Annotated in this window: 50 protein-coding genes and 2 pseudogenes (1 of these 52 running past the window's edge); 22 read left to right on the top strand and 30 right to left on the bottom strand. The window is 56.8% G+C overall.

The window, feature by feature from the left end; translation table 11 throughout:
• A protein-coding gene (locus tag ABLV12_RS16830) for a LysR family transcriptional regulator (RefSeq protein WP_032705087.1) crosses the window boundary here: on the bottom strand, positions 1-178 show its 5' end (the start). It extends 749 nt beyond the left edge of the window; the window shows 178 of its 927 coding nt (coding positions 1-178); its start codon is at positions 176-178; the stop codon falls past the left edge of the window.
• Positions 179-264: 86 nt separating this feature from the next.
• Between ABLV12_RS16830 and ABLV12_RS16825 the strand changes: the two genes are divergently transcribed.
• The gene (locus ABLV12_RS16825) at positions 265-759 is read left to right on the top strand and encodes a GNAT family N-acetyltransferase (protein WP_004101724.1); all 495 of its coding nucleotides are present in this window, start codon (positions 265-267) and stop codon (positions 757-759) included.
• Between the two features lie 264 nt (positions 760-1,023).
• A complete protein-coding gene (gene gap / locus ABLV12_RS16820; RefSeq protein ID WP_202030033.1) occupies positions 1,024-2,022 on the top strand; it encodes a type I glyceraldehyde-3-phosphate dehydrogenase in 999 nt (332 codons plus the stop codon).
• Between the two features lie 238 nt (positions 2,023-2,260).
• Here gap (ABLV12_RS16820) and aldA read toward each other — a convergent pair whose 3' ends face one another.
• Both aldA and ABLV12_RS16810 read right to left on the bottom strand, forming a co-directional pair.
• Positions 2,261-3,700 (bottom strand): aldehyde dehydrogenase, encoded by a 1,440-nt coding sequence (aldA, locus tag ABLV12_RS16815; protein ID WP_004101721.1) that lies wholly within the window; start codon positions 3,698-3,700, stop codon positions 2,261-2,263.
• Between the two features lie 266 nt (positions 3,701-3,966).
• Positions 3,967-4,758, bottom strand: coding sequence for a YdcF family protein (locus ABLV12_RS16810; RefSeq protein ID WP_064396113.1), 792 nt, complete (start codon positions 4,756-4,758; stop codon positions 3,967-3,969).
• Between the two features lie 383 nt (positions 4,759-5,141).
• Here ABLV12_RS16810 and ABLV12_RS16805 point away from each other — a divergent pair, with 383 nt between their 5' ends.
• From ABLV12_RS16805 to ABLV12_RS16775, 7 genes are all read left to right on the top strand, one after another.
• The gene (locus ABLV12_RS16805; RefSeq protein WP_004101717.1) at positions 5,142-6,467 is read left to right on the top strand and encodes an MFS transporter; all 1,326 of its coding nucleotides are present in this window, start codon (positions 5,142-5,144) and stop codon (positions 6,465-6,467) included.
• A gap of 368 nt (positions 6,468-6,835) precedes the next feature.
• Positions 6,836-8,110 (top strand): Glu/Leu/Phe/Val dehydrogenase, encoded by a 1,275-nt coding sequence (locus ABLV12_RS16800; RefSeq protein WP_004112700.1) that lies wholly within the window; start codon positions 6,836-6,838, stop codon positions 8,108-8,110.
• Between the two features lie 177 nt (positions 8,111-8,287).
• Entirely contained in the window at positions 8,288-8,719 is a 432-nt protein-coding gene (locus ABLV12_RS16795) for a MarR family transcriptional regulator (protein ID WP_004101713.1), read from the top strand.
• Positions 8,719-10,371 carry an MFS transporter gene (locus ABLV12_RS16790; protein WP_348867177.1) on the top strand — a complete coding sequence of 551 codons (1,653 nt, stop codon included), beginning with the start codon at positions 8,719-8,721 and terminating at the stop codon, positions 10,369-10,371. Before ABLV12_RS16795 ends, ABLV12_RS16790 begins: the two co-directional genes overlap by 1 nt.
• Before the next feature lie 21 nt (positions 10,372-10,392).
• Complete coding sequence (locus ABLV12_RS16785) at positions 10,393-11,478, top strand: HlyD family secretion protein (RefSeq protein WP_017145979.1); 1,086 nt, start codon at positions 10,393-10,395, stop codon at positions 11,476-11,478.
• Complete coding sequence (locus ABLV12_RS16780; RefSeq protein ID WP_348867176.1) at positions 11,475-12,854, top strand: efflux transporter outer membrane subunit; 1,380 nt, start codon at positions 11,475-11,477, stop codon at positions 12,852-12,854. The genes ABLV12_RS16785 and ABLV12_RS16780 overlap by 4 nt, the downstream gene beginning before the upstream one ends.
• A gap of 15 nt (positions 12,855-12,869) precedes the next feature.
• The gene (locus ABLV12_RS16775) at positions 12,870-13,529 is read left to right on the top strand and encodes an O-methyltransferase (RefSeq protein ID WP_004101705.1); all 660 of its coding nucleotides are present in this window, start codon (positions 12,870-12,872) and stop codon (positions 13,527-13,529) included.
• A 48-nt stretch (positions 13,530-13,577) separates the two neighbouring features.
• Here the strand turns inward: ABLV12_RS16775 and hrpA are convergent, their stop codons facing one another.
• Positions 13,578-17,480: an ATP-dependent RNA helicase HrpA gene (gene hrpA, locus ABLV12_RS16770; protein ID WP_064396117.1), complete on the bottom strand. Its 3,903-nt coding sequence runs from the start codon at positions 17,478-17,480 to the stop codon at positions 13,578-13,580.
• Positions 17,481-17,684: 204 nt separating this feature from the next.
• Between hrpA and azoR the strand changes: the two genes are divergently transcribed.
• Positions 17,685-18,290: an FMN-dependent NADH-azoreductase gene (gene azoR, locus ABLV12_RS16765; RefSeq protein WP_004101701.1), complete on the top strand. Its 606-nt coding sequence runs from the start codon at positions 17,685-17,687 to the stop codon at positions 18,288-18,290.
• A gap of 37 nt (positions 18,291-18,327) precedes the next feature.
• Here the strand turns inward: azoR and ABLV12_RS16760 are convergent, their stop codons facing one another.
• The 14 genes from ABLV12_RS16760 to paaA all read right to left on the bottom strand — a co-directional run bounded on the left by ABLV12_RS16760 (position 18,328) and on the right by paaA (position 30,084).
• Complete coding sequence (locus ABLV12_RS16760) at positions 18,328-18,735, bottom strand: GFA family protein (RefSeq protein WP_004101699.1); 408 nt, start codon at positions 18,733-18,735, stop codon at positions 18,328-18,330.
• Positions 18,736-18,744: 9 nt separating this feature from the next.
• Positions 18,745-19,341, bottom strand: coding sequence for a phenylacetic acid degradation protein PaaY (gene paaY, locus ABLV12_RS16755; RefSeq protein WP_004101697.1), 597 nt, complete (start codon positions 19,339-19,341; stop codon positions 18,745-18,747).
• 9 nt (positions 19,342-19,350) lie between these two features.
• A complete protein-coding gene (gene paaX, locus ABLV12_RS16750) occupies positions 19,351-20,277 on the bottom strand; it encodes a phenylacetic acid degradation operon negative regulatory protein PaaX (protein WP_187107325.1) in 927 nt (308 codons plus the stop codon).
• A 285-nt stretch (positions 20,278-20,562) separates the two neighbouring features.
• Positions 20,563-21,879, bottom strand: coding sequence for a phenylacetate--CoA ligase PaaK (gene paaK, locus ABLV12_RS16745; RefSeq protein ID WP_004101693.1), 1,317 nt, complete (start codon positions 21,877-21,879; stop codon positions 20,563-20,565).
• Between the two features lie 28 nt (positions 21,880-21,907).
• Entirely contained in the window at positions 21,908-23,113 is a 1,206-nt protein-coding gene (gene pcaF / locus ABLV12_RS16740; protein ID WP_004101691.1) for a 3-oxoadipyl-CoA thiolase, read from the bottom strand.
• Positions 23,113-23,535: a hydroxyphenylacetyl-CoA thioesterase PaaI gene (gene paaI, locus ABLV12_RS16735; RefSeq protein WP_004101689.1), complete on the bottom strand. Its 423-nt coding sequence runs from the start codon at positions 23,533-23,535 to the stop codon at positions 23,113-23,115. Before paaI ends, pcaF begins: the two co-directional genes overlap by 1 nt.
• Positions 23,525-24,946, bottom strand: a complete 1,422-nt coding sequence (locus ABLV12_RS16730) for a 3-hydroxyacyl-CoA dehydrogenase (protein ID WP_348867175.1) — start codon at positions 24,944-24,946, stop codon at positions 23,525-23,527. Before ABLV12_RS16730 ends, paaI begins: the two co-directional genes overlap by 11 nt.
• A gap of 3 nt (positions 24,947-24,949) precedes the next feature.
• Positions 24,950-25,738, bottom strand: coding sequence for a 2-(1,2-epoxy-1,2-dihydrophenyl)acetyl-CoA isomerase PaaG (paaG, locus tag ABLV12_RS16725; RefSeq protein WP_004101686.1), 789 nt, complete (start codon positions 25,736-25,738; stop codon positions 24,950-24,952).
• A 2-nt stretch (positions 25,739-25,740) separates the two neighbouring features.
• Positions 25,741-26,508 carry a 2,3-dehydroadipyl-CoA hydratase PaaF gene (gene paaF / locus ABLV12_RS16720; RefSeq protein ID WP_004112681.1) on the bottom strand — a complete coding sequence of 256 codons (768 nt, stop codon included), beginning with the start codon at positions 26,506-26,508 and terminating at the stop codon, positions 25,741-25,743.
• Complete coding sequence (gene paaE, locus ABLV12_RS16715) at positions 26,505-27,575, bottom strand: 1,2-phenylacetyl-CoA epoxidase subunit PaaE (RefSeq protein WP_070557545.1); 1,071 nt, start codon at positions 27,573-27,575, stop codon at positions 26,505-26,507. The genes paaF and paaE overlap by 4 nt, the downstream gene beginning before the upstream one ends.
• A 7-nt stretch (positions 27,576-27,582) precedes the next feature.
• On the bottom strand, positions 27,583-28,080 hold the full coding sequence (gene paaD / locus ABLV12_RS16710; protein WP_004101681.1) for a 1,2-phenylacetyl-CoA epoxidase subunit PaaD: 498 nt from the start codon (positions 28,078-28,080) through the stop codon (positions 27,583-27,585).
• Positions 28,081-28,092: 12 nt separating this feature from the next.
• The gene (paaC, locus tag ABLV12_RS16705) at positions 28,093-28,848 is read right to left on the bottom strand and encodes a 1,2-phenylacetyl-CoA epoxidase subunit PaaC (protein ID WP_004112675.1); all 756 of its coding nucleotides are present in this window, start codon (positions 28,846-28,848) and stop codon (positions 28,093-28,095) included.
• A 7-nt stretch (positions 28,849-28,855) separates the two neighbouring features.
• Positions 28,856-29,143 (bottom strand): 1,2-phenylacetyl-CoA epoxidase subunit PaaB, encoded by a 288-nt coding sequence (gene paaB, locus ABLV12_RS16700; protein WP_004101679.1) that lies wholly within the window; start codon positions 29,141-29,143, stop codon positions 28,856-28,858.
• Between the two features lie 11 nt (positions 29,144-29,154).
• On the bottom strand, positions 29,155-30,084 hold the full coding sequence (gene paaA / locus ABLV12_RS16695) for a 1,2-phenylacetyl-CoA epoxidase subunit PaaA (protein WP_004101678.1): 930 nt from the start codon (positions 30,082-30,084) through the stop codon (positions 29,155-29,157).
• A gap of 287 nt (positions 30,085-30,371) precedes the next feature.
• On the opposite strand from paaA, the gene paaZ reads away from it, so the two are divergent.
• Both paaZ and tynA read left to right on the top strand, forming a co-directional pair.
• The gene (gene paaZ, locus ABLV12_RS16690; RefSeq protein ID WP_348867174.1) at positions 30,372-32,417 is read left to right on the top strand and encodes a phenylacetic acid degradation bifunctional protein PaaZ; all 2,046 of its coding nucleotides are present in this window, start codon (positions 30,372-30,374) and stop codon (positions 32,415-32,417) included.
• A gap of 190 nt (positions 32,418-32,607) precedes the next feature.
• Positions 32,608-34,866, top strand: a complete 2,259-nt coding sequence (gene tynA, locus ABLV12_RS16685; RefSeq protein ID WP_064396126.1) for a primary-amine oxidase — start codon at positions 32,608-32,610, stop codon at positions 34,864-34,866.
• 283 nt (positions 34,867-35,149) lie between these two features.
• Here the strand turns inward: tynA and ABLV12_RS16680 are convergent, their stop codons facing one another.
• The 3 genes and pseudogenes from ABLV12_RS16680 to ABLV12_RS16670 form a co-directional block, all read right to left on the bottom strand.
• Positions 35,150-35,575 carry a VOC family protein gene (locus ABLV12_RS16680; protein WP_004112669.1) on the bottom strand — a complete coding sequence of 142 codons (426 nt, stop codon included), beginning with the start codon at positions 35,573-35,575 and terminating at the stop codon, positions 35,150-35,152.
• 294 nt (positions 35,576-35,869) lie between these two features.
• Positions 35,870-36,139 carry an HPr family phosphocarrier protein gene (locus tag ABLV12_RS16675; protein WP_004101670.1) on the bottom strand — a complete coding sequence of 90 codons (270 nt, stop codon included), beginning with the start codon at positions 36,137-36,139 and terminating at the stop codon, positions 35,870-35,872.
• A 9-nt stretch (positions 36,140-36,148) separates the two neighbouring features.
• A pseudogene (locus tag ABLV12_RS16670) lies at positions 36,149-36,709 on the bottom strand (class II fructose-bisphosphate aldolase); the annotation flags it as partial.
• A gap of 3 nt (positions 36,710-36,712) precedes the next feature.
• Here ABLV12_RS16670 and ABLV12_RS16665 point away from each other — a divergent pair.
• A pseudogene (locus tag ABLV12_RS16665) lies at positions 36,713-36,823 on the top strand (DUF1345 domain-containing protein); the annotation flags it as partial.
• Between the two features lie 274 nt (positions 36,824-37,097).
• Positions 37,098-37,466 (top strand): SymE family type I addiction module toxin, encoded by a 369-nt coding sequence (locus ABLV12_RS16660; protein WP_077266523.1) that lies wholly within the window; start codon positions 37,098-37,100, stop codon positions 37,464-37,466.
• A 214-nt stretch (positions 37,467-37,680) separates the two neighbouring features.
• On the opposite strand, the gene ABLV12_RS16655 is transcribed toward ABLV12_RS16660, so the two are convergent.
• On the bottom strand, positions 37,681-38,532 hold the full coding sequence (locus ABLV12_RS16655) for a hypothetical protein (RefSeq protein WP_064373519.1): 852 nt from the start codon (positions 38,530-38,532) through the stop codon (positions 37,681-37,683).
• Between the two features lie 440 nt (positions 38,533-38,972).
• Here ABLV12_RS16655 and ABLV12_RS16650 point away from each other — a divergent pair, with 440 nt between their 5' ends.
• Both ABLV12_RS16650 and gap (ABLV12_RS16645) read left to right on the top strand, forming a co-directional pair.
• Positions 38,973-39,953 (top strand): helix-turn-helix domain-containing protein, encoded by a 981-nt coding sequence (locus tag ABLV12_RS16650; protein WP_348867173.1) that lies wholly within the window; start codon positions 38,973-38,975, stop codon positions 39,951-39,953.
• A gap of 78 nt (positions 39,954-40,031) precedes the next feature.
• Positions 40,032-41,042, top strand: coding sequence for a type I glyceraldehyde-3-phosphate dehydrogenase (gene gap / locus ABLV12_RS16645; protein WP_348867172.1), 1,011 nt, complete (start codon positions 40,032-40,034; stop codon positions 41,040-41,042).
• Between the two features lie 282 nt (positions 41,043-41,324).
• Here the strand turns inward: gap (ABLV12_RS16645) and ABLV12_RS16640 are convergent, their stop codons facing one another.
• Positions 41,325-42,308, bottom strand: coding sequence for a hypothetical protein (locus ABLV12_RS16640; RefSeq protein ID WP_348867171.1), 984 nt, complete (start codon positions 42,306-42,308; stop codon positions 41,325-41,327).
• A 797-nt stretch (positions 42,309-43,105) separates the two neighbouring features.
• Between ABLV12_RS16640 and ABLV12_RS16635 the strand changes: the two genes are divergently transcribed.
• Positions 43,106-43,585 carry an Rrf2 family transcriptional regulator gene (locus ABLV12_RS16635; protein ID WP_004101646.1) on the top strand — a complete coding sequence of 160 codons (480 nt, stop codon included), beginning with the start codon at positions 43,106-43,108 and terminating at the stop codon, positions 43,583-43,585.
• 67 nt (positions 43,586-43,652) lie between these two features.
• Here ABLV12_RS16635 and oqxB read toward each other — a convergent pair whose 3' ends face one another.
• The gene (gene oqxB, locus ABLV12_RS16630) at positions 43,653-46,805 is read right to left on the bottom strand and encodes a multidrug efflux RND transporter permease subunit OqxB (protein WP_142448228.1); all 3,153 of its coding nucleotides are present in this window, start codon (positions 46,803-46,805) and stop codon (positions 43,653-43,655) included.
• A gap of 23 nt (positions 46,806-46,828) precedes the next feature.
• Positions 46,829-48,004 (bottom strand): efflux RND transporter periplasmic adaptor subunit, encoded by a 1,176-nt coding sequence (locus tag ABLV12_RS16625; protein ID WP_064396134.1) that lies wholly within the window; start codon positions 48,002-48,004, stop codon positions 46,829-46,831.
• 335 nt (positions 48,005-48,339) lie between these two features.
• On the opposite strand from ABLV12_RS16625, the gene ABLV12_RS16620 reads away from it, so the two are divergent.
• Positions 48,340-48,684 (top strand): helix-turn-helix domain-containing protein, encoded by a 345-nt coding sequence (locus ABLV12_RS16620; RefSeq protein WP_004112641.1) that lies wholly within the window; start codon positions 48,340-48,342, stop codon positions 48,682-48,684.
• A 304-nt stretch (positions 48,685-48,988) separates the two neighbouring features.
• On the opposite strand, the gene ABLV12_RS16615 is transcribed toward ABLV12_RS16620, so the two are convergent.
• On the bottom strand, positions 48,989-50,488 hold the full coding sequence (locus tag ABLV12_RS16615) for an aldehyde dehydrogenase family protein (RefSeq protein ID WP_325905620.1): 1,500 nt from the start codon (positions 50,486-50,488) through the stop codon (positions 48,989-48,991).
• 235 nt (positions 50,489-50,723) lie between these two features.
• Here ABLV12_RS16615 and feaR point away from each other — a divergent pair, with 235 nt between their 5' ends.
• Positions 50,724-51,632: a transcriptional regulator FeaR gene (feaR, locus tag ABLV12_RS16610; RefSeq protein ID WP_325905619.1), complete on the top strand. Its 909-nt coding sequence runs from the start codon at positions 50,724-50,726 to the stop codon at positions 51,630-51,632.
• On the opposite strand, the gene ABLV12_RS16605 is transcribed toward feaR, so the two are convergent.
• Genes ABLV12_RS16605 through ABLV12_RS16595 form a run of 3 tightly spaced genes read right to left on the bottom strand, consistent with a single transcriptional unit; the run spans position 51,633 to position 54,788 of the window.
• Positions 51,633-51,956: a YdbL family protein gene (locus ABLV12_RS16605; protein WP_004112635.1), complete on the bottom strand. Its 324-nt coding sequence runs from the start codon at positions 51,954-51,956 to the stop codon at positions 51,633-51,635.
• Between the two features lie 7 nt (positions 51,957-51,963).
• Entirely contained in the window at positions 51,964-52,149 is a 186-nt protein-coding gene (locus ABLV12_RS16600; protein ID WP_004101631.1) for a YnbE family lipoprotein, read from the bottom strand.
• The gene (locus ABLV12_RS16595; RefSeq protein WP_348867170.1) at positions 52,149-54,788 is read right to left on the bottom strand and encodes a YdbH family protein; all 2,640 of its coding nucleotides are present in this window, start codon (positions 54,786-54,788) and stop codon (positions 52,149-52,151) included. Before ABLV12_RS16595 ends, ABLV12_RS16600 begins: the two co-directional genes overlap by 1 nt.
• A gap of 195 nt (positions 54,789-54,983) precedes the next feature.
• Here ABLV12_RS16595 and ABLV12_RS16590 point away from each other — a divergent pair, with 195 nt between their 5' ends.
• The 3 genes from ABLV12_RS16590 to hslJ all read left to right on the top strand — a co-directional run bounded on the left by ABLV12_RS16590 (position 54,984) and on the right by hslJ (position 57,186).
• Positions 54,984-55,484, top strand: coding sequence for a DedA family protein (locus ABLV12_RS16590; protein WP_004101627.1), 501 nt, complete (start codon positions 54,984-54,986; stop codon positions 55,482-55,484).
• Positions 55,485-55,630: 146 nt separating this feature from the next.
• Positions 55,631-56,620, top strand: a complete 990-nt coding sequence (locus ABLV12_RS16585) for a 2-hydroxyacid dehydrogenase (RefSeq protein ID WP_004112629.1) — start codon at positions 55,631-55,633, stop codon at positions 56,618-56,620.
• 125 nt (positions 56,621-56,745) lie between these two features.
• Complete coding sequence (hslJ, locus tag ABLV12_RS16580) at positions 56,746-57,186, top strand: heat shock protein HslJ (protein ID WP_032744901.1); 441 nt, start codon at positions 56,746-56,748, stop codon at positions 57,184-57,186.
• On the opposite strand, the gene ABLV12_RS16575 is transcribed toward hslJ, so the two are convergent.
• The gene (locus tag ABLV12_RS16575; protein ID WP_004101621.1) at positions 57,183-57,455 is read right to left on the bottom strand and encodes a DUF333 domain-containing protein; all 273 of its coding nucleotides are present in this window, start codon (positions 57,453-57,455) and stop codon (positions 57,183-57,185) included. The two genes, hslJ and ABLV12_RS16575, sit on opposite strands and share 4 nt — an antisense overlap.
• Positions 57,456-57,671 lie beyond the last annotated feature (216 nt).

Raw genomic sequence — 57,671 nt, 5'->3', positions numbered from 1 at the left:
AAAAAAGCGGATCGTTAAGCGCCGCGCGCAGCCTGGATAGCGCGTGGCTTAACGCCGATGTGCTCATTGCTAACTCTTCCGCCGCCAGGCGGACCGAGCGATAGCGGTAGACCGCCTCGAATACCGGCAGCAGGTTTAAATCAAGACGGCGAAGGGCTGGATGCATAATATTCATCATTCAGTGATTTCATTGCACTTAATTCTTCTAACCTTAACGTTTATGCTTTGCGGTATCAAACTCACGACGGCACAACAGGTAATTCAATGAATATGACCATTCGTCAGGCCAGCCCGGCGGACGCAAAAGCAATTTATGACATGATTTATGAGCTCGCAGTGTATGAAAAAGCGCCGGAGCAGGTGGTTACCACGGTCGAGGAGATCCAGGCCACCCTTTTCGCCAGCGACAGCAAAACGGAAGCGCTGATCTGCGAGATAGAAAATAAGGTCGCTGGGTATGCGGTGTTCTTCACCAGCTATTCCACCTGGCTCGGACGCAATGGCATCTATATGGAAGACCTGTACGTCTCGCCCGAGTTTCGCGGCAACGGCGCGGGAAAAGCACTCTTGCGCACCATTGCTCAGCTAGCGGTTAAAAGAGAATGCGGCCGGTTAGAGTGGAGCGTGCTCGACTGGAACCAGCCGGCCATCGATTTTTATCTGAGCATTGGCGCGCTGCCGCAAAGTGAATGGGTGCGCTATCGTCTTGACGGCGCCGCGCTAGCCGCTTTTGCTGAATCAGGCGCTTTGGCCAGATAATCGCCATCGGATCGGGCGGGTCTTTACGGGTCCGCCCTTTCCTTTTCTCTGCGCAGCCAATATGCCCGTGGCGTATAACGCTGAAACAAAAAATTATTAGCCGTTTCCGTCATACCCTCAACCTCCCGGATTTACACGCTTTTCCCGCTATATCTAGCGGCCACCTTTCTCGCGGCAAAAAATTCGCTGGTTGCCCTATCCTGACTGCTGGACTAAGCCTGGAGAAGTTTTCACATCACGATTCAACTGACCTGGAGATTCTTCATGAGCAAACTCGGGATTAATGGATTTGGGCGTATTGGACGGCTGGTGCTGCGCCGGTTACTGGAGGTTAATAGTTCCTTAGAGGTGGTCGCCATTAACGATCTCACCTCACCGAAAGTGCTGGCCTACCTGCTAAAGCACGACTCTAACTACGGGCCTTTCCCATGGAGCGTTGATTTTAATGAAGATGCGCTGATCGTTGATGGCAAAAAAATCACCGTTTATGCCGAAAAAGAGGCCCAGCATATTCCGTGGAAAGCGACGGGCGCTGAACTTATCGTGGAGTGTACCGGCTTTTACACTTCATCAGAGAAAGCGCAGGCGCATCTGACCGCCGGAGCCAAAAAAGTTCTGATCTCCGCGCCGGCGGGCGATATGAAGACCATCGTCTATCACGTTAACGACGATACGCTGGACGCCAACGATACAATAATTTCTGTAGCATCCTGCACCACCAACTGCCTGGCGCCGATGGCGAAAGTGCTGAATGACGCCTTTGGTATTAAAGTGGGAACCATGACCACGATTCACGCCTATACCGGCACCCAGTCGCTGGTTGATGGCCCGCGCGGCAAAGATTTACGCGCATCCCGCGCGGCGGCGGAAAATATCATTCCGCATACCACCGGGGCGGCGAAAGCTATCGGACTGGTCATCCCTGAACTTAGCGGCAAGCTGAAAGGCCACGCTCAGCGCGTGCCGACCAAAACCGGTTCGGTAACCGAACTGGTGTCGGTGCTGGAGAAAAAAGTGACCGCCGAGGAGGTTAATCAGGCGATGAGGGAGGCGGCGGCGAACAATGAGTCATTTGGTTATACCGAAGAGGAGATCGTCTCCTCAGACGTTATCGGCAGCCATTTCGGTTCAATTTACGACGCCACCCAGTTGGAGATCGCAGAAGTTGGCGATCTCCAGCTCGTAAAAACCGTCGCCTGGTACGATAACGAATACGGTTTCGTGACCCAGCTGATTCGCGTGCTGGATAAATTCGCCAAATAACTCCCGGGGGCGACGCAACGCGCCTTGCCCGGGCTGCGAGACCGTAGACGGCTGGTAACCTGTAGCCCGGACAGATGCGCAGCATCGCCTCCGGGAATGTCTGCCACGTTCTGCACGTTTCTCCCGGGGGCGACGCAACGCGCCTTGCCCGGGCTACCGGACCGCAGACGGCTGGTAACCTGTAGCCCGGACAGATGCGCAGCATCGCCTCCGGGAAACGCGCCGCTCCTCTGCTAAATCAGGCCTGCAGATAGACCACCTGAGTTTGCAGATACTCATTCAGGCCGTGACGCCCGTCGGCGCCGCCAATCCCTGATTTACGCCATCCGGCATGGAAACCCTGCATCGCCTCGAAGTTCTCGCGGTTAATATAGGTTTCACCAAACTTCAGCCCCTTAATCGCCTTCATCGCGACGTTCAAATCGCGGGTATAGATTGACGACGTCAGCCCGTAATCGCTGTCGTTGGCCATCGCCAGCGCCTCTTCCAGGGTATCAAACGCCACGACCGGCAGTACCGGACCGAACGTCTCTTCATGAACGATATCCATCTCCTGGCGCACGTCCAGCAGCAGCGTCGGCGGATAGAAATAGCCTTTACCCTCCACCGCTTTCCCACCCAGAGCGATACGGGCGCCCTGAGCCACCGCTTTCGCTACCTTCTGCTCAACCCGCTCCAGCGCTGCGGCATTGATCAACGGCCCCATGGCAATATCGTCGCGCGCTGCCGGATCGCCAAACTGCACCGCTTTCAGCGCTTCGCCCAAACGGTTAACGAAGCGATCGTATAGCCCTTTTTGCACATACACGCGCTCAACGCAGTTACACACCTGCCCGCTATTAATCACGCGAGAATCGACCACCGCTTTTACCGCCAGCTCAAGATCCGCATCATCCATCACGATAGCCGGCGCTTTCCCGCCCAGCTCCAGGCATACTTTGGTGATGTTTTTCGCCGCCGCGGCCATGATCTTCTCCCCTGCGGTGACGCTGCCGGTCATGCTGACCATCGCGACCTTTGGATTGCCGGCTAGCTCCTGACCCACGGTTTCGCCGCGGCCCAGCACCAGATTAAAGACCCCTTTCGGCAGGCCGATATCATGAACGATTTGCGCAAAAGCGATGGCGTTATTCGGCGTAAACTCACTCGGTTTAATTACGATGGTATTGCCGGTAATCAGCGCTGGCGCCAGCTTGCGGGCAATCAGGAAGAACGGGAAATTCCACGGCAGGATGCCTGTGGTCACGCCCAGCGCGCGCTTGAATACCAGAATGTTTTCTCCCGGGCGGTCGCTTTGCACAATTTCGCCCTCATAACGACGCGCCCATTCGGCCATATAATCCAGGTAATCCGCGGTAAAGGAGACCTCTACCGCCGCCAGCTGCTGGATCTTCCCGCCTTCGGCGACAATCAGCGCGGCGATCTCGTCGGCCCGTTCGCGGATACCGGCAGCGATTTTACGCAGCCACCCCGCTCGCTCGATCGCAGGTAAGGCTTCCCAGCCCGGCTGAGCGCGCTCAGCGGCGAGAATCGCGCGCTGCGCATCTTCCGCGCTGCCGTCAGGAATACGCGATATGAGCGCTTCCGTGGCCGGATTGATCACCTCAATCCATGCATCACCGCGGCCGGCTTCAAACTGACCGTCAATATACATAGGGTGTTGAACGGGTGCTGTCATGGTCTGCTCCTCAGGATTATTGTTTTTAACAGGTGAAATAGATGTTAAAAATTATCGTCCAAAGGGCAAAGAGACAGGCCGGACGTTTGTTTTTGTGAGATATTTCATAAAAACAGACCAAGCCGGCGCTGAAAAAACCACAATTCAGTAACACTACCTGCCCGTTTGCGATATCGCCAACGCAAACGGGCAATGCGGCGGATACGTCCGGACCATCCCTGCGCTTGCCAAAGACAACGGCTGACTGACAGCGTTAAGGCTAATAGCTAAGCCAGCTGGCGTGCGCTCAATGTATCGGAAAGCAGACGGTCCTTGCGCAGCGTCTGCCACGCATCAATAATCTGCGGCGGAATATCCACATGAGCGATAAATCCCTTACCCAACGGGCCATAACCCTGCGGATTGTCCGCCAGCCGAGGCAGCTCGCCGAGGATCAGCGCCAGATAGCGTTCCACCGGCCACAGGCCGCTGCTATCGCCGCTAAAGGTGACGCCGTTATCGCCATTGCACAACACCGGCGAACACCCCGGCGCGCTGTACCACATCGGCGCATGCGCTGCGTCTTGCCAGACGCGGGCAAAGGTCGCCATCGTTCGCCGCTGCATAGTCGGGTCCTGGATCACCACGCCCGTTCGGTGCGTAATACCTCTCTGTTCCAGCATTTGCCGGGTAAAACGCGCATTTTCTCCACAGTTGGTGGAGCGGTCTTCCACGACAATGTATTCGCGAGGAATAGCCCAGAACCGGTGGGCAATATCGGCCAGAATGTGCGCCTCGGCGCGATCGGCTACCGGGATGGTGCAATAGCGCGGATCGTTCAACACCGCGTGGTATAAAAACGAAGTGGAATGCCCGATACCACCGCTGATCAGTAGCGGAACGGCGTGTTGCACCGCCAGCTGGCAGGCGAAATCAATGGTTGGGATCACCGCATTGCCCGCCAGCACCACGACATCGATTGATGGCTGCTGCGGCAAATCATGCTGCGCCAGCCAGGCCCCCAGCTGGTTCGCCGCGGCTAGCGTCGCCTCCGGCAGCGATGGAAAATGCTCCGACATGTTCTCTCCTTTGCGCCAATGTCACCCTTCACGGGATTGTGGACACCATGATAAACCGGAGCCGCCTTTAAGGGTTAATAAAGCCTGAGCGGTAACAAGATTGAAATAACAAGAAACGTCCAAAAACAGAACGGTTGCACTTCAATAACTCACCACCATACGCCCGATTTTTAGCGAATAAGTTCAAATAAACGGCTAAATAACGGCGCGATTCGCCGGTAAAAATGGCAAAAACGGCTCCCTGACGCGGCGACCAGACTTGCCAAATGCAACATACAACCCTAGCTTCCTTAACAATTAAATAACCTCATCGCTCGCCGGGTTGCACCTGAAAATCATCAGGTGTCACCGGGTTGTGATGACTCTGGGGGAGTAGCTAAAAGATGACCTTGCACGAGAGCAGCACCACATCAATTCTCAAGAAAAACAAAAAGGTGCTCATTGCCAGCCTCACCGGCAGCGCCATTGAATGGTTCGATTATTTCCTTTACGGTACGGCGGCGGCGCTGGTATTCAACAAGATTTTCTTTCCGATGGTCGATCCGGTCATCGGTTTAATCCTCTCCTGGCTCTCGTTCTCGTTGACCTTTTTCATTCGCCCGATTGGCGGGGTGGTCTTCGCACATATTGGCGACCGAATCGGGCGTAAGAAAACGCTGGTCCTGACGCTCTCCCTGATGGGCGGCGCAACGGTCGCCATCGGTCTGCTTCCCACCTATGAGATGATCGGTTTATGGGCGCCAGCGCTGCTGATAACCTTACGTATCGTTCAGGGAATGGGCATCGGCGGCGAATGGGGCGGTGCGCTATTGCTGGCCTACGAATACGCACCGGAAAAGCGCAAAGGTTTTTTCGGCAGCATTCCGCAGGCGGGCGTGACCATTGGCATGCTGATGGCTACTTTTATCGTCTCGCTAATGACCCTTTTCAGCGAAGAGCAGTTTCTCTCCTGGGGCTGGCGCATCCCTTTCCTGCTCAGCTCGGTGCTGGTTCTTATTGGTCTGTGGATCCGCAAAGATATTGATGAAACGCCGGAATTTAAACAGGTGAAGCAGTCAGGCCAGGTAGCAAAGGCGCCGCTGCGCGATACGCTCAAGTATCACTGGCGCGAAGTGCTAATTGCTGCGGGCCTCAAAGTAGTGGAAACCGCGCCATTCTATATTTTTTCGACTTTCGTGGTCAGCTATGCCACCACCACGCTGAGCTATCAAAAATCCCAGGCGCTTGAAGCCGTCACCCTCGGTGCGCTGGTTGCTACGGTTATGATCCCGCTGATGGGACTGCTTTCAGACAGAATCGGACGCCAGAAAATGTACACGCTCAGCGTGGTGCTGCTTGGATTGTTTATCGTACCGTGGTTTCTGCTGTTGGATACCCGCAGCACGTGGGGCATTGCGCTCGCCACGGTGATCGCCTTCGGTATTCTGTGGGCACCAGTTACCGCGGTATTGGGGACGCTCTGCTCCGAGATCTTCAGCGCTAACGTTCGCTACACCGGCATCACCCTTGGCTACCAGCTTGGCGCCGCGCTCGCCGGGGGTACCGCTCCGCTGATCGCCACCGGACTGCTGGCAAAATATGACGGGGACTGGATACCGGTCGCATGGTATCTGGCGGGAACGGTGGTGATTTCACTTATCGCGATTTTCTGCGCCAGCCGCTTAAAGCAGGCTCCCGGCGCTGTCGCCACCAGGAGCGAGATGTTATAAAGCCATTCGCTGCCGGCAACCCATTCACCCTGCCGGCAGCAGCCGAAGGATGCTCACTGCAATGCAACAAAGTCAACACACAAATATAGCGTTTTGTTCACTTTTTGAAGGAAGTCAAGATTCTGATAAATAGGGATAAAGGGTCAAAACTACGGCTTTAATGCACAAAGATGCATATTCATCCGTAGTCGACGCTGTTTTGCGTTTTTTTATTCACAAAAACTTCAACCCCACCGATAACGGCAGCATATTCTGCATTTTTGCCAAATACCGTCCCATTAAATTGGTGATAACATTCTTGTTACAGATTTTATGGCTGTATCTTTCCACGGTTAACAAAATAATTATCACTGCAAAACAGGACTCTTATGGAAAAGTTATCTTACGCTTCTGAAAGTAGTACATCTCCATGGACCACCTACCTGCGTCAAATCGATCGCGTCGCCCCTTACCTCGGCGATCTGGCCTACTGGATCGAAACGCTGCGCCATCCGAAACGCGCGCTGATCGTTGATATCCCGGTACAAATGGACGACGGAACCATTCGCCACTTCGAAGGCTACCGCGTCCAGCACAACCTCTCACGCGGTCCGGGTAAAGGCGGTGTGCGTTACCATCCGGATGTGGACCTGAATGAAGTCATGGCCCTCTCAGCCTGGATGACCATCAAGTGTGCGGCAGTCAATATTCCCTACGGCGGCGCCAAAGGCGGTATCCGGGTCGATCCGTTCTCTTTATCAGAAGGTGAACTGGAACGTCTGACCCGTCGCTACACCAGCGAGATCGGCATTATTATCGGGCCGCAAAAAGATATTCCGGCGCCGGACGTCGGCACCAACGGTAAAGTGATGGCCTGGATGATGGACACCTATTCCATGAACCACGGCACCACTATCACCGGCGTGGTCACCGGTAAACCGATTCATCTCGGCGGTTCGCTGGGCCGCGAAAAGGCCACGGGACGCGGCGTCTTCGTCACTGGTCGCGAAGTGGCCCGCCGCAGCGGTATCGAAATCGAAGGCGCGAAGGTCGCGCTGCAAGGGTTTGGTAACGTAGGCAGTGAAGCGGCCCGCCTGTTCGCTGGCGTCGGCGCGCGCATTGTGGTCATTCAGGACCATACCGCCACGCTGTATAACGAAGGCGGTATCGATATGGCCGCGCTGACCGCCTGGCAGGCCGAGAACAAGCAAATTGCCGGCTTCCCGGGCGCCCGCGAAATTGACAAAGAAGCGTTCTGGACGACGCCGATGGATATTCTGATCCCGGCGGCGCTGGAAGGTCAGATTACGCGCGAACGCGCGGAAACCCTCAGCTGCAAACTGGTGCTTGAAGGCGCCAACGGCCCGACCTATCCGGAAGCGGACGACGTGCTGGCCGAACGCGGCATCGTGGTGGTGCCGGACGTCATTTGTAATGCCGGCGGCGTCACCGTGAGCTACTTTGAATGGGTGCAGGATATGGCCAGCTTCTTCTGGAGCGAAGAAGAGATCAACGCCAAAATGGACCGCATTATGACCGATGCGATCGTTCACGTTTACGATAAAGCGGTGGAAAAAGCGTGCTCTTTACGTACTGCCGCCTATATCGTGGCCTGTGAGCGAATTCTGATGGCGCGTAAAGATCGCGGTATTTATCCGGGATAATCCCCCTTCTCAGCCCGGTTAAAGCCGGGCTGAGACCAGAACTCTCCTTCCTCCCTCCCAAAGCTTCTTCCACAATAAACGCACATACCGTTAACCTGTTTTTATCAATCGGACTTGAATTCTCGTTTTTGCCAGACATAAAATCATTAGAGCTCTAACGATATTGCAGACCGATCTATGGATAACCGACAGCTAAATTTCTCCCATCTTTTGTATTTGACCGCCCATCATTGGCGGCTGGCGGTCAACCGTCGCCTCAAAGACCTCGGCATGAGCCAGGCCAGTTGGGTCGCCGTTTCCGCTATCGCGCGCAACGCGCAGCCGCTATCGCAAAGCGAGCTGGCCCAGGAGCTGGGCGTCGAAAGCGCGACCCTCGTCCCGTTGCTTAATCGGCTGGTGGATTTGGGTCTGGTTGAGCGGGTGAAAACCGAACGCGACAAACGTAAACGGCTGCTGATCGCCACCGCTAAAGGCCTTGAGGTGTATCAGCAGGTAAAAACGGTAGCCGATGAACTGCGTGAGGAGATCCTCACCGCTATCACGCCCGACGAACAGCAGCAGACTCAGCGCGTGCTGGAGAAACTGCTGCGCGAGGTAGAGAAAAAATAATGCCTCGCCGTAAAGATAACCCCTATGTGCCCCACGACTGGGCTCCGCACGAAAAACCGGCGATCCTCGGCTCGCCTTCCACCCCGATTCACAGCACGCCCAGGCGCATTGCCTACGGGATCGTTGGACTGCTGGTCTGCCTGACCGGTGCGCTGGGCAACGCGGTGGTCACCGCTAACCTGCAACTGTTGCAGGGAACCTTTGCCGCCTGGTCCACCGAGATAGCCTGGCTTCCGGCGGTCTACGTGATGACGAACGTCTCTATCAACCTGCTGCTGGTAAAATTCCGTCAGCAGTATGGCCTGCGCGCCTTCACCGAAGGCTTTCTCGTCCTCTATGTGCTGGTGACCTTCTTTCACCTGTTCGTCAACGACCTTAGCTCCGCGCTGATGGTACGCGCCGCCCATGGGATGGTCGCTGCGGCGCTGAGCTCGTTAGGCATTTACTATCAGGTGCAGGCCTGGCCCGCCCGCCATCGGCTAAAAGCGTTGACTATCGGTATTACCGGCTCATCGCTGGCGATCCCGCTGGCGCGCCTGTTTTCCACCGAACTGCTGCAAATTGACGAGTGGCGCGGACTGTACTTCTTTGAACTGGGGCTGGCGCTGGTATCGCTGGCCTGCGTGATCGCCCTGAAGCTTCCCCCAAGCGATCGTAAAAAAGTTTTTGAGAAGAAAGACTTTATCACCTTCTTCCTGCTGGCGCCGGGAATGGCGCTGGTTACCGCGGTGCTGTCGCTGGGGCGTCTGGACTGGTGGTTTGAAGCGCCGTGGATCGGCTGGGCGCTGGCGGGAGCGGTGGTGCTCATCGTCTCCGCGATTGCCTTTGAACATAACCGCAGCAACCCGTTACTCAATATTAAATGGCTCTCCAGCGGCAGCATTCTGCGCCTCGGGCTGATTATGCTGCTGATCCGCATCGTGCTGGCGGAGCAAAATACCGGGGTCATCGGCTGGCTGCAGTACGTCGGCCTGCAGAATGAACAGATGACCAATCTGGCGTGGTCGATTTTCGCCGGCATCATCTGTGGCATCGTCGCCAGCTGTCTGACGCTCAACCCGCAGCGTCTCTACTGGCCCACCGCTACGGCGCTGGCGCTGATCATGATTGCCTCGCTGCTCGACAGCCAATCAACCATCCTGACCCGCCCGGAACAGCTAATGTTCAGCCAGTTCCTGCTGGGCTTCGGCAGCGCCTTTTTCCTTGCTCCGGCAATGCTGGCAGGGATTGGCGGCGTGATTGCCGATCAGCGCAATCTGGTAAGCTTCTCGGTACTGTTCGGCATGAGTCAGAATATCGGCGGTCTGCTGGGGTCGGCCATTCTCGGCACCTTTCAGACATGGCGGGAGAAGTTTCACTCCAGCCAGCTCGCCGACCAGTTGACCACCCTCAATCCGCTGATTACTGAACGTTTGCAGAAGTACAGCCAAATGTATCAAAGCCAGATTGGCGACAGCACCCTGCTCAACGTTCAGGCCACCACGCTGCTACAAAACGCCGCCACGCTGCAGGCCAATATTCTCGCTTACAATGATACCTATCTGCTGACGGCGGCGATTTCAGCCGCCACGCTGGTGTGGGTTTTCTGGCGCTTAATAAGATTACGTATTACCGCCCGCGTTGCGTTGAAGCGCGCGACGGGAAGCAAATAAAATTTTTACTCTGGAGTCATTATGAGTCAGCAGGATGCGGCCAAACAACAGGCCAACACCCGTAATAATATTCGCGTGGTATCTATTTTTACCGCCGCGGCAATTGGTATTGTCGGCGTTCTGGTTATTCTTTACGCCTGGCAGCTGCCGCCGTTTACCCGGCAAAGCCAGTTTACCGATAACGCCTACGTTCGCGGGCAAACCACGTTTATCAGCCCGCAGGTCAATGGCTATATTACCGAGGTCAAGGTTCAGGATTTTAATCAGGTGAAAGCCGGCGATGTGCTGTTTCAGATCGACGATCGCATCTATAAACAGCGCGTACATCAGGCGGAAGCCACGCTGGCGATGAAAGAGGCGGCGCTCAAGAACAATCTGCAGCAGCGCAAAAGCGCCGAGGCGGTCATCGTACGTAACGAAGCGGCGCTGCAAAACGCCCGCGCGCAAAGTCTGAAAACCCAGGCGGATTTAAAACGCGTTCAGGAGCTGACCGCCGACGGTTCGCTCTCGATCCGCGAACGCGATTCCGCCCGCGCCAGCGCGGCGCAGGGGACTGCGGATATCGAGCAGGCCAAAGCGACGCTGGAAATGTCGCGCCAGGATCTGCAATCGACAATGGTTAATCGGGATTCGCTGCTGGCCGACGTCGCCAGTGCGAGGGCCGCGCTGGAACTGGCGCAGATCGACCTCCAGAATACCCGCATTATCGCCCCCGCCGATGGTCAGCTGGGGCAAATATCAGTGCGCCTTGGCGCCTACGTGACCGCCGGGACGCATTTGACCTCGCTGGTACCGCCGCAGCACTGGCTGATCGCTAACCTCAAAGAGACGCAGCTGGCGGAGGTCCGCGTCGGGCAGCCGGTAACCTTTACCGTTGATGCGCTGAACAGCGAGAAATTCACCGGTACGGTGCAGAGCATCTCCCCGGCCACCGGGGTTGAGTTCAGCGCCATTTCGCCGGACAACGCCACCGGCAACTTCGTCAAAATTGCCCAGCGCATTCCGGTACGCATCGCCGTGGATGAGGGGCAGAAAAACAGCCAGCGCCTGCGGCCGGGGATGTCGGTGCAGGTCACCATCGACACCCGCGGGGAGGAGACGCGATGATTCGTCCGCTCACCCTCGCCGTTATTCTTGCGCTGGTTGGCTGCCAGTCAGCTGATATCCCACAGACCGCGCCGACGCTGCATATTCCCGCCGCCTGGCGCGCGGATATCGGCCCCGCCAGCCCGGTCGAGGGCGTGTGGTGGCGCAATTTTCACGACAGTATGCTTAATCAATACGTCGACCAGGCGCTACGCTACAACAGCGACGTGCTGATTGCCCGCGAACGGGTCAACGAGTACCAGGCGCGGGTCTACGCCGCCGACAGCAGCCTCTTTCCTTCACTAGACGCCGGACTGACCGGTACCCGCGCGCGGTCGCAGTCGGCCGCCACCGGTCTGCCGATCCACAGTACGGTGTATAAAGGCGCGCTAACCGCCAGCTACGATGTTGATATCTGGGGCGCTAACCGCAGCGCCGCCAGCGCGGCGGAGGCCAGTCTGGCGGCGCAAAAAGCCGCCGCCGCCGCGGCGAACCTGACCGTCGCCTCTTCGGTGGCGACAGGCTATGTCACTCTGCTCTCGCTGGACGAACAGCTGCGGGTAACGCAACAAACGCTCAAAGCGCGGGAAGATGCCTTTAATCTGGCGAAACGTCAGTTCGAGACCGGCTATACATCGCGCCTCGAACTGATGCAGGCGGATTCCGAACTGCGCTCGACGCGGGCGCAAATTCCGTCGCTGCGACACCAAATCGCCCAGCAGGAAAACGCGCTCAGCCTGCTGCTCGGCGCTAATCCTGGCGCCGTTAAGCGCAACGCCTTTGCCCAGCTGACGCCGCTGTCGCTACCGTCCCAGCTGCCGTCAACCCTGCTCAATCGCCGCCCGGATATCGTTCAGGCTCAGCGTCAGCTGGTGGCCGCCGACGCCACGCTGGCGTCATCGCAGGCGCAGCTGCTGCCGTCCATCAACCTTACCGCCACCGGCAGCATGCAGGATCGCACTCTGCCCGACCTGCTGGATAATCCGCTACGCTTATGGAGCCTTGGTGGCAGCATCCTGGCGCCGCTGCTCAACCGCCAGGCGCTGAATGCCCAGGTAGACGTGTCGATGGCCCAGCGCAATCAGGCGTTGTATAGCTACGAAAAAACGGTGCGCGGCGCGTTTAAGGAGGTCAATGACAGCCTTGATGCTATCGGCCGCTACGGGGAGCAGCTGACGGAGCTGCAGGCCCAGGAGGACGTAGCCCGGGAGACGCTGCGCATTGCCCAAAACCGTTATCGCAACGGCTACTCATCCTATCTTGACGTCCTGGACGCCCAGCGTACGCTGTTTTCCACCCAGCTCAGCGTGGTGCAGGTGAAAAACAATATGCTGCTGGCGCAAGTCGATTTGTACCGGTCGCTGGGAGGCGGCTGGTCTGATTCATCAGGGATGTAATACGGGAAATCTGACATGCAACAACAGTGGTCGGCAGTAGATAATTATCTGGTGGAAGCGTTAATCCCCAACGATCCCTTGCTCAACCAGGTTCTGGAAAATAACCAGCGCGCCGGGCTTCCGGCCATCGATGTTGCCGCCAATCAGGGGCAGTTTCTGGCCCTGCTGGTGCGCATGACGGGCGCCAGACGCATCCTCGAGATTGGCACGCTCGGCGGCTACAGCACCATCTGGATGGCCCGGGAATTGCCTGCCGATGGCGAATTAGTCACCCTGGAGGCCGATGCGCACCATGCCGCCGTGGCGCGCGAGAACCTGCGCATGGCGGGCGTGGATAAGCTCGTTGAGGTGCGGGAAGGCCCGGCGCTGGCCACGCTGGAGAAGCTGGGCGACCATCCGCCGTTTGATCTGATCTTTATCGATGCGGATAAGCCGAATAACCCAAACTATCTGCGCTGGGCTTTGCGCTACTCTCGCCCGGGGACGCTGATCATTGGCGATAACGTGGTGCGCGACGGCGAAGTGACCGATCCGCATAGCGCAGATGACCGCGTTCAGGGCGTCAGGGAGTTTATTGCGATGATGGGCAGCGACCCGCGCCTGACGGTAACGGCCCTGCAAACCGTGGGCAGCAAAGGTTGGGACGGGTTCACCCTCGCGTGGGTGAACGCCTGACGCCAACAGCTTTCCCCGGCAGCCTGCGCCGCCGGGGAATGCAGCGGCTCAGGCCGTAATCTGCTCCATTGCCTGCAGCACCCGCTTGTCGGAAATCGGATAAGGCGTGCCGAGCTGCTGGGCGAACAGGCTGACGCGCAGCTCTTCAATCATCCAGCGAATCTCCTGCACGTCCTCATCCTGGCGACGATTGGGCGGTAGCTTATTCAGCCACTGCTGCCACGCCTGCTGCACGCTCTCCACCTTCAGCATCTGCACGCGGTCGCGGTGCGGGTCGATCGCCATTTTCTCCAGCCGTTTTTCAATCGCCTGCAGATAGCGCAGCGTATCGCCCAGGCGGCGGAAGCCGTTGCCGGTGACGAAGCCGCGATACACCAGCCCACTCATCTGCGATTTAATATCCGACAGCCCCAGCGCCATGGTCATATCGACGCGACCTTTCAGGCGTTTATTGATGTTGAACACCGCGGTCAGGATCTGCTCAACCTGTTTGGCGATTTCCACCACCGTCTCGTTGAGCTCAGCGCGCACTTTTTCATGCAGCGCGGTAAAGCCCTCCTCGCTCCAAACCGGGCCACCCGCTTCATCGATCAGCTTATCGACGCCGCAGGAGATACAGTCATCGATCAGATCCAGCACCTTGCCGTAGGGGTTGAAATAGAGCCCCAGCTTGGCTTTATTCGGCAGCTTCTCATGCAGATATTTAATCGGCGATGGGATATTCAACAGCAGCAGGCGGCGCAGGCCGCGCCACATCTCCTGCTGCTGCTCGAGCTGATTATCAAACAGCTTGATGGCCACGCTGTCGCGTTCGTCCACCAGAGCCGGCCAGGCCTTAACTTTATAGTTGCCGCGCTTCTGCTCGTAGCTCTCCGGCAGGCGGCCAAAGCTCCAGATATGTAGCCCGCTCTGCTCTATACCGTCATCGGCGACTGCGGACAGCGTCTCCTGTACCTTGCCTTTCAGGGCATCTTTCAGGTCCTGCAGCGAGCGCCCTTCCTGTAGCTTCTTATTTTTGTCGTCCACCACCCGGAAAGTGATTTTCAGGTGATCGGGCACCTGATCCCACTGCCAGGCCTCGCGGTCAATAGTCACGCCGGTCATCCGCCGCAGTTCGCGCTCAAGGGAATCCAGCAGCGGCAGCTCCAGCGGCGTCGCGCGGCCGAGAAACGCTTCCGCGTAGTTTGGCGCCGGGACAAAATTGCGGCGCACCGGCTTCGGCAGCGATTTAATCAGGGCGATAATCAGCTCCCGGCGCAGACCGGGGATCTGCCACTCAAACCCTGCCTCTTCCACCTGGTTGAGCAGCGGCAGCGGAATATGCACCGTCACGCCGTCGGCATCTGCGCCCGGCTCGAACTGATAGGTCAAACGCAGCTTCAGATTGCCCTGGTGCCAGAAGTTCGGATAGTCCAGCTTACTGACCTGCTCCGCGCCTTCTTTAATCAGCATACTTTTTTCAAAGTTAAGCAAATCCGGCGTCTCGCGACTGGCCTGCTTCCACCATTTATCGAAGTGGCGAGCGGAGATGACGTCATGGCTGATGCGCTGGTCGTAGAACTCAAACAGCGTTTCGTCGTCGACAAGAATATCGCGGCGGCGCGACTTATGCTCCAGCTCTTCAATCTCGTTGCGCAGCTTCAGGTTGTCACGGAAGAAGGCGTGGCGGGTCTGCCAGTCGCCCTCCACCAGCGCATGGCGGATAAACAGTTCGCGGCACAGCGCCGGGTCAATCTGGCTGTAGTTGACCTTACGGGCCGCGACGATAGGCAGACCGTAAACGGTGACCTTCTCCGTCGCCATCACCGCGCCCTGCGCGCGCTCCCAGTGCGGTTCGCTGTAAGAACGTTTGAGCAAGTGCTGAGCGACCGGCTCGACCCATTCCGGCTCTATGCGTGCGGCGATACGCCCCCACAGGCGGCTGGTTTCCACCAGCTCGGCGACCATCGTCCATTTCGGCGGCTTTTTAAACAGTCCGGAGCCGGGGAAGATAGAGAAGCGAGCGTTGCGCGCGCCAGTGTATTCCTGCTTATCGGTATCTTTCATACCAATGTGCGACAGCAAACCGGTCAGCAGCGCGGTGTGAATTTCGCGATACTCTGCCGGTTCGCTATTCACCGGCAGGCCGAGCTCTTTAACGACCTGACGCAGCTGAGTGTAGATATCCTGCCACTCGCGCACGCGCAGGTAGTTGAGAAAATCGACCCGGCACTGGCGGCGGAACTGGTTCGAGGAGAGCGCTTTTTGCTGCTCGCCCAGGTAGTTCCACAGGTTGACGAACGCCATGAAGTCGGACTCTTTATCGTGGAAGCGGCGATGCTTCTCATCGGAAGCCTGCTGCTTATCCATTGGCCGCTCGCGCGGGTCCTGAATAGAGAGCGCCGAGGTGATAATCATCGCCTCGCGCACGCAGCCGTGTTTTTGCGCCTCCAGCACCATTCGCGCCAGACGCGGGTCCACCGGCAGCTGGCTGAGCTGGCGCCCCATCGGCGTCAGCTTATAGGCGGTCTGCTGTTCGTCAGTGGTAATCGCCCCCAGCTCTTCCAGCAGACGCACGCCGTCCTGAATATTGCGTTTATCCGGCGCTTCAACGAACGGGAAAGCGGCAATATCGCCGAGTCCGAGCGCGGTCATTTGCAGGATAACCGACGCCAGGTTGGTGCGCAGAATCTCCGGATCGGTAAATTCCGGGCGCGACAGGAAGTCGTCTTCTGAATAAAGACGAATGCAGATCCCGTCAGATACGCGGCCGCAGCGGCCTTTACGCTGGTTGGCCGACGCCTGAGAAACCGGCTCAATCGGCAGACGCTGCACTTTGGTCCGGAAGCTGTAGCGGCTGATGCGCGCGGTACCGGGGTCGATAACGTACTTAATGCCCGGTACGGTCAGCGAGGTTTCCGCGACGTTGGTCGCCAGCACAATTCGCCGCCCGCTATGGGCCTGGAACACGCGGTTCTGCTCGCTATTGGAGAGCCGCGCATACAGCGGCAGCACCTCGGTGTGGCGCAGATTCAGCTTGTTAAGCGCATCGGCGGTATCGCGAATTTCCCGCTCGCCGCTCATAAAAATGAGGATATCGCCAGCGCTTTCACGTCCCAGCTCGTCAACGGCGTCAAAGATCGCCTGCAGTTGATCGCGTTCGGTGTCATCGGCGTCCTCAACGATGGGCCGATAGCGCACCTCAACCGGGAAGGTTCGTCCGGACACTTCGATAATCGGCGCGTTGTTAAAGTGGCGCGAGAAGCGTTCCGGGTCGATGGTCGCTGAGGTAATGATGATTTTCAGATCCGGGCGACGCGGCAGCAGTTCCCGCAAATAGCCGAGCAGGAAGTCGATATTCAGGCTGCGTTCGTGCGCTTCATCGATGATGATGGTGTCGTACTGCATCAGTAGCCGATCCTGCTGGATTTCCGCCAGCAGAATACCGTCGGTCATCAGCTTAACCATCGTATTGTCGCTGACGTGGTCGCTGAAGCGAACTTTGTAACCGATGCAGCCGCCTGGTTCCGTTTGCAGCTCCTCGGCAATACGGTTGGCAACGGTACGCGCGGCCAGACGACGCGGCTGGGTATGGCCGATTAAGCCTTTAACGCCGCGTCCCAGCTCCATGCAAATTTTCGGCAACTGGGTGGTTTTCCCCGACCCGGTTTCCCCCGCCACAATCACCACCTGGTGATCGCGCACGGCTTCGAGGATCGCTTGTTTTTTCTGGCTAACCGGCAGGTTATCCGGATAGGAAATCGCTGGCCGCGCGGCTTCGCGCAGCAGGACTCTCCCTGCCGCCTGTTCAATTTCTTGCGCCATCTCCTGCAGAATGGCCTGTTGGGCATCAGGATTTTTAACCTTCTTCACGCCGTGCAGGCGACGGGCAAAGCGCGACTTATCGCGCAGCATCAGGCCATCCAGCTGCGTAAAGAGCTGTGAGAAGGTGAATTTTTGTTGTTCTGTCATAGCGTTATCGGGCAGTGCACTGCCGGGAAAAATCTCTTATGAAATATTGCGCTAGAGTACCACATCCGCGCATTTCGTGCCTTGTTCAAAAAAACTGAATACAGAGTTCGATTTATTGCGCTTTCTCTGTGACATGATTGTGAATACAGTGTCATCAAGCACCAGGGCACAGGCCCGTCAATCACATTAAAAAAGGAAACACCCATGAGCAAAGTATTAGTTCTCAAATCCAGTATTCTGGCAGGGTACTCGCAATCTGGTCAGCTGTCCGACTATTTTGTTGAACAATGGCGTGAAAAACACGCGCAAGACGTTATTACCGTGCGCGACCTGGCTGCAAATCCGATCCCGGTACTGGACGGCGAGCTGGTTGGCGCCCTGCGTCCGAGCGATGCGCCGCTGACGCCGCGTCAGCAGGAAGCGCTGGCGCTGTCCGACGAACTGATCGCTGAACTGCAGGCGAACGATGTGATTGTTATTGCGGCGCCGATGTACAACTTCAACATTCCGACTCAGCTGAAAAACTACTTCGACCTGGTGGCTCGCGCTGGCGTCACCTTCCGCTACACCGAGAAAGGGCCAGAAGGTCTGGTAAAAGGAAAACGTGCGGTGGTCGTCACCAGCCGCGGCGGTATCCATAAAGATACCCCGACCGATCTGGTGACCCCGTATCTCTCTACTTTCCTCGGTTTTATCGGCATCACCGACGTGAACTTCGTCTTTGCTGAAGGCATCGCTTACGGTCCGGAAGTCGCCGCGAAAGCGCAGTCTGATGCGAAAGCCGCTATCGACAGCGTCGTTGCCGCATAAGGTTTGCCTCCTCCTGCTTCCCGGCGGGAGGAGAGTTTCACTTTTTCTCGTAGCGCAAATACCCCACCACGCCCCCGCCGCCATCTTTCGGATGATTCACGCCATCGTTGACCTCTAAGCAGGGAAAATCGAAGGGCGACACGCCTGCAATGCACGCCACATTCACCCCGTACTGCTGCGGATTTGAACGCCGCTGATGGAAAGTGTAAATCCCGCATACCGAGCAGAAAAAGTGCACGGCTTCACCGGTGTTAAAGCGATACTCCGTGAGCTTCTCCCGCCCGCGTAAGATATCGATTCCTGAAAGCGGCGCGGAGACCGTAACCGCTCCCCGCATCCGGCAAAATGAACAGTTGCAGCGTCGAGCGGTGTTGAAGCCATCGCTGAGTTCAACGGTAAACGCCACCGCGCCGCAGTGGCATTGAGCGGATAATTTTTCTGCCATGTTTTCCCCTCAGGACGATGACTTTGGCCGTAAATTCTCGTCAAAGACGAGACGCTTTCTGTCCGGCTCGGCTTCTTTTAGCGGTTCCACCTGATGCAGCGTCTGCTTGCAGCGCTCCACCAGCATCTGATACTCCCGCGTTCCCTGCTTTTTCCAGGCCAGCTCCTGTTCGCTTAACGCGCGGATGGCTTTGGCCGGACTGCCGACAATCAGATGGTTGGCGGGCATTTCGGCGTTGGCTTTCACAAACGCTGAGGCGCCGACAATGCTATTCTCCCCAATCCTGGCACCGTCAATAATCACCGCGCTCATCCCCACCAGCGCGTTGCGGCCGATGGTACAGCCGTGCAGAATCGCGCCGTGGCCGATATGTCCCTCCTCCTCCACGACCGTATCCTGGCCGGGAAAACCGTGCATCACGCAATTGTCCTGGATGTTAGCGCCATCTTTCACCACGATACGGCCAAAATCGCCGCGCAGGCTGGCGTTAGGCCCGACGTAGACCCCTTTGCCGAGGATCACGTCGCCAATCAGCACGGCGGTGGGATGAACATAGCTCTCGTCCGGTACAACCGGCGTCATACCGTCAATCTGATAAATGGGCATGGTGCCTCCTTATACGCCCGACAATCCGCCGAAACGCTGGAAATAGAGCGGCCCCGGCGCGGGAAGTTCCCCCACCGAGCTTTCGCCCTTCTCGCCGACAAACGCCAGCGCGCCGGGCGTAACGCGTTGATAAATATTGATGCACAGCTGGCGCGCGGTTTGCCCGGCCCAGTGTGCAGGGAGCAGTTCTTCGGGCAGTAGCGGATCCTTAAGCACTACCCGGCGGTAGAAGTGAATCAGCAGTAGTTGAATGTGAAAGCAGCGTTCGGGCGTCAGTTCTGCGGGCTCGCAGTCGCGAAGCAGCGGCAGCAGAGGACGAAACAAATTGATAAACGTCTCATACATCGCGTTCTGTTCGGTGAGATGCCAGCACTCTTCAACGCGGGCGCGCAGCGCCGCCCGGGAGAGCGCCAGCGGGGAGTGGGCTTCGAAGCAGATGACATTTTCCGCCACGCCCGCGTCGTGCAGCAGAGATTGCACATCCGCCAGCTTTTGCGACGGTGAAGCCAGCAGGCTCGGCGCCAGCGCGCCAAATCCCTGCCACAGCAGCTGTTTTTTGACCTCCGCCAGCGTGCTCTTCTCAAGCCCTTCCGACAGTAGCAGTAGCCAGGTGCCGTCCCATTCCGGGGCGCTGGCGCGATAGATTTTATGTTCGGCGCGGCGAGTCAAGCGCAGACCTTTGTCGCTGAGACGGTAGAAGCTTCGGCGGCCAATGCGCACCACGTCAAGCCACTCTTCTTTATTCAGGCGGAACAGCGCAGTACGCACGAATCGTTCGCCGAAGCCCAGTCCTTCCAGCAGCGCCGCTACGCTGCCGAGCCAGACCTCCCCACCGCGTTGGAGCAAGGCGTCGCCGTATAAAGAAGCAATAAGCGAGGTTCCACTGATGGGCATCGTTTCCGTGGCCTGTTGAATAAAGGTATCGAGTTTACTCATCTGATTCATTCTGTTGTTATTTTTGTCCTTTTTGAATCATAGCACAGGAAATCCCGGAGGCGGTGCTGGCGCACCTGTCCGGGCTACCGGCCCGCAGACGGCGATGAACATGTAGCCCGGCTAAGCGCAGCGCAAGCCGGGAAGAGGACGAGCTGATACATCAATCCCGGCACACTCCCCGAGTCGCGGCGCATGCGCCTTATCCGGGCTACCCCTGTCCGGGCCAGGGAGTTGTGTCGTCGTGTAGCCCGGACAGGCGCAATGCGCCGCCTCCGGGAGAAAACGTTATCCGTTAGCGGCAACCTTGCGCAGGTCGAACACGCGACAGGCCTTGCCCTCGGAACGCGGGATGCTACCGCAGTTGACGATGCTGATATCGGTCGAGATCCCCACCATCGACTTGATCCGATGACGCAACTGATGGCAAATCTGACAGCGCTGCTCGTGGTTCAGCGCCAGACCGCTCTCTTTTAGCTCCACGCGCACCGAAAGTGAATCAAGATGGCCCCGGCGATTAACTTCCAGCTGATAGTGCGGTGCCAGATGTTCGAACTTGAGGATCTCCTCTTCCAGCTGCGACGGGAAGACGTTTACGCCGCGAATAATCAGCATATCGTCGCTGCGTCCGCTAATGCGATCCATCCGACGCATGGTACGGGCGGTGCCCGGCAGCAGACGCGTCAGGTCGCGGGTGCGATAGCGGATCACCGGCAGCGCTTCTTTGGTCAGGGTAGTGAACAGCAGCTCGCCGTGTTCGCCGTCCGTCAGCGGCGTACCGTTGTCCGGATTCACCACTTCAGGGTAGAAATGGTCTTCCCAGATCGTCGGACCGTCGGCGGTCTCCAGACACTCCATCGCCACCCCCGGCCCCATCACCTCCGACAGACCGTAGATATCCAGCGCCGAAATACCCAGTCGGCGCTCGATTTCCGCCCGCATCGCATGGGTCCACGGCTCCGCGCCGAACACGCCCACCCGCAGGGAGCAGCCGCTGGCGTCGCCGCCCATCTGGCGTTCCAGCTCTTCAATCAGGTTCAGACAATAGGACGGAGTGACCATGATCATATCCGGCTGAAAATCGCGGATTAGCTGAGCTTGTTTTTCGGTTTGCCCGCCGGACATGGGAATGACCGTCGCGCCTAAACGCTCCGCGCCGTAGTGAGCGCCGAGACCGCCGGTAAATAGCCCGTAACCATAGGCAACATGAATTTTGTCTTTCGCCGTCCCGCCCGCCGCGCGCAGGGAGCGTGCGACAATATTGGCCCAGTTATCAATATCGTTTTGCGTATAGCCCACCACCGTCGGCTTGCCGGTGGTGCCCGAAGACGCATGGATGCGCACCACCTGCTCCATCGGCACCGCAAAAGTATCAAACGGATAGTTGTCGCGCAGATCCTGTTTGGTGGTACAGGGAAACTTACTCAGATCGCTCAGTTCGTGAAAATCGTCAGGATGAACGCCCGCCGCATCAAATTTACGGCGATACATCGGCACGTTCTCATACGCATGCTTAAGGGTCCACTTCAGACGCTGGGTTTGCAGGGCCTGTAGCTCGTCGCGCGATGCGGTTTCAATCGGGTCTAATTGAGTTATCGTTGTCATTTTGTAGGGTACTCGCAGGTAGATTCGCTCACACTCGCTCAAGGATCATGGCAATGCCCTGACCCACGCCAATACACATCGTACACAGCGCATAGCGCCCGCTGCGGCGCTGCAGCTCCAGGCTGGCGCTTAATGCCAGCCGGGCGCCGCTCATTCCCAACGGATGGCCTAAGGCGATGGCGCCGCCGTTGGGATTAACATGGGGGGCATCGTCCGCCAGCCCCAGCTGTCTGAGCACGCCCAACGCCTGAGCGGCAAAGGCTTCATTCAGCTCAATCAAGTCCATGTCGTTAATGTTCAGCCCGGCGCGTTCCAGCGCTTTACGTACCGCCGGAACCGGCCCCAGCCCCATAAATTTCGGCTCGACGCCCGCCGTCGCCATGGCCACAATGCGCGCCCGGGGCGTCAGCCCCTGGACGATGGCCTGCTGCGAGCTTGCGATAATCAGCGCCGCGGCGCCGTCGTTGACGCCGGAGGCATTTCCCGCGGTCACTACGCCGCCCTGGCGGAACGGCGTTTTTAGCCGCGAAAGCTGTTCAATGGTGGTGTCCGCTCGCGGATGCTCGTCGTCACGCACGACGTTTACCGCCCCTTTCCGGCCGATAATGTCGACCGGCACGATCTCCTGCGCCAGAATACCGTCGCGCTGAGCCTGCGCCGTCCGCTGCTGGCTGCGGAAAGCGAAAGCGTCCTGATCGGCGCGGCTGATATTTAACAATTCAGCTACATTCTCCGCCGTTTCCGGCATGCTGTCAGTGCCAAATTGCCGCTGCATGAGCGGGTTCACAAAACGCCAGCCGATGGTGGTATCAAACAGCTCGGCCTGGCGCTGATACGGGGCGCTGGCCTTCCCCATCACGAACGGCGCCCGCGACATGGACTCAACGCCGCCGGCGATCATCAGATCCGCCTCTCCGGCTTTGATGGCGCGGGCCGCGAAGCCGATGGCGTCCAGACCGGAGCCGCACAGGCGGTTAATGGTGGTACCGGGTACGCTGTGGGGATAGCCCGCCAATAGCGTCGCCATATGGGCCACGTTACGGTTGTCTTCACCGGCCTGGTTGGCGCAGCCGAGAATCACATCATCAATCGATGCCGGGTCGAACTTAGGGTTACGGCTCAGTAGCTCGCGCAGCGGGATGGCGGCCAGGTCATCGGCGCGCACGCTGGCCAGCGCCCCGCCGTAGCGGCCAATCGGCGTGCGGATCCCGTCACAAATATAAGCGTCGCGCATCAGACTTCTCCTGTGATTGTGCCGCCGATGCGGTGCGATTTACCGCGAAACAAGGCAACAACTTTTTGCTGTTGATTGACAATTTCGATGTCATAGACCCCGGTCAGCTTGCCCTGATGCTTGACTCTCGCCGTCGCGGTCAGCAGCTCACCGACAAAGGCCGGGCGCAGAAAATCGATGCTCGCCGCCGACGCGACCGCCGCCAGCCCCTGGCTGTTGCAGGCGTAAGCGAAGGCGGTATCGGCGAGCGAAAACAGCTGCCCGCCGTGGCAGGTATGATGGCCATTGAGCATGTTCGCGGTAACCGCCATGGACATCTGCGCGTAGCCGTCATCCATCTCGATAATCTTGATACCCAGCGCTTGCGCGCAGTTATCGTTCTCATACATCGCGCGGGCGTTACGCCAGGCTTCATTGCTCATGATGTTTCTCCATCAGCGCCTTCTGACGCAGCAGGGAACAGGGCCGATAGCGCTCCTCGCCGTAGTGCTGTTGTAGGTTCTCCAGCAGCCGCAGTACCCGGCCCCAGCCAAGTGATTCCCCCCACGCCAGCGGACCGCGCGGGTAGTTAACGCCCAGGCGCATGGCGGTATCAATATCCTCGGCGCCGGCAACGCCTTTTTGCAGCGCATCCAGCGCTTCGTTAACCAGCATCGCCACCGTGCGCCACACCAGCAGCCCTGGATAGTCGGCGATCTGCAGCACCTTTTTGCCCTGCTGCTGAAAATAGAAAATGGCTTTGTCGGTCGCCGCCTGTGAGGTCGTTTCCGCGCTGGCCAGCACCACCGTTTCGCCCGCGCTATGGTCGTAGACCACCACCGGACGGCCGTGCTGGATGCTCAATGCCAGGGCGGTTTCACCGGTCGTTTCCAGCAGCAGCACCTCGTCCAGCTCGGTGACAACGTCACTTTTTATGCACTTTGCTGCGCGTTCTGCTGATACGGTGGCCAGCGCCAGCTCAGGCTGCGCTTCGCCAGGCCAGCAGTAGACCCCCTGCCCGCTCTTTTTGCCCAGCCGTCCGGCCAGAACCAGCTCCTGCTGCAGCAGCGATGGCAGATAGCGGCGGTCCTGCCAGAAGGCGTTAAACACCGAACAGGTCACCGCAAAGTTAACGTCCTGGCCTATCAGGTCGGTCAACGCCAGCGGCCCCATGGGAAAACCGCCGCCGTCGCGCAGAGCGGCGTCAATCACCTCCGGCGCGGCAACCTGCTCCTCCAGCGCTCGCCACGCTTCGGCATAAAAAGGACGCGCCACGCGGTTGACGATAAAACCGGGCGTCGAACGGCAGCGAACCGGCTGTTTTCCCCAGGCGCAGACCCGCTGGCAGAGCTGTTCAACGACTTCCGCCGAGGTCGCCAGGCCGCTGACCACTTCGACCAGCTTCATCACCGGGGCCGGGTTAAAGAAGTGCAGCCCGGCAACCCGCTCAGGGTGCGCGACTCCAGCGGCGATAGCGGTGATCGATATCGACGACGTGTTGCTGACTAGCAGCGTTGACGGGGAGCAGATTTCAGCCAGCTGTTTGAACAGCGCTTTTTTCACGTCCAGGCGCTCGGAGGCAGCTTCAATAACCAGCTCCGTGCGGGCTAAAGCGCTCAGATCCTCAGCCGGAGACAGACGCGTCAGCAGCGCCTCAGCCTGGCCAGCCGCCAGCTTGCCGCGGCTGACGCGGGAGGTCAGACGTTGACCAATACCGTCGATGGCGCGAACCACCGCCTCAGGATCGATGTCGAAAATCAGTACCGGATGCCCGGCGGCGGCGGCCACCTCGGCAATGCCGGCGCCCATGGTGCCGCTGCCTATTACCGCAACGGTAGGTAACGTTTTGCTCATCGGCTATTTCCCGCTGAATTGAGGTGGACGCTTCGCGAGGAAGGCGCTGACGCCTTCGCGATAGTCGGCGCTGCGTCCGGCCAGGCGCTGATAATCGCGTTCAAGATCGAGCTGCTGATCCAGAGTCTGGGTTTCCGCAAGCTGAAGCGCCTTCTTAATCAGACCGAGGCCATAAGTTGGCTGGGCGGCCAGATGGCGGGCCAGCGCCAGGCCGGTGTCTTTCAGCTCGGCATCGTCCACCACCTGCCAGATCATCCCCCACTGTGCGGCCTGCTCTGCGCTCAGGCTATCGCCCAGCAGCGCCAGCCCCATCGCCCTCGCCCGTCCCGCCACGCGCGGCAGAAACCAGCTGCCGCCGCAGTCCGGCACCAGACCAAGCTTGCTGAACGCCATCACGAATTTCGCCGAACGCGCCGCCAGCACGATATCGCAGCCCAGCGCCAGCGTAGCTCCCGCACCCGCCGCTACCCCGTTCACCGCACAAATTACCGGCTTCGGCAGCGCCGCCAGACGGCGCACCAGCGGGTTATAGAAACGCTCAACCGAGAGCCCGAGATCCGGCGCCGGCCCGCTGGGGTCGACGTTACGGTCATTTAAATCCTGCCCGGCGCAAAAACCGCGCCCCGCACCGGTCACCAGCAGGCAGCGTATGCTGTCGTCGCGTTCGGCCTGTTTCAGGCACGCCGCCAGCTGCTGGTGCATCAGGTCGTTAAAACTGTTCAGTCGGTCCGGGCGATTAAGGGTAATCGTCATCACGCCCTGTTCTGTTTCGCTGAGAATGAAAGCTTCCACGATTAGCGTCCTTTAAATTCCGCAGTACGTTTATGGAGAAAGGCGTCGATGCCTTCGCGACGGTCTTCAGTCGCGCTCAGCAAAGTAAATAACTGGCGTTCCTGCTGAATCCCGGCCTGTAGGCTGACCTCCTGCGACAACCGTAAGGCCTGTTTAGCCGCGTGCAGCGCCAGCGGCGAGTGGCGGGCCACGGTTGCTGCCAAACCGAGTGCATATTCATCGGTGAGCGCTGGCGGATAAACCTCGCTTACCAGCCCCGCCCGCAGCGCCTGCCTGGCATCGATGCTTTCGCCGCTCAATATCATCCGGCTGGCCAGCGCTTTACCGACGCTGCGGATCAGGCGCTGGGTCCCGCCCGCGCCCGGCATAATACCGAGGGTAATTTCCGGCAGGCCAAAACGGGCGTTATCGCCGGCGACTATCAGGTCGCAGAGCAGCGCCAGTTCGCATCCGGCGCCGAGGGCATAGCCGTTTACCGAGGCGATCAGCGGTTTGTTGAAGGCGTCGATACGCGCCCACAGCCGCGGTCGAATATCATCGAGGGTGGCAGGCAGATCTTTTTCCGCCATTTCGTTCAGGTCAGCCCCTGCGGCAAAAAAGCGTTGATTACCGCTAATGACGCAGACGCCGACCGTCGGGTCCAGCGCCGCCGCGTCGAGCACGTCGGCAATTTGCGTCAGCAGCGCGTTATTCAGCGCGTTGCGCGCCTGCGGGCGATTAAGCGTCAGCTGGAGGACGCGCGCGTGGCGAGCAATTAACAGTTCGCTCATGCCATCCCCCGCGCGTCGAAATCGACGATCACATCGCCGCTGGTGGGCAGCGACTGGCAGCTCAGCACGTAACCTGCCGCCACTTCGTCGGCTTCGAGGCCGTAGTTAGCAGCCATCGCTACCTCGCCGCGCAGGACTTTGCATTTACAGGTAGCGCAGACTCCGCCTTTGCAGGCAAACGGCAGATCCGCCCCCTGGCGTAGCGCGGCGTCAAGGATGCTGTCATCCTCTGCGCTGAGGGCGATGGTTCTGTCGCGGCCGTCCTGACGGATTGTGACCGTGCGCCCCTCCGCCTGGACGCCGGTGGCCCGCTTGACGCTGCTGCCCGGGGTATTAAAGCGCTCCAGATGAATCGCTTTCTCCGGTATGCCCAGTTCGCGCAGGGTCATCTCCGCTTCATCCATCATCGCCGCCGGCCCGCAGACAAAGGCGCGCTCAAAGCGGCTGAAATCCAGCAGACGGGCGGCCAGCGCGCGTAGCTTGTCGCCATTGATGCGCCCCTGCAGCAGATCGCTGTCCATCGCCTCCTGGCTGAACAGATGCACCACCTGCAGGCGTTGCGGATAGCGGTCTTTCAGGTCGGCCAGCGCCTGGCGGAACATCATGCTGTGGCTGCTGCGGTTGCCGTAAATCAGGGTGAAACGGCTGTCGAGTTCGGTGGCGAGGGTGGCGTCGATAATCGCCATCATCGGCGTAATACCTGAGCCAGCGGCAATCGCCAGGTAGTCCGCGCTGCGCCCGGCCTGCGGCTGGTAGCCAAAGTGGCCCTGCGGCACCATCACCTCCAACGCCATCCCTTGTTGAATGTCGTTCTGGGCATAGCGTGAGAAGCGTCCGCCGTCGATGGCCTTGACCGCAACGCTGATTTCCCCCGGCGTGCGGCTGCGGCAAATGGAGTAGCAGCGACGCAGCTCTTCCCCGCCAAGGCGGGCTTTTAATGTCAGATGCTGGCCCGGACGGAAGGCGTATGCGTTTCGCAGCGCGTCGGGAATGGCAAAGGTGATGGTGACCGCATCGCGGGTTTCCGGCTCCACTTTCGCCACGGTAAGCGAATGAAATGTCGTCATCGCAACCTCAAATACATTTAAAGTAATCAAAGGGTTCCCGGCAGCTGTCGCAGCGATACAGCGCTTTGCAGGCCGTGGAACCGAATTCGCTAATCAGCGAGGTATGGCGGCTGGCGCAGCGCGGGCAGACCACCTCCTCCGGCATATGGGCATGGCAGGCATGACCCTGCGGCGGACTGATGCCGTATTGGCGCAGACGTTCACGCGCCTCCGGCCCCATCCAGTCAGTAGTCCACGGCGGGTCCAGCTGCAGCACGATATGCACCGGCGCGTAGCCGTTTTCCGTCATTGCCGCGCGGATTTCTCCCAACAGATGTTCGGTCGCCGGGCAGCCCGAGTAGGTTGGCGTAAAGCCAATCACCCAGCCATCGCCGCGGCGATCCACGCTGCGCACCATGCCGAGGTCGGTAATCGTCAACACCGGAACTTCCGGGTCGGGAATGGCGCTTAATACCTCCCAGACGGCGTGGATCTCCGGGGGAGCGATATCAACCAGACGTTGCATAACCACCTCCTGCTACCACTGCTGGCCGGGATACGCGCGCTGTAAATACTGCATCTCCGCCAGCAGCGGCCCGAGATGCTCGCTGTGCAGCCCCTGTTTACCGCCGCTGCGGAAGGCCGCTTCTTGCGGGATCTGTAAACCGGAGTCGATCAGCGCCGTATGTACCGCACTCTGCCATTCGCCCTGCAGTTCGCGTGGGTCGACGGCGATGCCCTGCGCGCTCAGCTCAATCTCCAGCTCATCGGCCTGGAACAGCTCGCCGGTAAAGCGCCACAGATTATCGACTGCGCTTTGCATTCTCTGCGCCGAAAGCGCCGTGCCGTTGCCCAGGCGCTCCAGCCAGCCACGGCTAAAGCGCTGGTGGTAGCGCACTTCTTTTAACGCTTTGGCGGCGATGGCGGCGAGCTGCGTATCGCGACTGCCGACCAGGCGGCTGAACAGCGCTACGTGCCAGACATCGATAAAAAACTGGCGAGCAAGGGTGTCGGCAAAGTTGCCGTTGGGCTGCTCCGCCAGCAGCAAATTGCGAAACTGACGCTCGTCGCGGCCAAAGGCCAGGGTGTCTTCATCGCCGCTGCCAGCCAGTTCAGCGGCATAGCTGAGGAAATTGCGCGCCTGCCCCAGCAGGTCGAGACCGATATTGGCCAGCGCCAGATCGATCTCCAGCTCCGGCGCGTGGCCGCACCACTCGCCCAGACGCTGGGCCAGCACCAGGCCGTTATCGCCGAGGCGCAGAGCATAAGCTGCAACGGGGTTATTGTTTTTCATCGTCGCCTCACATATGTTCCATGCCGTCGGGCACGGTGTAGAAGGTGGGATGGCGATAGACTTTGCTCTCCGCCGGATCGAAAAATTCACCGCGCTCTTCAGGCTGCGAGGCAACGATTTCGCTGGCCTTCACCACCCAAATCGAACAGCCTTCGCTGCGGCGGGTATAGGCATCGCGGGCGTTTTCCAGCGCCATCTGGTCATCGGCGGCGTGCAGACTGCCGACGTGGCGGTGCGACAGTCCCTGTTTGCTGCGAACGAACACTTCATATAAAGGCCAATAGTTATTGCTCATCTTTCTTCTCCTTATGCGGCGTCGCGAGCCTGCTGTTTTTGCGCATGCGCCAGCGCGGCTTCCCGCACCCATGCGCCCTCTTCCCACGCCTTGCGTTTAGCGGCCAGACGTTCGTGGTTGCAGATCCCGCGTCCGGCAATGACCTCGTTAAATTCCTGCCAGTCGATGGCGCCAAAGCGGTAGTGGCCGGTGGCTTCATCCCGCTGTAAATCCGGGTCGGGTACGGTCATGCCGAGGATTTCCACCTGCGGAATGGTGTTATCGACAAAGCGCTGGCGCAGCTCATCGTTGGAGTGACGCTTGATTTTCCACGCCATGCTGCGGGCGCTGTTTGGCGAGTTATCGTCGTTCGGACCGAACATCATCAGCGCCGGCCACCAGAAACGGTTGATGGCGTCCTGCAGCATCTGCCGCTGCGCGTCGCTACCCTGCGCCAGCGCCATGCAGGCTTCGAATCCCTGGCGCTGATGAAAGCTCTCCTCTTTGCAGATCTTGACCATCGCCCGGGCATAGGGTCCGTAGGAGGTACGGCACAGCGCCACCTGATTGACGATGGCCGCGCCGTCCACCAGCCAGCCGATTACGCCGATGTCCGCCCAGCTCAGAGTCGGGTAGTTGAAGATGGAGGAGTACTTCATCTTGCCGTCGAGCATCTTCTGATACAGATCTTCGCGGGCGCAGCCGAGGGTTTCAGCGGCGCTGTAGAGGTACAGACCGTGCCCGGCTTCATCCTGCACTTTCGCCAGCAGAATCGCTTTGCGGCGCAGGGTTGGCGCGCGAGTTATCCAGTTGCCCTCCGGCAGCATGCCGACGATTTCCGAATGCGCATGCTGACCAATCTGGCGGATCAGCGTTTTGCGGTAGGCTTCCGGCATCCAGTCCTGCGGTTCGATGGCCGTCTCCTGCGCGATGCGCTGGTCAAAGCGTTGTTCTTCTGTCACGTCATCACCTTTTATGATTCCAATAAATTCGACTATAAATAATTTTCGAATCACTTTGTTTTATAAAAGTTACATTCAGGTTAAATAAAACCACAAATTTTGTTTGTTCTTTTTGTGATAGCTACCGCAAAAGCTTTTGTAAACCACATAACTAACAATAGATTAAGTGCTAAACGCAGATCGCCACCGATCACAATGTTAATAAATTATTAAACACAGGCTTGCTTTTTATGATTCACCAAAGAACTATTTATAGATATTTCACGTAACACATCTGGAGATGAAACATGCAGCAGTTAGCCAGCTACTTGTCCGGCACGTGGCAGACCGGCCGGGGCCACGCGCGCACTATCCATCACGCCATCAGCGGCGAAGCGCTATGGGAAGTCACCAGCGAGGGTCTGGATATGGCGCAGGCGCGACGCTTCGCGATTGAGCGCGGCGGCAAAGCGCTGGAGGCAATGACCTTTATTGAGCGCAGCGCAATGCTGAAGGCGGTCGCCAGATATTTGCTGGAGCAGAAGGCGGCGTTGTATACAATCTCTGCCGAAACCGGCGCTACCCGTGCCGACAGCTGGGTGGATATCGAAGGGGGGATTGGCACCCTTTTCACCTACGCCAGCCTTGGCAGCCGCGAGCTGCCGGACGATACCCTGTGGCCGGAAGATGAGCTGATTCCGCTATCAAAACAGGGAGGCTTCGCCGCCCGCCACGTGCTGACCTCGAAGTCCGGCGTGGCAGTGCATATCAACGCTTTTAACTTTCCCTGCTGGGGCATGCTGGAAAAGCTGGCGCCCACCTGGCTTGCCGGGATGCCCGCCATCATCAAACCGGCTACCGCTACCGCGCAGCTGACTCAGGCGATGGTTAAAATGATTGTCGATAGCGGACTGGTGCCAGAGGGCGCAATCAGCCTGATCTGCGGTGGTGCGGGCGATCTGCTCGACCATCTCGATAGCCAGGATGTTGTCACCTTTACCGGCTCGGCCCATACCGGACAGCAGCTGCGGGTGCATCCCAACCTGGTCGCGAAGTCCATTCCCTTCACCATGGAAGCGGATTCGCTAAACTGTTGCGTACTCGGTGACGACGTCACGCCGGAGCAGCCGGAGTTCGCGCTGTTCATTCGCGAAGTGGTACGAGAAATGACGGCGAAGGCCGGGCAAAAGTGCACCGCCATCCGCCGTATTATCGTGCCGCAGGCACAGGTTAAAGCGGTGAGCGACGCGCTGGTTGCGCGCCTGCAAAAAGTGGCGTTCGGTGACCCGGCGCAGGAAGGCGTTAAGATGGGCGCGTTGGTCAACCACGAACAGCGTCAGGACGTACAGGATAATGTAAACCGTCTGATCGAAGCGGGATGTGAAGTGTTGCTGGGTGGTCGCGCGGATCTCAACGCCGCGGGCGCATTCTTCCCGCCGACGCTACTGTTCTGCCCGCAGCCGGATGAGACCCCGGCGGTACACGCCATTGAAGCGTTCGGCCCCGTGGCTACTCTGATGCCCTATCAGAGCGCCGAGCATGCGATGGCCCTGGCGCGGGCCGGTGAAGGTAGCCTGGCAGGCACGCTGGTCACCGCCAGCGGAAAACTGGCGCGCGCGTTTATTCTCGGCGCCGCCCGCGCCCACGGACGAATTCAGGTACTGAACGAAGAGTCTTCCGCAGAGTCCACCGGCCACGGTTCCCCGCTGCCGCAGCTGGTACACGGCGGTCCGGGGCGCGCCGGCGGCGGTGAAGAGCTGGGCGGCCTGCGGGCGGTGAAGCACTATATGCAGCGCACCGCGATTCAGGGTAGCCCGACGATGCTCGCCGCCATCGGCCAGCAGTGGGTGCGCGGCGCGCAGGTGGTGGAAGACCGCATTCACCCGTTCCGCAAATATTTCGAGGAGATCCAGCCGGGCGACAGCCTGTTGACTCCGCGCCGCACGCTGACCGAGGCGGATATCGTCAACTTCGCCTGCCTGAGCGGCGATCACTTTTACGCCCATATGGATAAGATTGCCGCGGCGGAGTCGATTTTCGGCGAACGCGTGGTGCACGGCTACTTCCTGATTTCCGCCGCTGCCGGGCTGTTTGTTGACGCCGGGGTCGGCCCGGTGATCGCCAACTACGGGATGGAGAATCTGCGCTTCATCGAGCCGGTGAAGCCGGGCGATACCATCCAGGTACGCCTGACCTGCAAGCGTAAAACGGTGAAACGTCAGCGCAACGCTGAAGAGAAAGCGACCGGCGTCGTTGAGTGGGCGGTAGAGATTTTTAATCAGCACCAGCAGGCGGTCGCCCTCTACTCCATTCTGACCCTGGTGGCCCGCCAGCAGGGGGATTTTGCCGGGTAAATATTAGAAATTCTCCCATCTTTATCGCCATCTTCATGCCTCTGCGGAGGCATTTTTTATAACTGGCAAAACTGACAAACAACCTGGCAAAAGCAGGCAAACGCCCCGGCGCTGACCGCTGTTAGCTTAACGATAGACAAGCCGACATTCGCAGCGGCACTGCACAACACAACAATAAGGTGAGGTCACAATGGCGATTCTTTCCCCCCGCAAGACGGCTATGGCGCTGGCTGTCGCCCTGTTTTGCGCCTGGCAAGGCCCGGCGTTCGCCCACGGCGGCGAAGCGCATATGGTCCCGATGGATAAAACCCTGCAGGATTTCGGCGCAGACGTTCAGTGGGATGACTACGCGCAGATGTATACCCTGATCAAAGACGGCGCTTACGTGAAGGTTAAACCGGGGGCGAAAACGGCCATCGTCAACGGCAAAACCCTCGATTTGCAGGTGCCGGTGGTGATCAAAGAGGGTAAAGCGTGGGTTTCTGACGCCTTCATCAACGATGTCTTCCAGTCCGGTCTCGATCAGACCTTTCAGGTGGAAAAAAGCCCGCATCCGCTGAATTCGCTGTCAGCGGCGGAAATCAGCGCAGCGGTCGCTATCGTTAAAGCCGCGGCGGATTTCAAACCCAATACCCGATTCACCGAGATCTCCCTGCGCGAGCCGGATAAAAAAGCGGTGTGGGATTTTGCCCTCAACGGTACGCCGGTCAACGCCCCGCGCGCTGCCGACGTGATCATGCTCGACGGCAAGCACGTTATTGAGGCAGTGGTGGATTTACAGAATAAAAAGGTGCTTTCATGGACGCCGATTAAAGACGCCCACGGCATGGTGCTGCTGGATGATTTCGCCAGTGTGCAGAACATCATCAACGCCAGCAGCGAATTTGCCGAAGTGTTAAAAAAACACGGCATCGACGACCCGAGCAAGGTGATTACCACCCCGCTAACCGTCGGCTACTTCGACGGCAAAGATGGCCTCAAGCAGGATGCGCGGCTGCTGAAAGTGGTCAGCTATCTTGACGTTGGCGACGGTAACTACTGGGCGCATCCGATTGAAAATCTGGTCGCGGTAGTGGACCTCGAACAGAAGAAGATTATTAAAATTGAAGAAGGTCCGACGATCCCGGTACCGATGGCAGCCCGCCCCTATGACGGGCGCGACCGCGTGGCACCGAAGGTTAAACCCCTCGATATCATCGAGCCGGAAGGCAAAAACTACACCATTACCGGCGATGTGATCCACTGGCAAAACTGGGATTTCCACCTGCGCATGAACTCCCGCGTTGGGCCGATTCTCTCCACCGTGACATATAACGATAACGGCAAGAAACGTCAGGTGATGTACGAAGGATCGCTCGGTGGAATGATCGTGCCCTACGGCGACCCGGACGTGGGCTGGTACTTTAAGGCCTATCTCGATTCCGGCGACTACGGCATGGGCACCCTGACCTCACCTATCGTCCGCGGTAAAGACGCGCCGTCCAACGCGGTCCTGCTGGATGAAACCATCGCCGACTATACCGGCACACCCACTACCATTCCGCGCGCGATCGCTATTTTCGAACGCTACGCCGGGCCGGAGTATAAACATCAGGAGATGGGCAAGCCGAACGTCAGTACCGAGCGCCGCGAACTGGTGGTGCGCTGGATCAGTACCGTCGGCAACTACGACTATATCTTTGACTGGGTATTCCACGAAAACGGCACAATCGGTATTGACGCCGGAGCCACCGGCATCGAAGCGGTTAAAGGCGTGAAAGCGAAGACCATGCATGACCCGAGCGCCAAAGAGGACACCCGCTACGGCACGCTGATTGACCATAATATTGTCGGCACCACCCACCAGCATATTTATAACTTCCGCCTCGATCTTGACGTTGACGGAGAGAACAACACGCTGGTGGCCATGGACCCGGAAGTGAAGCCGAATACCGCCGGCGGCCCGCGCAGCAGCACCATGCAGATCAATCAGTACACGATTGATAGCGAGCAGAAAGCGGCGCAGAAATTTGACCCGGGCACCATCCGTCTGCTAAGCAATACCACCAGGGAAAACCGGATGGGTAATCCGGTGTCGTATCAGATTATCCCTTACGCGGGCGGCACGCATCCGGTCGCTACCGGGGCAAAATTTGCCCCTGATGAGTGGATTTACCATCGCCTGAGCTTTATGGATAAACAGCTGTGGGTCACCCGCTATCATCCGACCGAACGCTTCCCGGAAGGTAAGTACCCTAACCGTTCAATTCACGACACCGGCCTCGGCCAGTACGCGAAAGATGATGAATCCCTGGACAACCACGATGATGTCGTGTGGATCACCACCGGTACCACCCACGTGGCCCGCGCCGAGGAGTGGCCGATTATGCCGACCGAGTGGGCGCATGCGCTGCTGAAACCGTGGAACTTCTTTGACGAGACGCCGACGCTTGGCGAGAAGAAGGAGTAAGGTGGCTTAGACGCTAAACGGCGATAAAACCAGGGTCTGGGGCTATCGCCTTTCTCAGCTTATTCAGAAGAATGCCCTGCCGCTCCGCTCTCGTGAGCTCATTAAGGGACGGCACCATAATCAGCCCGGCAGCTTTAATGCGGGAGTGAATTAGCCCGGGCGGCTAAGGGCCGGGGCGAACGGTGGCAGCCGTAAACGATATTGAGCGAGTTCGCCGCAAACGCCGCATTTCATCGCCAGGCTTTATCAATGCTCAAACCGTTAAATGGGTTAAGTGAAGTCCCTAAGGTTCATTTACGAACTTATCGGCTTCAGGAGAATAGCGCTGATAAACGCATGCCAGCTTATGCCCGTCAGGATCGCGCAGATAAGCAACATAAAAGTCGGGTCCGTATGCGGGGCGTGTACCTGGCTCGCCTTCACTCTCCCCTCCCGCAAGGAGACCTGCTGCATGGAATCGTCTGACAATGTCAGCATTGTCTGCATGAAATGCGAACATTGTCCCGTTTCCCGCCGTTGCGGGATGGCGGTCAAAAGGAGGACAGATGCAGAAGTTGAATACCTCATCCGGATTATTTTCATCTCCCCACATTGCCCAGCTTTCTGTCCAGGCAGGCAATCGCGAGTAGCCAAGAACCTTAAAAATAGCGTCATAAAAGTCCACGGCGCGCTGAAAGTTATTTGTACCTATAGTGATATAAGCCAGCATCTTATTGCATCCTCTTTGCCCTTTTCCCGAACATATAGTACAGCACATTAAGAATACATTTTACCCGCACAACCATAACGCTGGAGCTCATGGATGCTGGTGGGCGGCCTGGTGCCAGAAGCCGAAGTTTATACTCTGAAAGCTAAACGCTGTGGAGAAACATTAAGAGAGTAAGAAGGCCGATTCCATTAATGAAAAAAGCCTGCATTCAATAAGTTAAGTGATTGTGATTCAAAAGATCATAAGAGGCGCATCAAGTCGTCACAACTTCACGCGCCTCTTAAGGGAATGACACTATTCGGACTCACCAAAACCAGCAGCAAAGGCAGATTTTAATTCATCCATAAAGGCCAGTTCATCCTGCCCATCACAAATGAGATCAATCATCGTATTTCCTTTTACACCGGCACCCAGAATGCTCATCATTCCTTTAATGGGGATTTCTTTGTCATTATTAACCAGTATCAATGAAGACTGGTACTTTTTGACGATCCGGGCCAGGCTTGCGGCGGGTCGGGCATGTAATCCGGTACTGTTCATGACGCGTACTTTTTGTCTAATCATGTCCGATCCTTAACACGCTTTGCGAAATGCAGGGTGCAGTTTATTCATCATCTGAATTTTAGAATACACATCATCTTCAACCGCCTGTTTTGCATTTGCCATTACGCGAGCAAGATTAGCCTCGTTATTATTGTTCACCCAGGCTTTTCCGACTGTAGTAATAAAGGCTTTGCGCAAATCACTCGCAATATTAACCTTTGCCACTTTATAATTAACAAAGCTGCGAAGAATCTCTTCATCAATACCAGAGCCACCGTGGATAACCAGGGGGACCGGGCAAACGGAAGCAATGCGTTGCAGTAGCGGGATATCGATGCGTGGGATATCGTCCAGTCCGTGGACATTGCCGATTGACACTGCCAGCATGTCACACCCTGTTTCTTCAACGAAGCGCTGGACTTTCTCGGGTTCGGTTTTGCAGTCAGCCTCGCTAACGTGATCGTCTTCTTTACCCAAAATAGCGCCAAGTTCCGCTTCAACGGGTACGCCAAATGATTTACAGAAATCAACCGCCTCTCTTGTAAAAGCAATATTTTCTTCAAACGGTAAAGCCGCGCCATCAATCATTAGACGGGAACCACCGAAATGCGGCAAATTACATTGCTTCATTCGGTTATCTCTTTTGTGTTCAATCTGGCGATTCTGGGGCTGTCGGTGAACGTTGGTGCGGGGTTGCTGGGCTAAACGCCGCATCATTATTTTCATTCAGTTTTGCGAGCGTCCTTCCAGTAGCCCGTATTGCTCAGCCCCGTTAAGCGCAGTATCCTATTGTTGTACCTGCAAAATCAGGTGCCGGGATTGGAACTCTGAACTAACTTCATCGACGACATAAAAGCGAGTCAACGCAATTTCATGTCGTATGCACAGTCACCATCTCAATGGTGGGCTAGCGGGAGCATTGAAAGATGCGCCAGTATCGATGAGTCGGTCGTTCTAACCCCGTCTGGTTTAGCCACCAATGAGAGATAAAATATCACTTATCAGAGGCTGCCACGATAGCGCCCCCCCCACTCAAACTATCGTACCTGATTTCACCCACTGCGAGTTTTACTCCTTCATTGAAGGCCGCGCCGTCCACCTTGGCGGAGAATGGCTATCCCAAGCCGGATTTATCGAAGACATGCCCATCAAAGTCCGCGTGATGAAAGATTGTATCGTGATCACCCCGCAGAACACCCACGAGCTATGGGGCTGCATTGAAGGCATGAGCGTCGCGCACATCAATCAGCGCAAAGTGAAGGCATGGCTGAAAACCCTTCCCGGCGCGTTGAACGATAGCGGAGATATTCCGGCGATTAATCGGGGTAAATCGGGCGGGAAATTCTAACGACAATTGTAGCCCGGGCGAGCGGAGCGACAGCCGGGGTTTGCGTGGAAAGTACATGAAGAGCGTGCTTCAGCTTTGTGCTAAGGGCAGGCATCAATTAATGTTAATCGTTGTAAAGTAAATGGCTGGAAAATTTTGGACTTGAGTGCATTGCACAGTGACAAGAAAAATCCATAAATTATTATTCGAGCCATTTCAATGATTGCTCTGCCTACTAATTCTTCTTGTAATTGTATATTATGCACTCTTCACTTGATTTAGCAAGAAAGTATAAATTCTTTGGCGATGGGGGAGTTCCATTTATCCACTTATCCTCAAATTTTTCAATTTCGCACTTTTGAGTGTTCGAGTTATAAATTATCGATTTCAAAATCATTGGTGGGTAGCTTGAACAAATGGCTTGGGTTTTTATGGTCTCATTATTTGTTTTTCTATATAACCATTCGAAAAAATACTTCATGATTATTATTAAAGGTGTTGCAATTAAACAAATCAGAAGGGCGTCGCGAAACCAATTGTTCAAAAACGAAAGAATGGAAAGGAAATATATAGCAATGGCTAATGTTAATGCAATCGATAGTACGCCTCTATGCATAATGTTTGTAGCATTGTATTGAAATTTTTTAGAGATACTGTCAGATCCATGCGATAAGTCACTGGCATCTCTTCCTTCTCGATTAAAAAAATCATTAATTACTATTTTTTTAGCTTCAGTTCTTTCTGCTGAACTAAAGTTTGCAGGATTGTTTTTAAACCTTATCAGAGCGATACGATTGAATCTCTCACTATTCAATTTAACGTCTAATTTTTGAAAAGTTATAGGCTGACCGCTGGCAGCATATTCATACAAGTATTTACATTTTTCATTATTAGATCCAAAGGGGGGCTCATCCATAACTAAGGCTGCATGATTCCAACCACTATTGCTGCCAATTTTTACAAAAAGTGTTTTTAAAGACCATGTCTTATTGTTGAATAATATAATGTCAAACGCTTGAGCTTCTTTCAAAATATAGCTCGTATCAGTGTTATGACTAATTAATTCAGTTTTGTACATTTTCCACATGATTATCCATTACCTCTATTATTTTTTCTGCCGATTACTTGAAAAACATTTGGTAAGATATAGTCCAAGTTGATAAGGCTTGTTTAGTTTCTGCTTACACTCTTTTTTACAGATATTTTCTGTAATATGCTACTCAATTATTCAGAAAAAATTCGTTACTAATGGGGGTTACCAGAGTGATTTATTATCATACTGTTGCGCTCAAGTTCGGTTGTCTAAGTTAAGTACGAAGCACGATTCGGAATATAAATCAATAGTCCGCTTTTCGCTCATAGCGGACATTCTGCCCTCTTTTCCAGCAGATCTACCTCAGCAAGCGACGCCGCTCAGGCAACGTCACCCATCATCTGGCTGAAAATACCGTCTCTCAGGCAAGTAAGATTGCCCCCTTCCCCATCCGTCCTGTTGACTTATTCTGTAAAAAGATTACTTTTCAGGACATGAAGAAAATACTCATAATTGTCCCCGATGGCGGCATGCTGTTTGAGTCCGCAGGTATTGCCGACATTCTGATGCAGGCTAACCGCCTGCATCCGCAAGGCGCCACTGAGATCTGTTACCAGGTACGGCTGGCGACGACTCAACCGCATCAGGTGATCCATGGTCAGTCCGGTTTAAATCTGCTGGCCGATCATCGCCTTCATGAGATAGACCCTCGCGAGCCCCTCGATACGATCATCATTACCGGCAGAGGTCAAAACCCGCAGGAAGGGATTGCGGTGGTTGACTGGCTGCGCCTTGCCGCTCCCCATGCCCGCCGTATTGCTTCCATTTGCGGTGGTGCAATGCTGCTGGCGCAAACCGGACTGCTGGACGGCAGACGGGCCACTACCCACTGGAAGCTGCTGGAAACCATGCAGGCGGAATTCCCGCTGGTCCGCGTCGAGGGCGGTCCGCTCTATATTCAGGACGAACATATCTGGACCTCTGGCGGGGTCAGTTCCGGCTTTGATCTTACGCTGGCGCTGGTTGAAGAAGATTACGGCTTCAGCCTGGCGCGCGATATCGCCCAGGACTTCGTCATGTATCTGCGTCGCCCCGGAGGCCAGCTGCAGTTTAGCCGCTACAACCTTCAGCAGACTACCACCCTGGGCTCGATTAACGATCTGCTGGCATGGTTGCTCGAAAATCTCACCGCCGACCTCAGCGTGGATAAGCTGGCGGAAAAAGTCGCCATGAGTCCGCGAAATTTCACCCGCGTGTTTACCCGGGAAACCGGCGCTTCGCCAGCGCGTTACGTCGCGGAAGCTCGTCTGGCCGCTGCCCGGCAGCGTCTGGAGCAGACCAGCGACACGCTGGAGCGTATCGCCGAACAAACGGGATTTGGCAGTAGCATTAACCTGCGACGGCTGTTTGAAAAACAGCTTCATCTCACGCCCGGCGAATATCGCCAGCGGTTTCACAGCCGCAGAATGGCGTAAAGTGATCCTTTTTTGTCATTTACGCCATCAAACGCCCGGCCTACATTGACTCCAAAGCCAATCAATAAGGAGTGGATTATGGTTAAGATCGGTATTAACGGTTTTGGTCGTATCGGACGCAACGTACTGCGTGCTGCACTGGGCAATCCGGATATTGAGATTGTGGCAATTAACGATCTGACAGACAGTAAGACGCTGGCGCATCTACTGAAATACGACTCGCTGCTCGGTAAACTCGACGCCGACGTCACCGCCAGCGAGGGGCAGCTTGTGGTTGATGGAAAACCCATTACCGTGTTCAGCGAACGCGATCCGGCAAATATCCCGTGGCGTCAGCGTGAAGTCGATATCGTGATTGAAGCCACAGGCTTCTTCACCGAGCGCGACAAGGCGGCGGTGCATATCCACAGCGGTGGCGCGAAGCGCGTGATTATCTCCGCCCCCGGTAAAAACGATGATTTAACTATCGTGATGGGCGTTAACGATGGCCTCTACTTCCCGGATAAGCACTACGTGGTCAGTAACGGTAGCTGCACCACCAACGGTCTGGCGCCTGCCGCCCAGGTTCTGCACCAGCATTTTGGGATCAAGCATGGCCTGATGAACACGACCCACGCTTATACCAACAGCCAGGCGCTGCACGACCAGCCGGAAAAAGATCTGCGTGGCGCCCGCGCCGCTGCGCTGTCGATCGTACCGTACTCCAGCGGTGCCGCGAAGGCGCTGGGCAAAGTTATTCCTGCGCTGGAGGGCCGCCTGACGGGATATTCGCTGCGCGTCCCCGTTCCGGTGGTATCCATTGTCGACCTGACCGTCACGCTTGAGCGAGATGTGACAAGCGAAGAGGTAAATAATGCCTTTCGCGAAGCCGCCGCGACGGGGCCACTGAAAGGTATCCTCGGCTATAGTGATGAACCGCTGGTCTCCAGCGACTACCGGTGCGACCCGCGCTCGTCGATTATCGACGGTCTGTCAACGCTGGTGATTGGCGGCAATATGGTCAAAATTCTGGCGTGGTACGACAACGAATGGGGATTCTCTAATCGCCTCGTCGACCTGGCGCTGATGATGGCAAGTCGTGAACGCTAATTCACTGCGGGTGTAATTGATAGTGAACATCATGGAGAGATTCAGGTGACGCGCAGCAGGCTCCGCTGAACGCCTGATAAAAAGCATAAATGCCCTCAAAGGGCATTTATGCTTTAGCGGTAATGTGCGCAAGGTCAGTATTTTCTTAACAACTATTCCTGCGGGGCCGGAAAATCGTTAGTGCACAAATAACGCGATCAAAATAATGATTGGGATAGGCACGCCCAGAAAGAAAAGCAATATTGAACGCATAGGTTCCTCCTGAATAATGAGTGTTAGAAATTATAAGTCACGCTGACGGCCGCCATAGGTTGCACAGAGGCTGGCAACGAATGCGCCGATTAACAGAGAAATAAATGACCACAGGGTAACGTAGCTCGTGGCTTTTCTGGCAGCATCTGCGGCCTGCTGTGCTTTATTTTTTGCCTCTTTCAAATTGGCCTGCGCTTTATCATAAACAGCCTGAACCCGCTGCTCGGCCTCTTGCTGACTGATGCCGGTATTCTGCGAAACTAACTGCGCTACATAAGTCAGATCTTCCTGCGGAAGCGCGCCAGTATAAATGCTGTTAGCAAAAATACCCGTAACCTCTGCTAATTGCGCTGGAAATTCGGCCTTTGGCGGTACGGGCTGATTCATTGCCATAGCGTCATTACCTGATGAATTAGCCGGAAGTCCGCCGTTATCTGCCGGAGCGGAAGCGGTCGACCGGAAAAGCGAGCGGGTAAAATATTCCATCGATGACTTCGACAGCACGGAAGATTCGTCTCCCGCGTTACTCATCGCGGTTGCCGTCGCGCCCCCGGCAACGGAGCCAATCACTTTTGCGCTGCCGCCGATGAGTGAGCTGACAGTGGTGGTCAAAAGCACAGCCGATACCAGCAATGCAACGGCCCAGGTCAGAAAACCATGCGCTGTATCGCGAAAATAGATTTCATTGGTATGAGTATCAACCCATTTGGTACGCAAACGCCCGGCCAGATATCCCCCCATTCCTGACGCCACAATTTGGGTAAACGTCAGCCAGGCAATGGCGACAATACCCACGGTACCTGCTGCAAGACCGTGATTTTCCCACGGAGAAATGGACGTCAGGCCTAAGCCTGCGCCAAGCATAAGCAGCATCAGCGCCAGCGAAGCCGCTGCGGCTGCGCCTGCAAATATTGCTCCCCATGATACCGCGCTCGCGCTATTTACCCCGCCGACAGGCAAAGGTCTGGCTGTTTCCTGATTACTAATATTGGTAGATTCGTAGATATGCGTCATTTACGTTGTCCTTTGAAATAACTTTTTAACCCCGAACTCGTTATGCACAAACGTCCAGGGCAGAAGTTTACCTGCCAGACTTATGGCAATATCGAACTGAGTAATTATCGTCAGCAGCTATCATTCACCGCTGCAATTTCGGGCGATAGACAAAAGCCAATCATCTAAATTAATACGAATGAACAGTGTATGAATTTAATCAACAATTTGATTTTAGTAGAGGATTCCATTTTAACCATTTTTTCTCGCCAAAAATATTAGCAGGCAAGCGTAACCACCTGTAAATAATGAGAATATTAATGCAGATGCATTATTGGTGGAAATATCCTTGATGGGTACATAGTGCCCAGCCTCGCTAGAATAATCTTATTTTTGCTACAGTCATTGACTGAATACTGATGTGTATTAGAAGTGGCGTAGATTTAAAGTTTGCAATATCGAATATTTTATACGTCAGCGTTCAAACCGTATAAATTACCTGACTGCTTCGCTGTTTGCGGGCCAGGGGACGACCGGGGACTATTCGTTTTTCGCTTATTCCCTGCGGCATCTTTGCTCCCATGCTAAACCTTGCCCCCTCCCCTAAACTGATCATCCTGCCCTTCACCGATACATTTTTACGCGCTCTGGCATAACTTTGCGGTAAAGCACAGGTACACCGGAAACTCTTTTTTACGCGCCAGGTCAATCGTTGATGACTTCAAAAAAAATACCGTATTTGGTATATTGTTGTTTATTGATTACTCACCTCTGCGGTGCCAAAAAGAACAAGATTCACCGCAACCCAGGACAAGAAAATGTTAGATTACCGCTTCCCGACAGCTTTGCAGATGGTCCTCAGCGTAGCGATGGCGGAGCAATCGGGCGAACGCTCAACGAGTGCGATTCTGGCCTACGGTCTGAAAGCCAATCCGAGCTTTATCCGCAAATTGATGGTTCCGCTCACGCGTGACGGTATCATCGTCTCAACGCTTGGCCGCAACGGCTCTATCCATCTTGGTCGCCCGGCGGAAGAGATTACCCTGCGCGATATCTACGTATCCGTCATCGAAGATAAAAAGCTGTGGGCGTCACGTCCCGACATCCCTGCCCGCTGCGTGGTGAGCGCCAACGCGTGCTGGTACTTCAAATCTGTCGCCGATGAAGCAGAGCAGGCTTCGCTAGAGGTTTTAGCTCGCCATACCGTGGCCAGTGCGCTGGAAGAAGTCAAAAAAGCCGACACCAGCGGCTGCGATCCGGTTCCTGAAATCTGTACCCAGCACAACAAATCGCACTAATCCGTTGCTTATGGCAAAAAACCGCCTTCACAGGGAAAGCGGTTTTTCTTCACTGCGGCAGCCTGTCCTACGCAGGCATCACGTCCTTCACCGCTTTACCGCGTGTCACGAATAGACGCAGCGTCACGTAAAACACCGGCGTCAGAAACAGACCAAACAGCGTAACCCCCAGCATACCGGAAAACACCGTGATCCCGGTGACGCCGCGCACTTCCGCGCCTGCGCCGTGGCCGAGTATCAGCGGAATCGTCCCGGCAATAAAGGCGATGGAGGTCATCACGATCGGGCGCAAACGCAGGCGACATGCTTCCAGCGCCGCTTCCATGATCCCTTTTCCCTGGAGCTCCAGCTCGCGGGCAAACTCGACGATCAGAATCGCATTTTTACAGGCCAGCCCCATCAGCACCACCAGCCCCACCTGCACGAATACGTTATTATCGCCGCCGGTCAGCCAGACGCCAAACAGCGCAGAGAGTAAGGTCATCGGTACGATAAGGATCACCGCCAGCGGTAGCGTCCAGCTTTCATACAGCGCCGCCAGCACGAGGAAAGCCAGCAGCACCGCCACCGGGAAGACGATCAACGCCGTATTGCCTTGAGTCGCCTGCTGGAAGCTCAGATCCGTCCATTCGATATTCATGCCGTTCGGCAGTATCTGCTGCGACATCGCCTCCAGCTGCGCCATCGCCTGCGAGGATGAGAGTACGCGCGGATCGGCATCGCCAATCAGATCCGCCGCCGGATAGCCATTGTAGCGAATCACCGGGTCCGGCCCATAGGTGGTACGGATATTCACCATACTGCCGATCGGTACCATTTCGCCCTGATTATTCCGGGTACGCAAATTGGCAATATCTTCCACGCTTTCGCGGAACGGCCCGTCGGCTTGCGCCATCACCCGCCAGGTCCGCCCGAACTGGTTAAAATCATTGACGTAAGACGATCCCAGATAGGTTTGTAGCGTACCGAACAGATCGGTCAGCGACACGCCCTGGGCTTTGGCCTTATCGCGATCGACCTGCACATCCAGCTGCGGAACGTTAGCCTGGTAGGTTGAGATGGGGAAATGCATCCCCGGCGTCTGCATAATGGTACCGGACATCGCGTTCACCGCGTTTTGCAACGCGCCATAGCCAAGACCGGCGCGGTCCTGAATATAGAGCGAATAGCCGGACCCCTGGCCCAATCCTAAAATCGGCGGCGGTAAAATAGAGAAGCCAAAGCCCTGCTGGATTTGCGCAATTTTTGCGTTGATCTCAGCGTTAATTTCCGCCGCCGTATGTTGACGCTGGTCGAACGGCTTCAGGCCAAAAAAGACTGTCCCGGTATTCGGCGTATTAGTGAACTGCAGCGCGTTAAGACCGGGAAACGCCACCGCATAATCCACGCCTTCGGTATTCATTCCGATTTCGCTCATTTTGCGGATCACCGCATCGGTGCGCGCCAGCGAAGAGCCCTCCGGCATTTTCACGCCGCCAATCAAATAGAGCTTATCCTGGGTGGGAATAAACCCGCCAGGGACGGCTTTAAACATGACGCCGGCGGCGCAAAGCAACAGCAGATAGACAACAAAGACCGCCCCGCGGCGCCCGAGCGTTTTCCCCACCAGCCCTTGATAGCCGTTCGAGCTGCGGTGGAAAAAGCGGTTAAACGGACGGAAAATCCAGCCGAACAGACGATCGATAAGCCGGGTCGGGAAGTCTTTCGGCGCACCGTGCGGCTTAAGCAGTAGAGCCGCCAGCGCCGGAGAGAGGGTCAGCGAGTTGATGGCGGAGATCACCGTGGAAATCGCAATCGTCACCGCAAACTGTTTGTAGAACTGACCGGTGACCCCGGAGAGGAACGCCATCGGCACGAACACCGCGCACAGCACCAGCGCAATGGCGATAATCGGCCCGGAAACTTCACGCATCGCCTGATGCGCTGCGGCAAGCGGAGCCAATCCTTCTTCGATATTTCGCTCAACGTTTTCCACCACCACAATGGCGTCATCCACCACGATCCCAATAGCCAGCACCAGACCGAACAAACTGAGGGTATTTAGCGAAAAGCCTAACAGATAGAGGATGCTGAACGTCCCCACCACCGAGACCGGCACCGCGATCAGCGGAATAATCGACGCGCGCCAGGTTTGCAGGAACAGGATCACCACCAGCACGACCAGCACCACCGCTTCCAGCAGCGTTTGCACGACCGCGCGAATGGAATCGCGAACGAAAACCGTCGGATCGTAAGGGGCCGCCCATTGCATATCCTGCGGAAAACGCTTCGCCAGCTCGTCCATTTTAGCGCGCACCGCGTTGGACAGATCGATAGCGTTGGCCCCCGGAGACTGGAAGATACCAATCCCAACCGCGTCTTTATTATTCAACTGGGAGCGCAGCGCATAGCTACCGGAACCCATTTCAATACGCGCCACATCGCGCAGGCGGACCAGCGAGCCGTCCTGCGCCGTTTTCAGGATAATATTGCCAAACTCTTCTTCGGTATGCAGGCGCCCCTGGGCGTTAATGGAGATCAAGAAGTCGCTCTCTTGCGGCAGCGGCTCGGCGCCCAATTGCCCGGCGGAAACCTGGACGTTTTGCTCCTGCATCGCCGTCACCACATCCGAGGCGGTCAACCCGCGCGCCGCTACCTTGTCGGGATCGAGCCAGACGCGCATTGCGTATTCGCCCGAGCCAAAAATCTGAATCTGCCCGACGCCGGGCAGTCGCGCCAGCTCATCCTTCACTTTAAGCGTGGCATAGTTGCGCATATACAAGGAATCGTATTTACCGCCGGGCGAAAACAGATGCACCACCAGCGTCAGAGTCGGCGACTGTTTCTGCGTGGTGATGCCTAAACGCCGCACATCTTCCGGCAGACGAGCCTCGGCCTGCGAGACCCGGTTTTGCACCTGAACCTGCGCCTGATCGGGATCGGTACCCGGGCGGAAGGTAACGGTAGTCACCAGTACGCCGTCAGAGCCGGCGACGGATTTCATGTACATCATGTTTTCAACGCCGTTGATCGCCTCTTCCAGCGGCGTCGCGACGGTCTCAGCAATCACTTTCGGGTTGGCGCCGGGATACTCCGCACGCACCTGCACGCTGGGCGGTACGACGTCAGGATATTCGCTGATCGGCAGCAGCGGAATGGCGATTAATCCGGTGATAAAAATCAGAATCGACAGTACCGCGGCGAAGATCGGCCTGTCGATAAAAAAGCGGGAAAAGTCCATGGGTCGGATTCTCAGATAGGGGATCAGTTAAGGGCGGCGCGGGTGGTCATGGCGACGGTTTTCGCGTTAACCGGCATCCCCGGCATAAACACTTTTTGTAACCCATCGACGATGACTCTATCGCCCGGATTCAGGCCTTTCTGCACGATGCGTAAACCGGCGGCCAGGCGTCCCGGCGTAATGTCGCGACGCTGCGCTTTCCCATTTTTATCAACCACATAAACATATTTGCGATCCTGATCGGTCAGCACCGCTTTATCGTCGATTAGCGTGGCGTTAAATTCGGCGCTGCCCGGCAGGCGGACGCGGGCAAACAGTCCAGGCGTGAACTGACGCTGGGCATTATCCAGCAGCGCACGCATACGGATCGTGCCGGTGCTCGGCGTTAACTGATTATCCAGAAAATCCACTTTGCCCTGATGGGGATATCCCTCTTCGCCAACCAGGCCAATTTCTACCGGTAGCGCCAGATGATTACTGGACGCGCCCTGCCCGCTGCGGGCGAGATGTTGATAGTGAAGGTAAGTGGACTCATCCACGTCAAAGTAGACGTAAACCGTCTTCTGCGATACCAGCGTGGTAAGTACGCTGGCGCTGTCGCCGGCGGTGACCAGGTTCCCGCTGGTGATCAACGCGCGGCTGGCGCGGCCATCGATAGGCGCGGTCACTTTAGTAAAGTCCAGATTAAGCTGCGCGGCGTCAACCGCCGCCTGCGCCGCGCGAATATCAGCCTGCGCCTGGGTGGCCGCCGCACGGCGCTGCTCCCACTCTTCGCGGGAGACCAGGTTGGTATTGATTAATTTATCGGTGCGGCTAGCCTCGCTTCGCGCCAGGCTAGCCTGCGTTTTGGCTCTCGCTAGCGTCGCCTGCGCTTGCTCCAGCGCGGCGCGATAGGTACGGTCATCAATGGTGAACAGCACCTCCCCCTTTTTCACTTCCTGGCCATCGACGTAGTTCACTTTATCAATGTAGCCGGAAACGCGGGGGCGAAGCTGGACGCTTTCCACCGCTTCAATCCGCCCATTAAAGCTGTCCCACTGGCTAATGGATTTCACAACCACGTCAGCGGCGCTCACCACAGGCGCTTGCGGCGCGGCGTTTTGCGCGGCCCCCTCATCACACCCGCCAAGGAGCGTGGAGAGGAGTATCGCGCCCAGCGCAGTCAGATGAACGTTACCCCAGTTTTTTTGCAGGCTCATTATTTTTATTCCGATATGGGTAGCCGCCGGGCAAGACGCAGCGGGAGACGCCGCGCCACTTCCTTTGTCCGGACAGGCTTTAGGCTATTTGTGTCGGTCATCGCCACAAAAATGTAACAGTTGCGAATACACTATTCGCGGCGATTGTAGGAAGGCGCTTAATTTAGTGCAAGAATAATTGTTGCACTTTATGTGCTATTCCCGACTTTGAGAAATGGCGCAATACTGCCAAGGCTTTAAATGCAACAATAAAACTTGCAATTAGTCTAAAAGCGATCCATTTTTAAATGCAACAAACACAAATACTTTTTGCTAAGCTGTGCGGGGGGAACCGGATGAACACTGGCGCATTCATTCACGATTTACTCGACTGGATCGACAACAATCTCGATAGCCGCCTGGATATTGAGACCGTCGCCAGGCGAGCCGGTTATTCGAAATGGCACCTGCAGCGGATATTCAAAGAGCATACCGGTTATCCTCTCGGCGAGTATATTCGCGCGCAAAAGCTGCAAAAATCGGTCGAGCGCTTAGCCCACAGCGATGAACCGATTTTGAACGTGGCGATCGCCCTCGGCTTTGACTCCCAGCAGTCCTTCAACCGCAGCTTCAAGCGTCAGTTCGGCCAGGCGCCCGGCGCATGGCGACGCAGCATCGGCAGCGCGGAGACGCAGCGATGATGCCAGCCATCATCGCCCTTCTCGGTATAAATTTACGCTTACAGCGTAAACCTGCGGCAAAGGTAGCTTAGGCCAGATGTATGCAGGCGCAGCGTAATGCGCTGGCAGGAATGTTCTTTATTGGCTGTGCCGCATGACTGGCAAAGGCAACGACATGACGGCATCGCGAAACCGCCGTACTGAACTCCATCCGAAAGACTGAACCCTCCACCGACCCGTCGGTGCTGTGCTAACGACTTTCCCCCGGATACATGCGGCTGTAGCCCCGGTTTGGCGCCAGCCGCCACCGGGGGAAGACAGGCCGCTAGTAGCGCACGCAGACCGACTTCGTTTCGCTCCAGTCGTCCAGCCAGTCGGGACCGAAATCACGGCCGGTGCCGGACTGCTTCATGCCGCCGAACGGCAGGTTAGCGTCGATCAGCGTATGGCTGTTGACCCACACCGTTCCCGCCTGCAGGCGATCGGTATAGCTCAGCGCCTGGCTCAGGTCGCGGGTCCAGACGCTGGCGGTCAGGCCAAAATCGCTGTCGTTGGCCAGGCGCAGCGCCTCTTCGCCGTCGGCCACGCGCACCAGGTTTACCACCGGGCCGAAAACCTCTTCCCGACTGAGGCGCAGCCCGGCGTCGGGATTAATCACCAGCGTGGGGGGAATATAGTATCCCTGCGCATCTGGCCCTATATTACCGCTAATCAGTTCTGCCTTCTGCTGACGGGCTTCATCAAGATAGGCCGCCACTTTGGCGCAATGCGCCTGCGACACTACCGGGTTAATCTGGCTGCTCTCCAGCATGCCTGGCCCCACCTGGAGCGACTTCACTGCCTGCTCGAAGCCGCTCACCAGCGTATCGAACAGCGGCGCTTCGATATAAATTCGCGAACTGGCGGCACATACCTGCCCCTGATTGAGAAAGCTACCGGTCATGAGTCCCTCAATAACCCATTGCGGATCGGCATCTTTCAGCACGATAGCCGGATTCTTACCGCCCAGCTCCAGCGTGACCCGGGTCAGACGGTCGGCGGCGACGCGGGCAATTTGTTTGCCTGTCGCCGTTGATCCAGTAAAGCTGACTTTAGCGACGTGTGGGTGAGAGGTCAGCGCCGCACCGCACCTGGCCCCGCTACCAGTCACCACGTTAAAGACGCCGTCCGGCACGCCGGCTTCGGTTGCCAGCTCCGCTACCCGCAGCAGGGTCAGTGGCGTGGTTTCCGACGGCTTAATGACGATAGAACAGCCTGCAGCCAGCGCGGGCATCACTTTCCACATGCCGATCATCAGCGGGAAGTTCCACGGTACGATCCCGGCGACAACCCCCACCGGTTCTTTTTTGGTCCACGCCTGATAGCGCGCACCCGACGGGAAGGGAATCGACACGTCCAGGGTCCGTCCGCTGATTTTAGTGGTCAGCCCGGCGGTATAGCGCATCCAGTTCAGGGTACAGCCCACTTCGAAGGCCCGGGAAATATTAATCGATTTCCCCTGTTCAAGCGTCTCCAGCTGCGCCAGCTCTTCGCCATGCTGCTCAACCAGATCGGCGAAGCGCAGCAGAATACGTTCGCGATCGGCGGGCGTTCGCCCTGCCCAGCTGCGGGAAACGAAGGCGCGCCAGGCAGACATGACTGCCCGATCGACATCGGCGGCACTGGCGTCCGCTGTGCTGGCGATAGCCTGGCCGGTTGCCGGGTTCCAGACGGTTAAGCGCTTTTCACTCTCTGCCGCCTGCTGTGCGCCGTCGAGATATAAACCATGCTGCCTGTCTAAAAACTGCTGTACGCTGGCGAGTAGCGCGACCTCTGATGTGGACATACCCCTTCCTTATTGTTCGCGGATAGTGGTTTCAGTCTATGCCGGGGGCGCGATTCACGCTTTTTTCTCTGTGACATTCGCTTTTGCCGCTGTGACAGGCGCCGCAATTAAGGGGATTTCGCGCACAAAAAATGTGCAGCAGGTAATAGTTCTTTCATATACTCCGCCTTTTACCCTTGTCTCCGGCATCATAAATGCAACAATGCATAAACATTACCATTACAAGGGATGCGCGATGAGTACGGCAAATCGTGGACAGGATTACCAGCATTGGTTAGCCAAAATCAATCAGGTGTGCGGCCAGTTCGCCGCTCGCCCGCTGGATGATAATTTTCACGGTGAGATAGACGCCAGCTATGCGGGCGACCTGAAAGTCAGCACGGTAACCGCTCGCGGCATCAACCTCTACCGTACCCGGCAGGAGATCCAGCGCGATAACGACGCCTGGTTTTATACCGTCTTCCAGCTCTCAGGTCAGGCGACAATCGAGCAGGACGGTCGCCAGGCGATGCTGGAGAGCGGCGATATCACCCTGATTGATGCTTCTCGCCCCTGTTCAATAATCTGGCAGCAAACCTCGCGTCAGGCTTCGCTGCTGCTGCCAAGGTCGCTGCTGGAACAGCAGCTGCGCGGCAGTGAAATCAGCATTGCCACCCGGCTGGCAAACACCCTGCCGATGGTCCAGCTCAGTCAGCGGCTGCTGCATGAGAGCATGAACAGCCCCGAGCTATCGGCCAGCGAAAGCAAAGCGGCGCTGGAGGCGATTGTTTGCCTGCTGCGCCCCATGCTGCACCATCAGGAAGCCCAACCCACCCGGCGCGATAAACAGTTTCAGAAAATCATGGCGTTAATCGATGAGTCGATTCAGGCAGAACATCTGCGCCCGGAGTGGCTGGCCGGCGAAACCGGTATGTCGGTGCGCAGTCTTTACCGCCTGTTTGCGGAAAAGGGGCTGGTGGTGGCGCAATATATCAAGAATCGTCGGCTCGATCTCTGCGCCCGCGCGCTGGAAAGCGCCCATGATGATGAAAAGCTGGCGGGGATCGGCTACAGCTGGGGTTTCAGCGATCATAGCCATTTTTCCACCGCCTTTAAGCAGCGCTTCGGCATCTCGCCGGGGGAGTATCGCAAGCGCTGCCGATAGCTATTTTTTCAGCCATTTGCCGTTAAGGCCCTGCACATACTCGCCAGGCTGCGCCCTGGCGACGAGCTTCTGCCCGGCCATTTTCGCCACCTGATCCACCGGCAGGTTGTTGTCGTCCGCCAGTTGCTGATAGCTGTCGCTGCGGGCGGCGTTGATCTGTTTAACCAGCGCCAGGGTTTCTTTATCCTGGCGCAGCGGTTGAAGATAGCCGTTCAGCGTTTCGCCGACTCGCCCCTGCTGACGCGCTTCGCTTAGAGTTAACGCCAGCGCCTGAGTACTCAACAACGCCAGCGCCAGCGTCGCGATTAACCATCGTTTTCTCATCATCGCCTCAGAACAGATCGCTACGGGTTTTCAGCAGATTCTCAACGTCTTTATCCACTTTGATATGAATCTCATGTTCAATTTTGACGTTCATATTGATGGTGATCGGCTCTTTCGACGCCGCAATTTCAATACGCGGCGTACAGCCCGCCAGCAGCATGGTTGCCAGAAAAGCGGTGAATAGTTTGATCATTATTGTTGTTCCTTACAGGTATGACTGTCCTGGCAGCGCTGGGCGGGCAGTCTGGCGTTCTGCTCCAGCCACGCCTGCAGATTGTCGCCGAAACGCAAGCTGCGCCACAGGTCAAAAATATTCTCTTCATGGGAGTAGTTTAAGTGCACCGTGTTGCTTTTGCCCTCTACCCGACTGGTGCCGCTGATGGTCGCCTTCAGCGTCAGTACGCCGAGGTTATCGAGATTGATCCGCGTCCACGAGGTGGCCACTTCCATATAGCGCAGCCAGTTAATGGCCGCCCCGGCGGAGACGTTGTCGGCCACCAGCGCGTCAGCGGTGTCTTTATCCAGGCGCATCGTCATCGGCCCCGGATTGCTGAACCAGCCGTCCTTAATGATCCATTTATCGTTATCCAGCCACAGCGGCAGCGCGCCGTTGAACGGGCCGGAAACGGCGAACTGCTTCACTTTAATGGCGCTAATTAATTCGCTGCTGGAGATGTTCTGCAGGCGCAGCAGCGCCGGGTCGTGCTGCGGCATCCGCAGCTGCTGCATGGTCAGCTTGCCGCCGAGAATATCGACGCTGACGTTGCTCAACTGTAAAGGAGCGTCTTCGCTCCAGGGCCAGGCTCCCTGGAGATCTGCCGTCAGATTGCGCGCCGTAAACTGGTTGACGACTTCGCCAATGCGCAGCGAAACCGGATGGCGGGTGCCAAGCTGCCAGGTGCCTTCGCTAAAGCGGAACGGCAGCACGAAATCGACGCCGTTGATCTGGTTATCCGGCATCCAGGCGCTGCCGCCTTTGAGCACCCCGTGCCCCCCCGCCTCAAAGCCCTGACCGGCGGCGGCAGAGAACGCGACCTGGGCGTACAGTGAACCTTCGCGCAGGTTCATCTTCCATTCCGGCGGCACCAGCGGCTGGAAAACGGTTAATGACTGTTTCGGCCACCAAGCCTGTCCGCGCAGGCGCTCGCCGTCCCAGCGTCCGGTGACGCGGACGGGGCCAATTTTTTGCGCATGCAGGGAACCATTGAACTGGAACCAGGTTGGATCGCGACCCTCAACGTTAAATTTCAGCGTTGACGGCGGCAGTTCGCTGCCGCCGCTGAAGGTGGTTTTTCCGGCATCCAGCGACAGCGCGCCGGTCAGTCGCGGATGCTGCTCATCGCGCAGCCAGTGAATCGGTTTATCCAGGGTGAGGCGCGGCATGCTCACCAGCATGGAACCATACTGCAGCTTATCGAAACCGGTCGACAGGCTATTGAGCACGATGGCGCTATCAACCCATTCACCCGCGCCTTTAACGTCCCAGCGCGCCTGCATCGGGGTAAAATGGCCATCGCCCCAGTAGCGCCACTGCCAGCGGCCGCGGTCGGGCATAAAATTGTCGGCCTGGCCGTCGAGATGCAGGGTAAAATCCCCCATCTCCTGCTCATGGGCGCGGAGAATGGCCTGCAGGCGGCCATCCACGCCCTGCTGCGTCACGGTGACGCCCGCCAGCGGCCAGCGAATTTCATCGATGTTCAGTGAGTCGATGACCCGCCCGCGCGAACGCAGCAGCGCCCCGGGATGAAAGTTGAGTACCGGCGCGATAAGCGGACCGCTCAGCTGCGCGGGCAGTCTGGCGTAAAAAATCAGATCGCCAAGTTTGGCCTCGCCGGTCAGCTGTAGCGGCATGTCGCTGCTGTCCATACTCAGCTTACCGGGGCCAATATTGAGCACGGCATTACCCTTACCGGCCTGACCCTGGGTAAGCACGTTCAACCGCCCGCTGACCTGCATCTGTTCAGTGCCCTGTTGCCAGTTACCCACCGAAAGCGCAACGCGACCGCTTAACGCATTGCCCGCATACTCGGTGTGCCAGCGGCCATCGCTGATAGCGATACGATCCGGGGTGATTTCCCACGGCAGATCGAGAATCGGCTCCACTTCACCACGCGGCGTGACCAACAGCTGCCCGCGATTCTCATGCCACTCCAGTTCGGCGTCGACAAGGCCGGGTGTCTGAGGAAATTCAAAAGTGCTAAACAGATGACCATCAACCGGCAAACCGTCCGGCACCAGCGGCATCTGAAACTCGCCCACCAGCTTCACCGGCGCCTGGCCTTCTACCAGACGCGCGGAAAAGTCGCTGACCGTCAGCGCCTGGCCGCGCAGGCGCGCCTGGAGAGAGACCTCTTCTCCGGCATAACCGATATCCTGCTGCTGCGGGGTCAACGACATCACCAGACGCCCTTGCCATTTCTCCCACGGCGACAGACGCAGATTTTCAATCGTCAGCCAGCTGTATGGCAGCATCGATTGCCACTCGGCAAGGGTTTTCGGCGCCCCCGGCGCGGCTTCGCTTTGCGGTAATTTATTCAGGCAGGCGCTGTTAATATCCAGCTCAGTGATATGTAAACGCCAGCGGCTGGGGCGGGAGAGCTCGGCGTTAGTGACACGCGCAATTTCGCAGTCGCCTACCAGGTAGCGTAAATCCGGAATACGCAGGGAAGAGCGCGTCAGGCGCGGGCTCTCGCTGAGGGAGATTCGAGTGCCCGCAGGTAGCCAGATGCCTGCCAGCGTGGGCACCCAGTGGGTGAGCGTCAACAGCAAAGCCAGCGGTAGCAGCACGAGTGCTAATAATAGCGCGATAGCGGCTTTATATTTACCCTTCATGGGCAGCTAATATCCTGATTCGAAATAAGTAAAAGCCGAGAGGCCGTCATTGTGGCACGTTCGACCTGCGAGTTAAAGTTCCCATCCCGTTTAAGCGTAGTCGCCGCCCTGTGATTCACCAGCAGGCCATTTAGCCGGGGTTTAGTTTTCTCCTGCGACACTGGTCACCCACTGGGAACGTAAACGGATGCTGCTGTGGACTTAATTATCTCGCTGATGGCGTACGCTCAGGGCCACTATTCATTGGTATTACTGATGGTTTTCCTGCTGACGTTCACTAAATCCTGCGCCGTTATCTCGCTGCTGATCCCGGGAACTTCCGGTCTGCTGCTGTTCGGCACTCTGGCTTCGGCCAGCGCCGGGCATTTCTTGTTAATGTGGATGAGTGCCAGCTTCGGCGCAATCGGCGGATTCTGGCTGTCATGGCTAACCGGCCGTCATTACCAGCATCATCTGTATCGTATTCGCTGGCTTAACGCCGAGCGTCTCGCGCGCGGCCAGCTGTTCCTGCGCCGCCACGGCGCATGGGCGGTTTTTTTTGGCCGCTTTCTTTCCCCCCTGCGCGCCACCGTGCCGCTGGTAACCGGTGCCAGCGGGACGTCCTTCCGCCGTTTCCAGCTGGCTAACGTCAGTTCCGGCTTGCTGTGGCCGTTAATCCTGCTGGCGCCAGGCGCTTTAAGTCTCAATTTTTGGTGAAACGTATTGTCTTTTAAAGAGATTTCTTAACTCAGCGATATGCTCTAGAATTATTACTATAGCCTGGCAATTAAACTATTTTTTAATAATTGTAAAATTATTTTAATTATGCTACCGTGACGGTATTATCACTGGAGAAAAGTCTTATGAAAATCGCTGTGTACAGTACGAAACAGTACGACAAGAAGTATCTGCAGCATGTCAATGATGCATACGGCTTTGAACTGGAATTTTTTGACTTCCTGCTCACCGAAAAGACCGCCAAAACCGCCAACGGCTGTGAAGCGGTATGCATTTTCGTTAACGATGACGGTAGCCGCCCGGTACTTGAAGAACTGAAAGCCCACGGCGTGAAGTACATCGCGCTGCGCTGCGCCGGGTTCAATAACGTTGACCTCGACGCCGCGAAAGAGCTGGGCCTGCGGGTAGTACGCGTCCCGGCCTACTCGCCGGAAGCGGTCGCTGAGCACGCAATCGGCATGATGATGTCGCTGAACCGCCGCATTCATCGCGCCTATCAGCGCACTCGCGATGCTAACTTCTCCCTTGAGGGGCTGACCGGCTTCACTATGCACGGTAAAACCGCCGGCGTTATCGGCACCGGTAAGATTGGCGTTGCCGCGCTGCGCATCCTTAAAGGTTTCGGTATGCGCCTGCTGGCGTTTGATCCCTACCCAAGCGCCGCCGCGCTGGATATGGGCGTGGAGTATGTCGATCTGGAAACGCTATACCGGGAGTCCGATGTTATCTCCCTCCACTGCCCGCTGACCGATGAGAACTATCATTTGCTGAACCATGCCGCGTTCGATCGGATGAAAGATGGGGTGATGATCATCAACACCAGTCGCGGCGCGCTTATCGATTCGCAGGCAGCGATCGATGCCCTGAAGCACCAGAAAATTGGCGCGCTGGGGATGGACGTGTATGAGAACGAACGCGATCTGTTCTTTGAAGATAAGTCTAACGACGTTATTCAGGACGATGTCTTCCGCCGTCTTTCCGCCTGCCACAACGTTCTGTTTACCGGTCACCAGGCGTTTTTGACCGCAGAGGCGTTGATCAGTATCTCGCAGACCACCCTCGACAACCTGCGTCAGGTGGATGCTGGCGAAACCTGCCCTAACGCACTGGTCTGATTTTCCTTGCCCTTTTGTGCTCCCCTTCCGCGGGGGGCACATTCAGATAATCCCCACAGAAATCCCCTGCGATAAAGTTACAATCCCCTTCATTTATTGATGTGATAAATATTTATGGAGATTAAATGAACAAGATTGCTGCGCTGCTGGCGGCGGGAATGTTGCTATCGGGCTGCGTTTATAACAGCAAAGTGTCGACCAGAGCGGAACAGCTTCAGCACCACCGTTTTGTGCTGACCAGCGTCAACGGTCAACCGCTGAAAGCCGCCGATAAGCCTCTGGAGCTGAGCTTTGGCGAAAAAATGCCAATAACAGGCAAAATGTACGTTTCAGGCAATATGTGCAACCGCTTTAGCGGCACGGGTAAAGTCTCTGACGGCGAGCTGAAGGTTGAAGAGCTGGCGATGACCCGCATGCTCTGCACGGACTCGCAGCTGAGCGCGCTGGACGCCACGCTGAGCAAAATGCTGCGCGACGGTGCGCAGGTCGACCTGACGGAAACGCAGCTGACGTTGGCAACAGCCGACCAGACGCTGGTGTATAAGCTCGCCGATCTGATGAATTAATAGTTACCGCAGCTTCCGCCTGCCAGCGCCTGCTCGCTGCAGCGCTTGCCGTTCGGTAATGCGCACATGCCGATAGCGGAGCCATCAAGCTGGCGGGCTACGGATAACGAGCCGCCGACCATGGCGCAGTTCGCCTGCCCACTGCTGCTCATCGCGGCACGCATCCCTGGCGACACGTGCGCCGCCGTTGCCTGCTGAACAGGTTCATCATTGCTACTACACGCCGACAGTAACAGCGCAGCACATCCCACTAAAAACGCAGCTCGCATCTTCTCTCCCCTCAGATACATCTTAAAATGAACAAGCTCAAGAATAATAGGCAGCTCAGCGCGCCGCGTCGAGAGGCGAAGTACGTATTTATGCGTTGTGTTAACATTTTTTAGCAATTTTTTCGCGATAGCAGTTTGTCTGCATGAACGCATTAATCTCTCAGTGTGGGTGTGACACATCGTCATGATGCGATTGGGTCGTTGCACGTAAAGATA

Origin of the sequence: Klebsiella sp. CN_Kp100, from assembly GCF_040065315.1 — a bacterium.
In the GTDB taxonomy this organism is placed as follows: Bacteria; Pseudomonadota; Gammaproteobacteria; order Enterobacterales; family Enterobacteriaceae; genus Klebsiella; species Klebsiella oxytoca.
Note: the sequence above shows the minus strand (reverse complement) of the source record. Positions and strands in the feature narration are given on the sequence as shown.

Bases quoted from the DNA above. Each gene is read 5' to 3' on its own strand.
- paaD (WP_004101681.1), bottom strand. From the start codon at position 28,080: ATGCAACGTCTGGTTGATATCGCTCCCCCGGAGATCCACGCCGTCTGG.
- ABLV12_RS16775 (WP_004101705.1), top strand. From the start codon at position 12,870: ATGCAACAACAGTGGTCGGCAGTAGATAATTATCTGGTGGAAGCGTTA.
- azoR (WP_004101701.1), top strand. From the start codon at position 17,685: ATGAGCAAAGTATTAGTTCTCAAATCCAGTATTCTGGCAGGGTACTCG.
- feaR (WP_325905619.1), top strand. From the start codon at position 50,724: ATGAGTACGGCAAATCGTGGACAGGATTACCAGCATTGGTTAGCCAAA.
- ABLV12_RS16785 (WP_017145979.1), top strand. From the start codon at position 10,393: ATGAGTCAGCAGGATGCGGCCAAACAACAGGCCAACACCCGTAATAAT.
- pcaF (WP_004101691.1), bottom strand. From the start codon at position 23,113: ATGCGCGACGCTTATATTTGTGACGGGATCCGCACGCCGATTGGCCGC.
- ABLV12_RS16650 (WP_348867173.1), top strand. From the start codon at position 38,973: ATGAAGAAAATACTCATAATTGTCCCCGATGGCGGCATGCTGTTTGAG.
- ABLV12_RS16680 (WP_004112669.1), bottom strand. From the start codon at position 35,575: ATGCTGGCTTATATCACTATAGGTACAAATAACTTTCAGCGCGCCGTG.
- paaI (WP_004101689.1), bottom strand. From the start codon at position 23,535: ATGAGCAATGAAGCCTGGCGTAACGCCCGCGCGATGTATGAGAACGAT.
- paaB (WP_004101679.1), bottom strand. From the start codon at position 29,143: ATGAGCAATAACTATTGGCCTTTATATGAAGTGTTCGTTCGCAGCAAA.
- ABLV12_RS16780 (WP_348867176.1), top strand. From the start codon at position 11,475: ATGATTCGTCCGCTCACCCTCGCCGTTATTCTTGCGCTGGTTGGCTGC.
- ABLV12_RS16595 (WP_348867170.1), bottom strand. From the start codon at position 54,788: ATGAAGGGTAAATATAAAGCCGCTATCGCGCTATTATTAGCACTCGTG.
- ABLV12_RS16600 (WP_004101631.1), bottom strand. From the start codon at position 52,149: ATGATCAAACTATTCACCGCTTTTCTGGCAACCATGCTGCTGGCGGGC.
- ABLV12_RS16640 (WP_348867171.1), bottom strand. From the start codon at position 42,308: ATGACGCATATCTACGAATCTACCAATATTAGTAATCAGGAAACAGCC.
- ABLV12_RS16660 (WP_077266523.1), top strand. From the start codon at position 37,098: ATGAGAGATAAAATATCACTTATCAGAGGCTGCCACGATAGCGCCCCC.
- paaX (WP_187107325.1), bottom strand. From the start codon at position 20,277: ATGAGTAAACTCGATACCTTTATTCAACAGGCCACGGAAACGATGCCC.
- paaK (WP_004101693.1), bottom strand. From the start codon at position 21,879: ATGACAACGATAACTCAATTAGACCCGATTGAAACCGCATCGCGCGAC.
- ABLV12_RS16635 (WP_004101646.1), top strand. From the start codon at position 43,106: ATGTTAGATTACCGCTTCCCGACAGCTTTGCAGATGGTCCTCAGCGTA.
- paaY (WP_004101697.1), bottom strand. From the start codon at position 19,341: ATGCCCATTTATCAGATTGACGGTATGACGCCGGTTGTACCGGACGAG.
- tynA (WP_064396126.1), top strand. From the start codon at position 32,608: ATGGCGATTCTTTCCCCCCGCAAGACGGCTATGGCGCTGGCTGTCGCC.
- ABLV12_RS16605 (WP_004112635.1), bottom strand. From the start codon at position 51,956: ATGAGAAAACGATGGTTAATCGCGACGCTGGCGCTGGCGTTGTTGAGT.
- ABLV12_RS16585 (WP_004112629.1), top strand. From the start codon at position 55,631: ATGAAAATCGCTGTGTACAGTACGAAACAGTACGACAAGAAGTATCTG.
- ABLV12_RS16730 (WP_348867175.1), bottom strand. From the start codon at position 24,946: ATGAGCAAAACGTTACCTACCGTTGCGGTAATAGGCAGCGGCACCATG.
- paaF (WP_004112681.1), bottom strand. From the start codon at position 26,508: ATGAGCGAACTGTTAATTGCTCGCCACGCGCGCGTCCTCCAGCTGACG.
- paaE (WP_070557545.1), bottom strand. From the start codon at position 27,575: ATGACGACATTTCATTCGCTTACCGTGGCGAAAGTGGAGCCGGAAACC.
- ABLV12_RS16800 (WP_004112700.1), top strand. From the start codon at position 6,836: ATGGAAAAGTTATCTTACGCTTCTGAAAGTAGTACATCTCCATGGACC.
- gap (WP_348867172.1), top strand. From the start codon at position 40,032: ATGGTTAAGATCGGTATTAACGGTTTTGGTCGTATCGGACGCAACGTA.
- ABLV12_RS16825 (WP_004101724.1), top strand. From the start codon at position 265: ATGAATATGACCATTCGTCAGGCCAGCCCGGCGGACGCAAAAGCAATT.
- ABLV12_RS16795 (WP_004101713.1), top strand. From the start codon at position 8,288: ATGGATAACCGACAGCTAAATTTCTCCCATCTTTTGTATTTGACCGCC.
- ABLV12_RS16760 (WP_004101699.1), bottom strand. From the start codon at position 18,735: ATGGCAGAAAAATTATCCGCTCAATGCCACTGCGGCGCGGTGGCGTTT.
- hrpA (WP_064396117.1), bottom strand. From the start codon at position 17,480: ATGACAGAACAACAAAAATTCACCTTCTCACAGCTCTTTACGCAGCTG.
- paaC (WP_004112675.1), bottom strand. From the start codon at position 28,848: ATGAAAAACAATAACCCCGTTGCAGCTTATGCTCTGCGCCTCGGCGAT.
- ABLV12_RS16625 (WP_064396134.1), bottom strand. From the start codon at position 48,004: ATGAGCCTGCAAAAAAACTGGGGTAACGTTCATCTGACTGCGCTGGGC.
- ABLV12_RS16790 (WP_348867177.1), top strand. From the start codon at position 8,719: ATGCCTCGCCGTAAAGATAACCCCTATGTGCCCCACGACTGGGCTCCG.
- ABLV12_RS16675 (WP_004101670.1), bottom strand. From the start codon at position 36,139: ATGATTAGACAAAAAGTACGCGTCATGAACAGTACCGGATTACATGCC.
- oqxB (WP_142448228.1), bottom strand. From the start codon at position 46,805: ATGGACTTTTCCCGCTTTTTTATCGACAGGCCGATCTTCGCCGCGGTA.
- ABLV12_RS16620 (WP_004112641.1), top strand. From the start codon at position 48,340: ATGAACACTGGCGCATTCATTCACGATTTACTCGACTGGATCGACAAC.
- aldA (WP_004101721.1), bottom strand. From the start codon at position 3,700: ATGACAGCACCCGTTCAACACCCTATGTATATTGACGGTCAGTTTGAA.
- ABLV12_RS16805 (WP_004101717.1), top strand. From the start codon at position 5,142: ATGACCTTGCACGAGAGCAGCACCACATCAATTCTCAAGAAAAACAAA.
- hslJ (WP_032744901.1), top strand. From the start codon at position 56,746: ATGAACAAGATTGCTGCGCTGCTGGCGGCGGGAATGTTGCTATCGGGC.
- ABLV12_RS16655 (WP_064373519.1), bottom strand. From the start codon at position 38,532: ATGTGGAAAATGTACAAAACTGAATTAATTAGTCATAACACTGATACG.
- paaZ (WP_348867174.1), top strand. From the start codon at position 30,372: ATGCAGCAGTTAGCCAGCTACTTGTCCGGCACGTGGCAGACCGGCCGG.
- ABLV12_RS16615 (WP_325905620.1), bottom strand. From the start codon at position 50,488: ATGTCCACATCAGAGGTCGCGCTACTCGCCAGCGTACAGCAGTTTTTA.
- ABLV12_RS16810 (WP_064396113.1), bottom strand. From the start codon at position 4,758: ATGTCGGAGCATTTTCCATCGCTGCCGGAGGCGACGCTAGCCGCGGCG.
- ABLV12_RS16575 (WP_004101621.1), bottom strand. From the start codon at position 57,455: ATGCGAGCTGCGTTTTTAGTGGGATGTGCTGCGCTGTTACTGTCGGCG.
- gap (WP_202030033.1), top strand. From the start codon at position 1,024: ATGAGCAAACTCGGGATTAATGGATTTGGGCGTATTGGACGGCTGGTG.